Source organism: Shewanella sp. SG41-3 (genome assembly GCF_014164545.1).
In the GTDB taxonomy this organism is placed as follows: domain Bacteria; phylum Pseudomonadota; class Gammaproteobacteria; order Enterobacterales; family Shewanellaceae; genus Shewanella; species Shewanella vesiculosa.
In genome coordinates, this window is record NZ_JACJFJ010000006.1 from 1 (window position 1) to 57,671 (window position 57,671).

Annotated in this window: 43 protein-coding genes and 3 tRNA genes (1 of these 46 running past the window's edge); 19 read left to right on the forward strand and 27 right to left on the reverse strand. The window is 41.3% G+C overall.

What is annotated here, in order from left to right:
- Positions 1-82: 82 nt before the first annotated feature.
- Both H5164_RS12765 and H5164_RS12770 read right to left on the reverse strand, forming a co-directional pair.
- Entirely contained in the window at positions 83-1,045 is a 963-nt protein-coding gene (locus tag H5164_RS12765) for a sugar-binding transcriptional regulator (RefSeq protein ID WP_182756480.1), read from the reverse strand.
- A 20-nt stretch (positions 1,046-1,065) separates the two neighbouring features.
- On the reverse strand, positions 1,066-1,749 hold the full coding sequence (locus tag H5164_RS12770; protein ID WP_182756482.1) for an HAD family hydrolase: 684 nt from the start codon (positions 1,747-1,749) through the stop codon (positions 1,066-1,068).
- 686 nt (positions 1,750-2,435) lie between these two features.
- On the opposite strand from H5164_RS12770, the gene adhE reads away from it, so the two are divergent.
- Positions 2,436-5,033: a bifunctional acetaldehyde-CoA/alcohol dehydrogenase gene (gene adhE / locus H5164_RS12775; protein ID WP_182756483.1), complete on the forward strand. Its 2,598-nt coding sequence runs from the start codon at positions 2,436-2,438 to the stop codon at positions 5,031-5,033.
- Between the two features lie 114 nt (positions 5,034-5,147).
- Here adhE and H5164_RS12780 read toward each other — a convergent pair whose 3' ends face one another.
- From H5164_RS12780 to zwf, 6 genes are all read right to left on the reverse strand, one after another.
- Positions 5,148-5,855 (reverse strand): aspartate/glutamate racemase family protein, encoded by a 708-nt coding sequence (locus H5164_RS12780; RefSeq protein WP_182756485.1) that lies wholly within the window; start codon positions 5,853-5,855, stop codon positions 5,148-5,150.
- A gap of 34 nt (positions 5,856-5,889) precedes the next feature.
- Positions 5,890-8,967 (reverse strand): DUF3857 domain-containing transglutaminase family protein, encoded by a 3,078-nt coding sequence (locus tag H5164_RS12785; protein ID WP_182756487.1) that lies wholly within the window; start codon positions 8,965-8,967, stop codon positions 5,890-5,892.
- Positions 8,968-9,172: 205 nt separating this feature from the next.
- On the reverse strand, positions 9,173-9,817 hold the full coding sequence (locus H5164_RS12790) for a bifunctional 4-hydroxy-2-oxoglutarate aldolase/2-dehydro-3-deoxy-phosphogluconate aldolase (protein ID WP_124014974.1): 645 nt from the start codon (positions 9,815-9,817) through the stop codon (positions 9,173-9,175).
- A 20-nt stretch (positions 9,818-9,837) separates the two neighbouring features.
- A complete protein-coding gene (edd, locus tag H5164_RS12795) occupies positions 9,838-11,664 on the reverse strand; it encodes a phosphogluconate dehydratase (RefSeq protein WP_182697244.1) in 1,827 nt (608 codons plus the stop codon).
- A gap of 11 nt (positions 11,665-11,675) precedes the next feature.
- Positions 11,676-12,374 (reverse strand): 6-phosphogluconolactonase, encoded by a 699-nt coding sequence (pgl, locus tag H5164_RS12800; RefSeq protein ID WP_182697243.1) that lies wholly within the window; start codon positions 12,372-12,374, stop codon positions 11,676-11,678.
- Between the two features lie 9 nt (positions 12,375-12,383).
- Entirely contained in the window at positions 12,384-13,853 is a 1,470-nt protein-coding gene (zwf, locus tag H5164_RS12805; protein WP_182756489.1) for a glucose-6-phosphate dehydrogenase, read from the reverse strand.
- 338 nt (positions 13,854-14,191) lie between these two features.
- On the opposite strand from zwf, the gene H5164_RS12810 reads away from it, so the two are divergent.
- Entirely contained in the window at positions 14,192-15,046 is an 855-nt protein-coding gene (locus H5164_RS12810) for a MurR/RpiR family transcriptional regulator (RefSeq protein WP_124014978.1), read from the forward strand.
- A 406-nt stretch (positions 15,047-15,452) separates the two neighbouring features.
- Complete coding sequence (gene pyk, locus H5164_RS12815) at positions 15,453-16,892, forward strand: pyruvate kinase (RefSeq protein ID WP_124014979.1); 1,440 nt, start codon at positions 15,453-15,455, stop codon at positions 16,890-16,892.
- Positions 16,893-17,144: 252 nt separating this feature from the next.
- On the opposite strand, the gene H5164_RS12820 is transcribed toward pyk, so the two are convergent.
- The 3 genes from H5164_RS12820 to smrA form a co-directional block, all read right to left on the reverse strand.
- On the reverse strand, positions 17,145-19,421 hold the full coding sequence (locus H5164_RS12820) for an acyl-CoA dehydrogenase (protein WP_182756491.1): 2,277 nt from the start codon (positions 19,419-19,421) through the stop codon (positions 17,145-17,147).
- An 11-nt stretch (positions 19,422-19,432) separates the two neighbouring features.
- Positions 19,433-20,074, reverse strand: coding sequence for a TetR/AcrR family transcriptional regulator (locus H5164_RS12825; protein ID WP_124014981.1), 642 nt, complete (start codon positions 20,072-20,074; stop codon positions 19,433-19,435).
- 1,086 nt (positions 20,075-21,160) lie between these two features.
- Positions 21,161-21,763, reverse strand: a complete 603-nt coding sequence (gene smrA / locus H5164_RS12830; protein WP_124014982.1) for a DNA endonuclease SmrA — start codon at positions 21,761-21,763, stop codon at positions 21,161-21,163.
- 146 nt (positions 21,764-21,909) lie between these two features.
- On the opposite strand from smrA, the gene H5164_RS12835 reads away from it, so the two are divergent.
- From H5164_RS12835 to H5164_RS12845, 3 genes are all read left to right on the forward strand, one after another.
- Positions 21,910-22,470: a DUF4440 domain-containing protein gene (locus H5164_RS12835; protein ID WP_124014983.1), complete on the forward strand. Its 561-nt coding sequence runs from the start codon at positions 21,910-21,912 to the stop codon at positions 22,468-22,470.
- A 5-nt stretch (positions 22,471-22,475) separates the two neighbouring features.
- The gene (locus tag H5164_RS12840; RefSeq protein WP_182756493.1) at positions 22,476-22,967 is read left to right on the forward strand and encodes a YchJ family protein; all 492 of its coding nucleotides are present in this window, start codon (positions 22,476-22,478) and stop codon (positions 22,965-22,967) included.
- A gap of 353 nt (positions 22,968-23,320) precedes the next feature.
- Positions 23,321-25,036 carry a methyl-accepting chemotaxis protein gene (locus H5164_RS12845; RefSeq protein WP_182756495.1) on the forward strand — a complete coding sequence of 572 codons (1,716 nt, stop codon included), beginning with the start codon at positions 23,321-23,323 and terminating at the stop codon, positions 25,034-25,036.
- Positions 25,037-25,245: 209 nt separating this feature from the next.
- On the opposite strand, the gene H5164_RS12850 is transcribed toward H5164_RS12845, so the two are convergent.
- The 3 genes from H5164_RS12850 to H5164_RS12860 all read right to left on the reverse strand — a co-directional run bounded on the left by H5164_RS12850 (position 25,246) and on the right by H5164_RS12860 (position 28,731).
- On the reverse strand, positions 25,246-27,477 hold the full coding sequence (locus tag H5164_RS12850; protein WP_182756497.1) for a bifunctional diguanylate cyclase/phosphodiesterase: 2,232 nt from the start codon (positions 27,475-27,477) through the stop codon (positions 25,246-25,248).
- Between the two features lie 340 nt (positions 27,478-27,817).
- Positions 27,818-28,105, reverse strand: coding sequence for a DUF406 family protein (locus H5164_RS12855; protein ID WP_124014987.1), 288 nt, complete (start codon positions 28,103-28,105; stop codon positions 27,818-27,820).
- 128 nt (positions 28,106-28,233) lie between these two features.
- Entirely contained in the window at positions 28,234-28,731 is a 498-nt protein-coding gene (locus H5164_RS12860) for a VC2046/SO_2500 family protein (protein WP_124014988.1), read from the reverse strand.
- A 125-nt stretch (positions 28,732-28,856) separates the two neighbouring features.
- On the opposite strand from H5164_RS12860, the gene H5164_RS12865 reads away from it, so the two are divergent.
- The 4 genes from H5164_RS12865 (at position 28,857) to H5164_RS12880 (ending at position 30,628) form a co-directional block, all read left to right on the forward strand.
- Positions 28,857-28,941: transfer RNA gene (locus tag H5164_RS12865), tRNA-Tyr, on the forward strand.
- Between the two features lie 89 nt (positions 28,942-29,030).
- Positions 29,031-29,115: transfer RNA gene (locus tag H5164_RS12870), tRNA-Tyr, on the forward strand.
- 29 nt (positions 29,116-29,144) lie between these two features.
- Positions 29,145-29,229, forward strand: a tRNA-Tyr gene (locus H5164_RS12875).
- Positions 29,230-29,566: 337 nt separating this feature from the next.
- A complete protein-coding gene (locus H5164_RS12880; RefSeq protein WP_124014989.1) occupies positions 29,567-30,628 on the forward strand; it encodes a PLP-dependent cysteine synthase family protein in 1,062 nt (353 codons plus the stop codon).
- Positions 30,629-30,713: 85 nt separating this feature from the next.
- Here the strand turns inward: H5164_RS12880 and queE are convergent, their stop codons facing one another.
- The gene (gene queE / locus H5164_RS12885) at positions 30,714-31,382 is read right to left on the reverse strand and encodes a 7-carboxy-7-deazaguanine synthase QueE (RefSeq protein ID WP_124014990.1); all 669 of its coding nucleotides are present in this window, start codon (positions 31,380-31,382) and stop codon (positions 30,714-30,716) included.
- 210 nt (positions 31,383-31,592) lie between these two features.
- On the opposite strand from queE, the gene queC reads away from it, so the two are divergent.
- Together queC and rrtA are read left to right on the forward strand one after the other, a co-directional pair.
- Positions 31,593-32,300, forward strand: a complete 708-nt coding sequence (gene queC / locus H5164_RS12890) for a 7-cyano-7-deazaguanine synthase QueC (protein ID WP_182756499.1) — start codon at positions 31,593-31,595, stop codon at positions 32,298-32,300.
- A 181-nt stretch (positions 32,301-32,481) separates the two neighbouring features.
- Positions 32,482-33,111 (forward strand): rhombosortase, encoded by a 630-nt coding sequence (gene rrtA, locus H5164_RS12895; protein ID WP_182756501.1) that lies wholly within the window; start codon positions 32,482-32,484, stop codon positions 33,109-33,111.
- A 101-nt stretch (positions 33,112-33,212) separates the two neighbouring features.
- On the opposite strand, the gene H5164_RS12900 is transcribed toward rrtA, so the two are convergent.
- Positions 33,213-33,827, reverse strand: a complete 615-nt coding sequence (locus H5164_RS12900; protein ID WP_182756503.1) for a hypothetical protein — start codon at positions 33,825-33,827, stop codon at positions 33,213-33,215.
- 254 nt (positions 33,828-34,081) lie between these two features.
- Between H5164_RS12900 and H5164_RS12905 the strand changes: the two genes are divergently transcribed.
- The 3 genes from H5164_RS12905 to H5164_RS12915 all read left to right on the forward strand — a co-directional run bounded on the left by H5164_RS12905 (position 34,082) and on the right by H5164_RS12915 (position 36,293).
- Entirely contained in the window at positions 34,082-34,765 is a 684-nt protein-coding gene (locus tag H5164_RS12905; RefSeq protein WP_182756505.1) for a hemolysin III family protein, read from the forward strand.
- Positions 34,766-34,912: 147 nt separating this feature from the next.
- Complete coding sequence (locus tag H5164_RS12910; RefSeq protein ID WP_182756507.1) at positions 34,913-35,257, forward strand: MGMT family protein; 345 nt, start codon at positions 34,913-34,915, stop codon at positions 35,255-35,257.
- 229 nt (positions 35,258-35,486) lie between these two features.
- Positions 35,487-36,293, forward strand: coding sequence for a DUF3108 domain-containing protein (locus H5164_RS12915; RefSeq protein ID WP_182756732.1), 807 nt, complete (start codon positions 35,487-35,489; stop codon positions 36,291-36,293).
- Here H5164_RS12915 and H5164_RS12920 read toward each other — a convergent pair.
- The gene (locus H5164_RS12920) at positions 36,279-37,055 is read right to left on the reverse strand and encodes a class II glutamine amidotransferase (protein ID WP_124014996.1); all 777 of its coding nucleotides are present in this window, start codon (positions 37,053-37,055) and stop codon (positions 36,279-36,281) included. The two genes, H5164_RS12915 and H5164_RS12920, sit on opposite strands and share 15 nt — an antisense overlap.
- Positions 37,056-37,302: 247 nt before the next feature.
- On the opposite strand from H5164_RS12920, the gene fadE reads away from it, so the two are divergent.
- Both fadE and H5164_RS12930 read left to right on the forward strand, forming a co-directional pair.
- Complete coding sequence (gene fadE / locus H5164_RS12925; RefSeq protein ID WP_182756509.1) at positions 37,303-39,750, forward strand: acyl-CoA dehydrogenase FadE; 2,448 nt, start codon at positions 37,303-37,305, stop codon at positions 39,748-39,750.
- A 93-nt stretch (positions 39,751-39,843) separates the two neighbouring features.
- A complete protein-coding gene (locus H5164_RS12930) occupies positions 39,844-40,275 on the forward strand; it encodes a PaaI family thioesterase (RefSeq protein WP_124014998.1) in 432 nt (143 codons plus the stop codon).
- Positions 40,276-40,581: 306 nt separating this feature from the next.
- Here H5164_RS12930 and H5164_RS12935 read toward each other — a convergent pair whose 3' ends face one another.
- The 4 genes from H5164_RS12935 to dapA form a co-directional block, all read right to left on the reverse strand.
- Positions 40,582-43,677 carry an efflux RND transporter permease subunit gene (locus tag H5164_RS12935; protein ID WP_182756511.1) on the reverse strand — a complete coding sequence of 1,032 codons (3,096 nt, stop codon included), beginning with the start codon at positions 43,675-43,677 and terminating at the stop codon, positions 40,582-40,584.
- Positions 43,674-44,756: an efflux RND transporter periplasmic adaptor subunit gene (locus H5164_RS12940; RefSeq protein WP_182756513.1), complete on the reverse strand. Its 1,083-nt coding sequence runs from the start codon at positions 44,754-44,756 to the stop codon at positions 43,674-43,676. Before H5164_RS12940 ends, H5164_RS12935 begins: the two co-directional genes overlap by 4 nt.
- Positions 44,757-45,199: 443 nt before the next feature.
- Positions 45,200-46,297, reverse strand: coding sequence for an outer membrane protein assembly factor BamC (bamC, locus tag H5164_RS12945; RefSeq protein WP_182756515.1), 1,098 nt, complete (start codon positions 46,295-46,297; stop codon positions 45,200-45,202).
- 4 nt (positions 46,298-46,301) lie between these two features.
- Positions 46,302-47,186 carry a 4-hydroxy-tetrahydrodipicolinate synthase gene (gene dapA, locus H5164_RS12950; RefSeq protein ID WP_124015003.1) on the reverse strand — a complete coding sequence of 295 codons (885 nt, stop codon included), beginning with the start codon at positions 47,184-47,186 and terminating at the stop codon, positions 46,302-46,304.
- Positions 47,187-47,468: 282 nt separating this feature from the next.
- Between dapA and H5164_RS12955 the strand changes: the two genes are divergently transcribed.
- Positions 47,469-48,005, forward strand: a complete 537-nt coding sequence (locus tag H5164_RS12955) for a glycine cleavage system protein R (RefSeq protein WP_182697227.1) — start codon at positions 47,469-47,471, stop codon at positions 48,003-48,005.
- Between the two features lie 83 nt (positions 48,006-48,088).
- Complete coding sequence (gene bcp, locus H5164_RS12960; RefSeq protein ID WP_182756517.1) at positions 48,089-48,556, forward strand: thioredoxin-dependent thiol peroxidase; 468 nt, start codon at positions 48,089-48,091, stop codon at positions 48,554-48,556.
- Positions 48,557-48,690: 134 nt separating this feature from the next.
- Here bcp and H5164_RS12965 read toward each other — a convergent pair whose 3' ends face one another.
- The 6 genes from H5164_RS12965 to H5164_RS12990 form a co-directional block, all read right to left on the reverse strand.
- Complete coding sequence (locus tag H5164_RS12965; protein WP_182756519.1) at positions 48,691-50,844, reverse strand: sodium:proton antiporter; 2,154 nt, start codon at positions 50,842-50,844, stop codon at positions 48,691-48,693.
- A 435-nt stretch (positions 50,845-51,279) separates the two neighbouring features.
- Positions 51,280-52,449: a 2-methylaconitate cis-trans isomerase PrpF gene (prpF, locus tag H5164_RS12970; protein ID WP_182756522.1), complete on the reverse strand. Its 1,170-nt coding sequence runs from the start codon at positions 52,447-52,449 to the stop codon at positions 51,280-51,282.
- A 78-nt stretch (positions 52,450-52,527) separates the two neighbouring features.
- Positions 52,528-55,122, reverse strand: coding sequence for a Fe/S-dependent 2-methylisocitrate dehydratase AcnD (gene acnD, locus H5164_RS12975; protein WP_182756524.1), 2,595 nt, complete (start codon positions 55,120-55,122; stop codon positions 52,528-52,530).
- A gap of 129 nt (positions 55,123-55,251) precedes the next feature.
- Entirely contained in the window at positions 55,252-56,376 is a 1,125-nt protein-coding gene (prpC, locus tag H5164_RS12980; protein WP_124015009.1) for a 2-methylcitrate synthase, read from the reverse strand.
- Positions 56,377-56,481: 105 nt separating this feature from the next.
- A complete protein-coding gene (gene prpB / locus H5164_RS12985) occupies positions 56,482-57,360 on the reverse strand; it encodes a methylisocitrate lyase (protein WP_182697222.1) in 879 nt (292 codons plus the stop codon).
- A 55-nt stretch (positions 57,361-57,415) separates the two neighbouring features.
- Positions 57,416-57,671, reverse strand: partial view of a GntR family transcriptional regulator gene (locus H5164_RS12990; protein WP_371698450.1) — the 3' end only. It continues 389 nt past the right edge of the window; the window shows 256 of its 645 coding nt (coding positions 390-645); its start codon lies beyond the right edge, outside the window; the stop codon is at positions 57,416-57,418.

Sequence of the window (57,671 nt, forward strand, 5' to 3'; positions counted from 1 at the left end):
AGTATTAGTAAGATTATAGATACTAACTTACTCGCTGAGTATTATTTAAATCTCAATATAAGTATTTTTATATTTTTTATAATTACTTTAGCTTAGCCAATAATCTTTCAGCAGTATATTCATTGGTAATTAATGAATTAATTAATCGGCCTTGTAATGCTGCAAATATCGCATCCACTTTTTGCTGCCCTGCCGCGATACCATAGACAGGATTGGTTAAGTCAATATTTAACGGTGAGCTCATCACCAGTTGATTGATTGAGTTATCAAGTAATTGTCCTTGTTGGTTATAAACCCAACTGATGATTTCACCGATAGCATCATTATTAACTAATGCATCTAACTGAGACTGATTAATGAAACCGTCAAGTAGTAATGGTGGCTCTATGCCCATGTGGCCTATTCCGACAAAAGTCGCATCAGCTTGTCTGACTAATTCAAAAATACTTTTTACCGGCGCCAAGTCATGCAAAAGCTGTTTCTCAGCTACCGAGCTGGCAATAACGGGCAACGGCATTGGGTAGTGCTTAGCTTGTACTCTATTGGCCATACTCACTACGATATCAAAAGCAGATGCTGAACCGTCGAGCATCATATTGCCCAATAACGATACTATTTTATGCTGTGGGCACTGCATTGAAGGTAACTCATCGATACACGCTTTAAGTGCGCGGCCTGTGCCAAAAGCTAACGTTTTTGGCTGTTCGGACTTTAAATAACGCTCTAATACACTCGCGCCACCTTGTGCTAATCCATGAACCGAACTGCTGTCAGCGGGATCGCTTGGTACAATTTCGCATTCTAGCAAGTTAAAGGCCTGAGTCAGTTGATGTCCCAATTCCATGCATTTAGCAATTGGATGGTCTAAACGGACTTGAATTAGGCCTTCACTCACGGCTAAAGCAACTAAACGCTGTGCAGACTGTCTTGATACTTCTAATTTTTGAGCGATCTCATCTTGAGTATTTTTAGCAACATAATATAGCCAGGCAGCACGTGCAGCTTGCTCTAGTCTTGCGAGTTCAGAGTTTGATTTGGTATCCATGCTATCCCTTTTATGCACTATCAACGCACTAATGCTGGCATTAAACGATCAAAATTCTGCCAATGACTTAATACTGGCACTGTTGGAAATACTTGTGATACTCGGTGTAATTCATTATCAAGGCGATCGATAATATGACCACCGCCAACATAATGAATCACGTCCATATTGGCTGTAATTGCAGCACTGACACCAAAATAACTGTCTTCTATGACTAAACAATGCAGAGGCTTTACGCCCATTGCGTCTGCTGCATATAAAAATAAATCGGGAGCAGGTTTGCCTTGTTTAACTTGGCTTGCAGTAAAGATATGACTGCCAAACACCTCGGTTAATCCCACCACCTCTAATGCTCTCGTTGTTCGGGGTAAACTGCTACTGGTTGCAATACAATATGGTACCTTCAAGCTAGACAATACTGATTTGATGCCATCTGTTACCGTTAAATTTTTTTCAAATTCTACAAGTAATTGCTGTCGATACTCTTCCTCAAAATGTTGAGGTAAGCTGGTAGACAATAAACGCTTTACCTTGTCTGCTACAGTTGTAAATTGACAACCTAAAAAGTGTTCTTGTACAAACGCCATGTCAATGGTGCAGCCCAACTCGGCGAGTTTGTCGATTAACACTTTGGCACTAATGACTTCACTGTCGATAATCACGCCATCACAGTCAAAAATAATCAATTGTGTATCAGTGTTCATATACCCGCCTTAACGCTATAAATCAGAACTATAAATCCATTTTACAGCTTGTTGGACATCAAATAACAATCATATATCCAATATCGTCATAGCTGCATAAGGCGTGTATAGATCACTAAAGCCATTCAATTGCTCTAAAAACACAAAATGAGCAAATGCCCTTCTTCTGAGCATATTCCCTTTTATAAATATTGATGTCAATCACAAATCTTCAATTAAATAAGCTAAACAAACTTTAGGCATTGCTTATGTAGGCTAGCAAGGAATAAAATATTATTAAATTTCAATGCTGTATTTTTACATTGGTTAATAATTTGCTTCAGAGTCACTTATAAAAGTGAACAAGAAACATACCGTTTTAAATATAAAACAATGATTAATGCTTCAATACCAACCGATTTCACTCAACGAAGGCCTGCTCATTCATTATGTAAACAAGGCTTTCATGCTGTAATTAACATAAACAACCATAGTATTGTGTACTAGGGTGTTTTAAGTGATAGTGAAATCAAAGCCTTATTAAGATTCGATATTACTGATTTAAAAACACCTAAACCGTAATAAAATTACCAATTATTACGATTTTGTGGTCATCATCACAACAAACAGCCCCTAGAAGATGTAATTTTATTTACAAAGAATGTTTTGCAAAACTGCTTTGTTGAATGTTTTTAAAGGAAACCACTATGACAGTCACCAATACACAAGAACTTGATTTATTAGTAGAACGCGTTGCCAAGGCTCAGGCTGAATTTGCAAACTTTAGCCAAGAAAAAGTAGATGCCATTTTTAGAGCCGCTGCTTTTGCTGCTGCAGATGCGCGTATTTCATTGGCTAAAATGGCGGTAATCGAAACAGGTATGGGTGTATTAGAAGATAAAGTGATTAAAAACCACTTCGCATCTGAATATATTTATAACAAGTATAAAGATGAAAAAACCTGTGGAATTCTTTCCGAAGATATCACCTTTGGTACCATCACCATTGCCGAACCTGTCGGCATTATTTGCGGTATTGTGCCAACCACTAATCCAACATCGACCGCTATTTTTAAAGCGCTTATTAGTTTAAAAACTCGTAATGGGATTATTTTTTCTCCGCATCCAAGAGCCAAAAACTCAACGACTACCGCAGCGAGAATAGTATTAGATGCAGCAGTAGCGGCTGGTGCGCCTAAGGATATTATTGGCTGGATAGATCAACCCAGTGTTGCATTATCAAACCAATTAATGACCCACGCAAAAGTTAATTTAATTTTAGCCACTGGTGGTCCAGGCATGGTTAAAGCCGCCTACTCATCTGGTAAACCTGCTATCGGCGTTGGTGCGGGTAACACTCCCATCGTGATCGACGAAACCGCTGATATTAAACGTGCTGTTAGCTCTATTTTAATGTCAAAAACCTTCGACAACGGTGTTGTATGTGCGTCTGAACAAGCCGTGATTGTAGTAGACAGTATATATAAGCAAGTTAAAGAACGTTTTGCTCATTACGGTGGTCATATTTTATCTAAAGCTGAAACTGCGGCGATGCAAAATGTCATTCTTAAAAATGGTGGCCTTAATGCTGATATCGTTGGTCAAAGTGCGGTAGCTATTGCGGCCATGGCAGGCTTTGAAGTCCCAAGTAATACTAAAGTACTAATTGGGGAAGTTAACGATATTGATGATGCGGAAGCATTTGCCCACGAGAAATTGTCTCCGTTGTTAGGTATGTATAAAGCCAAAGACTTTAACGAAGCAATGGATAAAGCAGAGGCCTTAGTGACCTTAGGCGGTATCGGTCATACCTCAGGCTTGTATACCGATCAAGACACTCAGACAGAACGTGTTAAGACCTTTGGTTTTAGAATGAAAACTGCACGTATTTTGATTAACACCCCTGCTTCTCAAGGTGGTATTGGTGATTTATACAACTTCAAATTAGCACCGTCATTAACCCTAGGCTGTGGTTCATGGGGCGGTAATTCAATTTCTGAAAACGTTGGCCCAAGCCACTTAATTAATAAAAAAATGGTCGCTAAGAGGGCTGAAAACATGTTGTGGCACAAGCTTCCATCATCAATTTACTTCCGTCGTGGTAGCTTACCAATCGCATTAGAAGAATTAAGCGACAAAAAACGTGCATTAATTATTACTGATAAGTTTTTATTTAATAACGGCTATTGCAACGAGACATTAAAAATCCTTAAAGCACAGGGCCTAGAAACCGAAGTGTTTTATGAAGTAGAAGCAGACCCAACCTTAGCCATTGTGCGCCAAGGCGCTAAAGTGGCACAAAGTTTCCAACCTGATGTAATTATTGCATTAGGTGGTGGTTCACCAATGGATGCGGCTAAAATTATTTGGGTAATGTACGAACACCCTAATGTCGACTTTGCTGATTTAGCATTGCGATTCATGGATATCCGTAAACGTATTTATAAGTTCCCTAAAATGGGACTTAAAGCCCAAATGGTAGCGATACCTACCACATCGGGTACCGGTTCTGAAGTGACTCCGTTTGCTGTAGTCACTGATGAAATCACAGGCAAAAAATACCCTATTGCAGATTATGAATTAACACCTAATATCGCGATTATTGACCCTAACCTTGTGATGAACATGCCCAAGTCATTAACCGCTTTTGGTGGTATTGATGCAATAACTCACGCGTTAGAAGCTTATGTCAGTGTAATGGCAAACGAATACAGCGATGGCCAAGCATTACAAGCGCTCGATTTATTGGTGAAATACTTGCCTGATGCTTATGAGTTAGGTGCCAAAGCCCCTGTCGCTCGTGAAAAAGTACACAATGGTGCGACAATAGCGGGGATTGCTTTTGCCAATGCATTCTTAGGAGTTTGTCACTCAATCGCGCACAAACTGGGTGCTGAGTTCCACTTGGCTCATGGTTTAGCTAATGCATTATTAATCTCTAACGTTATCCGCTTTAACGCGACAGATATGCCAACTAAACAAGCGGCCTTCAGTCAATACGACCGCCCTAAAGCATTATGCCGTTATGCTGCAATTGCAGATCATTTAAAGCTAGGCGGTAAAACGGATCAGCAAAAAGTAGACAAACTAATAGATAAAATCGAAGAGCTGAAAAAGATCATTGGTATTCCTGCATCGATTCAAGAAGCCGGTGTTAATGAAGCAGATTTTATTGCAAAACTGGATCTACTTGCAGAAGACGCGTTTGATGATCAATGTACAGGTGCTAACCCTCGTTACCCATTAATCAGCGAGATTAAGCAAGTGTTACTCGATAGCTTCTATGGCCGTGCTTACAAAGACTAACCAAAAGCGCCATTAGAAATGATAAACGCCTTACACTAGACTAGTGTAAGGCGTTTTTTTATCTATCGATATTAAACGAGGCAACCGATACTAGCTTTCGAACATTATCGGTTATTAGGTCTCATCATGATTATCTAAAGCCAACTTCACAGCACTATTAGCGTGTATTAGCGTCGTGTCATACAAAGGCACTGGGGTATGTTGTTGCTGCACCAATAATGCAATCTCGGTACAGCCTAAAATAACCGCCTCTGCCCCTTGGGCAAACAACTTATCAATAATCATTAAATAAGCCTGACGAGACTGTTCATTAATCTGCCCTAAACATAACTCTTGATAAATTACATCATGAACAATGGTCTGATCTGCCGTATTCGGCACCATAACCTCAATAGGATAATTGTCGCTAATACGGTGTTTATAAAAGTCTTGCTCCATAGTAAAACGGGTGCCGAGCAAGCCCACTTTGCTAATACCATCGGCAAGTAGCGCATTGGCTGTGGCATCTGCAATATGCAAAATTGGGATGCCTATTTCGGCTTGTATCTCATCGGCAACCTTGTGCATGGTATTGGTGCAAATTAACAAAAAGTCAGCACCACCGGCCTCAACCGCTTTAGCGGCATCGGTCAATAACAATGCTGTTTGTTGCCACAAACCTTGATGTTGTAAGGTTTCAATTTCAGCAAAATCGACACTGTATAAACACACTTTCGCTGAATGTAAGCCACCTAACGCGGACTTTACTCCTTGATTAATGGCTTTGTAGTAATTGAGTGTCGACTCCCAACTCATGCCGCCGATCATGCCAATAGTTTTCATGTGCTAATACCTTAAAACAGTCGATGTATTCAAATTATTCATTTTGACTCGTTTTCCACAACGCAGTGAGCTGTTCAACAAATTGACTGTCTTTGTTTTTAGAATTGGAAACAACCAGCCTAAATGCTTCGCCTTGCAAAGGCTCTATCATGATGGTGGATAATTGATCCTTTTGTTCATTTAACTCAGTGGTGATATCTTTGATATCAGCAATTGCCACTGAATACGAGATAAACTTGCCATTTTCAGTCCAATATGAAAACACCTTCGTGGCACTAAAACCATTTCCTTCAACTTGATTATTAAACCAATGATGACTGTAAAATAATACCGGTAGCTCTTGTTCACTGATCAATTGATGTTGGCGTAAAAATGCAATATCTCGGCTCCACAACTGTTGTCCTTCAATGACCTCATCTTGACTAGACAAGCCAATAGTTGACGCAATACTCACCAAATAGAGTGGTAAAACACACAGCCCTATGACGAGATGACGCAGTCGCCAGCGAGAGTTATGTTGATATGCGGCTCCTGCTTTGTCATTAATCCGGTTAATGTATAACGCTAATGGCAAAAAAGTAACAATAAGGATCAACACATCTACATAAAAGTCATCACGCATTGAATAGGTTATCGACACAATCACATAAACAACGAATAAACTAATGGCGGTAGTTTCTGAGATCAGTTTTTTGGGCTGCTCTCTAGCATCATTGTTTGCTTTTAACTTAGCAAACAATGGGAAATACCAGACTACGTTAAAAAAGGCTCTTGCCCTCGGCCAAATTGATGATTGCTCTAGCGTGCGAATATATTGCCAGTTTTTATAGCACCAATAATAAATATACACACCAAGAGTCATAAAGATCATCACAGACATTTTGGTCGTGGATACTGGGTAGAACTGGGCATCATCAGCAGGAGCTTTCTCTCGCAGCCAGGAAACTAAACAAAACGAAATACCGATAAAAAAGCAAACAACATAGCTGAGTAAAATACGTGAATCTGTGTCTAAATCATCAATAAAATTATTATCTGAGGCCGTCGTGGAATTAGCAGTACCATAATCAACCAGACCAAAACTGCCCACATCAGCGACATTTCGTAATGCTGCAACATATTGATCAACTTCATTGGCTTCGACACGGTCAACTTTCGATTGATAATGATATGCTAATGTCAGCTCATTTATAGAGTCATCGAATGTCACTTTGTAATTAAAATCAAAAAAGGGGTTAGTTTCGTTCAAAACTTCTTTATCAAATGTCCATTTCTGATCCAATAATTTAAGCTTAATATCACCCGATAAAGTAATGGGATGACTCAAAGACAACACTCTTGGTCCATGACTTTCTGGCATGGAAATGTAGGGGGATACTTGGCTTTCGTAAACGCTAAGACCAAAACTACCATTGTCAGCTTTTATCCAAGGTTGTTTGATTACGTAGTGTTCTTTAAAAATTGTCGTGCCGGTTTGAGTATTTTGGCTTACAGACATAGGCGTAGCAACTTCAAGATCATTAAACGAATTTTTATAATAATTTTGATAATTGTCTGACAGAGACTGTAAGCCAATATCAGCTAATCGTCCACGAATACGAGTACCTTGATCTCCTTGATAAGTGGTTGTGACATGTAGACTCCCCTCACCATGAACTCCTTGTGTAAAATCATACACTTCATGAAACTCTACAAGAGAACCACTTGCTGCTGAATCCATTAATTCAAGTTGTTGAGTATTGTCTCCAACCACAAGGGCGAAGCCATAATTGGGTTGAAACACAACCGGTAAAGCAACATTTTGATTCAGCAGTGTAGGGTCTAACCAGTAAAATTTATTATCTAAGCTGACTTTGACTATCATGTGATTAAATGCTGATGCTCGAGGTAAGGAGTCTTGTAAGATCTTGCCCTCTTTGGTATTAACCAAAACAGGTGATGCTTGAATGCCTAATCCTCTAAGTAGCGCAATTAATAACACAGATTTATCTTTACAGTCGCCATATCGCTTGGCCAATGTATCGCTCGCCTTAGCGGGTAAATGGCTGTTGGCTCCAATTTCAATACCCAAATAACGAATATCTTGTTGAACAAAATTCAACGCAAGCATGATTTGTTCGGCTTGGGTATCAGCACTTCGGAATTGATTAACCAATTCTTGAATTGCTTGATTTTGATCTATTTGTGGCGCAAAGAGCGCCTGAGCCCACTCTCTAACCTGTTGCCAAGAATCCATCTCAGACCAATAAGCGCTAGCATAAGGATGAAACCAACTGGCAGCGTCTGAATAATACTTACTCACGGGCATGTCTTTTAACATCAGCTGATAATCAATTTCATTGCCTAATTGCGTTTGCGTAAATTTCATCTCAGTATTATTTACAGAAAAATTAAGCGGTTGCTTTTTCCCCCAAATAATACGTAAAAATTGTTGATGTACGGGAACATCCCATTGTAAACGTCGAGAATCTGAATAGATCCCTTGGTAAACAGGATTAGTGCCAACAATACTGTATTGATAATCAACAATATCGCCGACACGAATATCATGTAAAAACCAGCTCGCCGTTTTAGAGGCATCGTAAATTAATCGCTGCCCACTTTCGACTTGTTGTAAATTAAATTCACTGTCTGCTTTTTTATCAATGACCACCCCATCCCGAATAACATTCATCTTATGGAAAATAATTTTCTGATAAGCGGGATCAAACGTAATGCTAATTTGCGAGACAGCTTCTAAGCCTTTGGGCGTCATCGCTTTGGTCGCATAATGATTAAACTGAGTTAGACTGCCATCGGCGGTGACTTTAGACTGCTCATCAATAAGCAAGTAATACACCCCATCGGCAAGCTCTGAAGATGGAACCTTATCTGGTAAATCATACGCTATTGGTGTAACCCAATTAGGCACATTGTCAACCAATAGGCCTTGGTTTTGATGATCCCCAAGGTGCCATTGAGAATTGAAAGATTGTCTCGGTAATTCAGCATGGATTGGGCTAGCAGCTACAAGGGGGGAGTAAAAAGTAATAAAATAAATACTGCATAACGCCAATGCTGCTGACAACAACAAACGATGACCATGGGCCATATGATCTAAAAAGCGCACCATAAAAATATCCTTGTGCTAACAAAAGTCATTTAACGGGCTGTTCCGCCCATTTTTAAGTAGCGCTATGTTATTACAAGTTACTTACAATTAACAATTTTTAGTCGTTCAACTCGTCTATATCACCTACAAACTAACCCCTGCCAAATTTAAGACATAAAAAAACCAGCATAAGCTGGTTTTTCAACGGTAAACTCATTGGTAAAGATTAAAGCGCTGCTAAAGCATCTTTACACAGTTGGGTAATGCGATCCCAATCTTCATTTTCAACTGCATCTGTCGGGGCAATCCAGCTACCGCCAATGCAATCTACATTCGACAGTGCAAGGTAGTCTTTATACGTCGCAGGGCTAATGCCACCTGTTGGACAAAAACGAATACCCGACAATGGACCAGAGAAAGATTTAAGTGCATTAATGCCACCAGAAGCTTCAGCAGGGAAGAATTTGAAATGAGTATAACCTAACTCCATTCCCACCATAACTTCTGAAATACTAACGATACCAGGAATTAATGGCACCGTGCCTTTTTTAGCTGCTTTTAGCAAATCAACTGTTGCACCTGGAGTGATAATAAATTGTGAACCAGCATCAATTGCTTGTTGTAATTGGGTCTGATTTAAAATAGTTCCCGCACCCACTAAAGCTTCTGGCACTTCTTTAGCTATTTTAGCAATGGCTTCAAGCGCACAAGGTGTTCGAAGTGTTACTTCAAGTACGCTAATACCGCCAGCAACTAAGGCTCTAGCCAAAGGCACTGCATGCTCTATTTTATTAATCACCATCACAGGAACAATCGGGCTGCGTTTAAATACATCTTGTGGCTGGAGTAACCAGTTATTAGGCTCAATCATAATACCGACTTCCTTTATTTTTAATATAATTCATCAAGAGCATGTGTACTGCGGGCACCTGTTTCAGGGCTGCTTAAGCTACTGCGTAATGCACCGAATAATTCACGGCCCATGCCATAACTTGAATGGTGTAAATCGACCACGCCTGCTGTTCTGCTTGCCAGTGTTTTCTCATCAACAAACAGGGTTAACTCACCTGTTGAAGCATCAACCCGGATCAGATCGCCATTTTCAACTTTGGCTATCAAACCACCGTCAAGCGCTTCTGGAGTTAAATGAATTGCTGCAGGAACTTTACCTGAGGCACCAGACATACGGCCGTCAGTCACTAATGCAACTTTAAAACCTTTGTCTTGCAGAGTGCCAAGATATGGTGTGAGCTTGTGCAGCTCTGGCATACCGTTAGCTTTAGGGCCTTGGCCTCTGACGACAACAACACAGTCTCGATCAAGCTCACCGGCCTGGAATAGCGCATCAAGCTTGTTTTGATCATCAATGACAATCGCAGGTCCTTCTACCACACGATTTTTATCGGGTACTGCTGACACTTTAATCACTGCGCGGCCAAGATTACCTTTAAGTAATTTCAGGCCACCGTTCTGTTGGAATGGGGTATCAAGATGCGTTAACACTTCTTTGTCTAAGCTTTCTGTCACGCCATCAACCCATTTAAGTTGACCATCAAGTAGGCGAGGTTCTTGGGTGTAACGACGTAGGCCCTGACCGGCGACAGTATTCACATCTTCATGCAATAGACCACCATCGAGTAGCTCTTTGATTAATAACGCCATACCACCTGCGGCGTGGAAGTGGTTAATATCAGCATGACCATTAGGATACACGCGCGCTAACAGTGGCACGGCATCAGATAAGTCAGAAAAGTCGTCCCAGTTTACAATTATGCCTGCGGCGCGAGCAGCTGCCACTATGTGCATAGTCAGGTTCGTTGAACCACCTGTCGCAAGAATTCCCACAATTCCGTTAACTACTGATTTCTCAGAAACGATTTCACCTATTGGAGTATATTGTGTACCCATAGATGTTAAACGGCACACTTGTTTCGCAGCCATTTTGCTTAATTCATCGCGTAATGGATCGTCAGGATTAACAAACGATGAGCCTGGTAGCTGTAAGCCCATTATTTCAAGCATTAGCTGGTTAGAGTTAGCCGTACCGTAGAAGGTACAAGTACCAGCACTATGATATGACTTAGCTTCTGCTTCAAGTAGCGCCGCGCGATCAACCTGACCTTGAGCAAATTGCTGACGAATACGGGCTTTTTCTTTATTCGGAATACCAGACTTCATTGGACCAGCAGGCACAAATAGCATAGGTAAATGGCCAAAACTTAAGGCACCGATTAATAGTCCCGGTACAATTTTGTCACAAATACCCAGTAGTAGCGCGCCATCAAACATATTATGCGATAAGCCGATCGCGGTAGACATAGCAATAACTTCACGGCTCAGTAAACTTAACTCCATGCCTGGTTGACCCTGAGTCACACCATCACACATAGCAGGTACACCTGCAGCAACCTGTGCAACACTGCCGACATCCATACACGCTTGTTTAAGCATATTTGGGTAGGTTTCGTAAGGTTGGTGTGCTGATAACATGTCATTAAAAGCGGTGACAATACCAATATTGGCTTTCGTTAGTTGACGTAAAGAGTCTTTGTCCGCTGGCTGACAGGCCGCGAATCCATGAGCCAAATTGCCACAACTCAGGGCGCTACGATGAACACCTTTTGCTTTGGCATCATTTAAGGCCGTTAAATACGTTGAACGAGACTGTTTACTGCGTGCAATAATTCTATCGGTGACGGCTTGTACTACTGAGTGCATGGTAAAACTCCTTACGCGCTATAGAACACATCAACGGGCGTTTTACGCTGCGCTAATACGGCTCTAATGGGCATTTGGGTAACATCATCATTCTCAAGAGCCTGATGATAAACAGTTAGCTTTGGTTCTCCGACAAGATGCAAATAAATCTGACGGCTATTTAAAATGGCATCTTTAGACAAACTAATACGTGCATGAGGAGCAGTTGTCGGATTGACTGCAACGCATAAATCTTTGGTAGTTAATGCATTATCGAGTTCAGCACTGCAAGGAAACCAAGAGCATGTATGCCCATCAGTGCCCATGCCTAATATCACCACATCAAAGGGACGCGGGAAATTAGCTAACGACTCGCTGGTCATATCACAACCCGCTTCAGGGGTTGCAAACATATTTTTTAAGCCGCGAAATTTGGCACTGGAGGCACGATTCTGCAGTAAATGCTGGCGAACCAACCTTTCGTTTGAATCTTTTTCATCAGCGTTAACCCAGCGTTCATCAGCTAAAGTGACGTAAACGTCAGCCCAATCGACTACTTTATGGCTAAGTAAATCAAATAATTTCAATGGTGTGGAACCGCCAGAAACCACTAAACTGGCTTTGCCTCGAGTATCCACAGCATTTTGTAGTTGCTGGGCAATTTTCTCAGCTAGTTTGGCTTCTAAATCTGCTGGATTGTCGAAGGATTTAAATACAGTATCTTTAATCATGTCAGCTCCCTACTCGTCCCAAGAACGGCCATCTTTGGTTATTAATGCGACCGATGCCACAGGTCCCCATGTGCCAGCAGGATAAGATTTAGGCTTTTCACCACTTTGTTCCCATGACTGAATGATGCCATCAACCCATTTCCAGGCTTGCTCAACTTCATCACGACGAACGAACAGTGCTTGGTTTCCGAGCATGGCTTCTAACAACAAACGTTCATACGCATCTGCAATACGTTCGTTTTTAAAGGTATCACTGAAGCTTAAATCGAGCTTAGTCGTTTGTAGACGCTGCTTTTGCTCAAGCCCAGGAACCTTGTTCATCATCTGAATTTCAACCCCTTCATGAGGTTGTAAACGAATGGTTAACTTGTTCGGTGGCAGATTGCGGTAACTTGCACGATACAAGTTATGAGGTGGATTTTTAAAGTACACCACAATTTCGCTACTCTTAAAGGGCATACGCTTACCACTGCGTAAATAGAATGGCACTCCAGCCCAACGCCAGTTATCAATATCAACACGGATAGCAACAAAGGTCTCTGTGTGGGATTGCGTGTTGGCATCCTCTTCTTCAAGATAGCCAGGAACAGGTGAACCTTTTAAGAAACCAGCACTGTATTGACCACGAACGGTATTTTCATACACATTATCTTGGTTAATTGGCCGCAGTGACTTAAGCACTTTAACTTTCTCGTCACGAATACTGTCAGCATCTAAATTGACGGGAGGATCCATGGCAACCAAGGTTAGCACTTGTAATAAGTGGTTTTGGATCATGTCGCGCATTTGACCCGCACCGTCAAAGTAACCCCAACGACCTTCAATACCCACTTCTTCAGCAACCGTGATCTGGACATGATCTATGGTACGGTTATCCCATTTAGAAGAGAATAAAGAGTTAGCAAAACGCAGGGCAATGAGATTTTGAACGGTTTCTTTACCAAGATAATGATCGATTCGGTAAACCTGATTCTCGTTAAAGAACTCGGCAACCTGGTCATTAATCACATGCGATGATTCCAAATCAGTACCAATTGGCTTTTCGAGCACAACACGGGTATCAAATTGAATAAGGTCTTGCTCGTGTAAACAACGGCAGATAGCACCAAAAATAGAAGGAGGAGTTGCGAAATAATTCACCATGACGCGTTTACTTGGTTCAAGTAAATCGTGGAAGGCACTATAACCTTCAGGATCTGTAAAATTAGTACCGATATAATGACAACGACTCAGGAAGCGCGCTAACGTGGTGGGGCAAAGTTCGTCTTTAACAAATGTATTTAATGCTTTAGTAACTAGGGCAACAAACTCTTCTTGAGTGAATGCGTCTTTTGCTACTCCGATTACCTTGGTTTCTTTATCAAGCAATCCTGCTTTATCTAACTGATATAGAGAAGGTAATAATTTACGCCTAGCTAAATCGCCTTTAGTACCGAAAAGTACGAAGTCGCAAGCCTTAGCTCCAATTGATTTGCCCATTGCTGAAAGCTCTCCTAATTATATGTGTGTGTCATGTTCGAATTCGGTAGATGAATAAAAGCACACTTTTGTTGTAATATAACAACAGAATTTGAATATTGCATCTTTAATTTGCAATTTTTGTATTGTTGTTAACCTAGTCACAAGTATCTATTATCTGCTATGATTTTCCACCAACACCAAGGCTTACAAATCATTTAATCGTGATCGATGTCGTGAAAAATAACTACAGTTGATAATCAACGGTAAATAAATAACTTAATTCACGTAATTCCTGTAAGTTATGATATAAAATTACATTACCTACTTTTTAGCTACTTTCTAGCGGATGCTTGCTTATGAATACCCTTGAAAAGGTTCAAAAAAGCCTTACCCAATTTAGTAAATCTGAACGTAAAGTTGCCGAAGTCATATTAGCCTCACCGCAAACAGCGATACATTCAAGTATTGCCACCTTAGCAAAGATGGCCGATGTTAGTGAACCTACGGTCAATCGATTTTGTCGTCGATTAGACACTAAGGGATTCCCTGATTTTAAGTTACATTTGGCTCAAAGTCTTGCTAACGGCACACCTTATGTTAGTCGACACGTTGAAGAAGATGACACTCCAGAGTCATACACAACAAAAATCTTCGAATCTTCAATGGCATCGCTGGATACGGCTCGTCAGAGTTTAGACACTTCGGCAATTAATAAAGCGGTTGATATTCTCACTCAAGCCAAGACTATTTCGTTTTTTGGCCTTGGTGCCTCTGCTTCTGTGGCCCATGATGCGCAAAACAAGTTCTTTCGCTTCAACGTGCCAGTGATTTGTTTTGATGATGTATTAATGCAACGAATGAGCTGCATTAACTGTAATGAAGGCGATGTAGTGGTATTAATTTCGCATACTGGCCGAACTAAATCACTGATTGAAATAGCGCGTATTGCTCGAGAAAACGGCGCTGCAGTCATCGGCATTACGGCACGTAACTCGCCACTGTCTTTTGAATGTACATTGCCTGTCACTATGGAAGTACCAGAAGACACTGACATGTACTTACCTATGGCGTCACGCTTAGCGCAATTGGTTACCATAGATGTACTCGCGACAGGGTTTACCTTACGCCGTGGTCCGCGTTTCCGTGATAATTTAAAACGCGTAAAAGAAGTATTGAAAGAATCTCGGGTAAACAAGGATATGACTATCTAAATTGATGGGTTGTTAACATTAACACTCATGTACAGCCGTCATTTTTATGCTCGTTTGAACAACAATAACCACCTTTTAAACTGACTTTTGCACCAAGATTACCAAAGAACTGGTAAATAATTACACAATTAAGTTCTATTTGATCGCGTAAATGCTCATAAATAGCCATCAATTATTGTTCACTAGGCCAAACACTTTATTCTGTTTGGCCTTTTTTATTGTAAAAACCGCGAAACTGTCACATAAATTACACATTAAAAACGATCTTTTTGTTGGTAACTTTACTACATTTACTGAGAATGTCTGTTAATATAGTGACATCATTTTAGTGCCAAGATCACAAGAGCACTTTAATAACCGAATTCTATTTAACACAAAATCTTTCTTATCATTAACGGAGTATCTCATGTTCCGCAGAACTAAAATCGTTACAACACTTGGGCCAGCAACTGACCGCGATGACAATTTACGAAAAATTATCGCAGCAGGCGCTAACGTCGTTAGACTTAACTTCTCACACGGTTCACCAGAAGATCATCTAAAGCGTGCTACGGATACTCGTAGAATTGCTAAAGAATTGGGTAAACATGTCGCTATTTTAGGAGACTTACAAGGTCCTAAAATTCGCATTTCTACCTTTAAAGATAACAAAAAAATCAAACTTAACTTGGGTGATAACTTTATCCTCGATGCTGACTTAGCTAAAGGCGAAGGCGATCAGGATCAAGTGGGTATTGATTATAAGCAACTGCCTGATGATGTTGTCATTGGCGATATCTTAATGCTTGATGATGGTCGTGTGCAGCTGAAAGTTGACCGTGTTGAAGGCCATAAAGTCTTTACTACTGTTACTGTTGCTGGCCCGTTATCGAACAACAAAGGTATCAACAAAAAAGGTGGCGGCTTAACCGCTCCTGCCCTTACCGAAAAAGACATGGCAGACATTAAAACGGCTGCATTGATCAATGTTGATTTCCTTGCTGTGTCGTTCCCTCGTACAGGTGCTGATTTAGACCTAGCACGTAAGCTTGCACAAGAAGCCGGTAGCTACGCATTAATCGTTGCTAAGGTTGAACGTGCTGAAGCGGTTGAAACTGATGAAGCAATGGATGATGTTATCCGCGCTTCAGATGTTGTCATGGTTGCTCGTGGTGATTTAGGTGTTGAAATTGGTGACGCTGCACTTGTTGCTGTGCAAAAACGTTTAATTGAGCGTTCTCGCCAACTAAACAAAGCCGTGATCACTGCTACACAAATGATGGAATCGATGATTTCAAGCCCGATGCCAACACGAGCTGAAGTCATGGACGTGGCGAATGCTGTGTTAGACGGAACCGATGCGGTAATGCTGTCAGCGGAAACCGCTGCTGGTGACTTCCCTGAAGAAACGGTTATGGCAATGGCGAACGTTTGTTTAGGTGCAGAATTACATCCTAGTGTTAATGTGTCTAAGCACCGTATGGATCAGCGTTTCTCTTCAGTTGAAGAAACTATCGCGCTTTCAACCATGTATGCGGCTAACCACTTGCCTGGCGTTAAAGCCATTATTTCGTTAACTGAATCTGGCGCGACAGCAAAATTAATGTCACGTATCAGCTCTGGTTTACCAATTTTTGCTTTATCTCGTCATCAAAAGACATTGGCCAGCATGGCAATGTACCGTGGTGTACAGCCAATTGAGTTTGACTCAACAGCATATCCTGCAGATGAGCTCGCTAAAGAAGCATTAAACTGTATGGTTAGCAGAGGTTATTTGGTCAGTGGTGATATGGTCCTGATGACTAAAGGTGACGCGATGGAAACCATTGGTGGCACTAACACTTGCAAAGTATTGATCGTTGCTTAATTGATATTGCATGTCATGAGGCATACTCAATAGCAGGTATATTGCAGTAGACTCGGCACTTTAAAGCCAATCTCCGGATTGGCTTTTTTATGGGTGTATTTTAAGATATTCTGCTTTATGCACTTTGATATTTCCCTTCTCAGACCGATAACTTGTTAATTTAGTTTGCCATAGTAAAAAAAAGCCCCGACAGAGTCAGGGCTATTTAGACAAAGGTTTTATAAAACCATTAAAGGGTTTTATTAATTCTGATTAAATCTTATCAAAATCATCAACATTGATAGCCGCTAAACGCAATACATCTGCCTCAACAAGCTGTTTATGTTCCGCTTTGGTGATAATGTCTTTTTCTAGTGCTTGCTCAAATAACTCAAGCATTGGCAGCTTAGATTTTAAATGACCACTACGTTGCGCTTTCTTTAGCTTCTTATACAAATCTTTCGCAGCATATTTTGCCAAGAAAGCCTGCTCGACTTCAGCAATACCACTTTCATCACCTTCAACATCACTGCAAAGGAAGGTAATACGGTCACGAGCAGGTCCAGGTTTGAGCATACCAGTGACTAAATCAACCGCATATTTATCACTTGGTGCATTGAAATGATTTCCTAATGGGAATATCAATACTCGTAGCAATACCGCAGCGATTTTGCTCGGGAAGTTACGAATAGCATCATTGAGTGCTTTTGCCGCTAGATGTAAACGCTCTGTCATCACATAATGTACAGCAGGTAAATCATCTTGCTGACGGCCATTATCTTCAAACAATTTCAATGTCGCAGATGCTAGGTATAACTGGCTTAATGCATCACCCATTCGCGCAGAAATCATTTCTTTACGTTTAAGATCGCCACCCATAATCAACATCGATAAATCAGTCATTATCGCAAGCGATGAAGAGATCCGCGTCATATCACGATAATATTGTTGAGTCGGACCACTCACTGGTGCACTGCCTAAACGACTTCCGGTTAATGCATAACCAAATGAGCGTAATGCATTACCAATGGCATAACCAATATGACCCAGTAACAATGAATCGAAACGATCTAAAGCTGATGTCTCATCTTCCATTGCTGCGGCTTCCATTTCCGCCAAAACATATGGATGACAGCGCGTTGCTCCCTGACCAAAAATCATCAATGAACGAGTCAGGATATTTGCACCTTCTACCGTAATTGAAATAGGTGTGGCGATATACGCATGACCTAGATAGTTTTTAGGTCCTAATTGGATACCTTTACCAGACTGAACATCCATCGCATCCTCTAATACATCACGGCCTAACTCGGTCATGTGGTATTTAGCAATCGCGGTCACCACAGAAGGTTTCACTTTTAAGTCGATACCTTGGGTAGTTAAACGACGAGCAGCTTCAAGTTGGTAAGTATTAGCGATAATTCGCGCTGTAGCTTCTTGTACGCCTTCAAAATGTCCGATTGGCATACCGAACTGTTGACGAACATAACTATAAGCAGTGGTCGTTTTGGTCGCCACATGGCCAGATGCCGTAGCGAGTGCAGGTAATGAAATACCGCGCCCAGCAGACAAACATTCAACCAGCATACGCCAACCTTTGCCGGCAAACTGTGGTCCACCAATAATCCAATCCAATGGAATGAATACATCTTCACCACTGGTTGTCCCGTTCATAAACGCCATCATTAATGGGTTATGACGACGACCGATTTCAACACCTTGATGATCTGTTGGGATAAGCGCACAGGTAATCCCTATATTTTTAACATCACCTAACAATCCGTCAGGATCGCGCATTTGAAAGGCCAATCCCAAAACCGTCGCGACAGGAGCCAAAGTAATGTAACGCTTGTTCCAGGTTAAACTTAAGCCTAATGTTTCTTCGCCTTCAAACTCACGGCGACACACAATACCGACATCAGGAATAGCACCAGCATCACTGCCCGCTTCTGGGCCTGTTAATGCGAAACATGGAATATCTTTACCCACAGCCAGTGAAGGTAACCAACGTTCTTTTTGTTCTTTAGTACCATAATGCGTTAGTAACTCGCCAGGGCCTAAAGAATTAGGCACCATAACGGTAACCGCCGCACTGACACTGCGCGTAGCAATTTTTGCTACTATGGTTGAGTTTGCATAAGCAGAAAACTCACGACCACCAAATTTTTTAGGAATAATTAACGCAAAAAAACCTTGCTCTTTAAAGTACTGCCACAACTCTGGCGGTAAATCTTTGCGATTATGAACAATATCAAAATCGTCGATCATGGTTAATGCGGTTTGAACTTGATTATTTATAAAGTCCTGCTCTTCAGCACTTAACGTTGGCTTACCGTAGCCGTGTAAGGTGTTCCAGTTTGGCTTACCACGGAATAACTCACCTTCCCACCAAACATCACCCGCTTCCATTGCTTCCTTCTCGGTACTCGACAAAGGAGGTAACACTTTTTTGAAGAACGAAAATACTGGACGCGTAATAAATTGCATCCTGATATTACGTACGCCAAAGAGGACAATGATCGCTATAACTAGCAATATGACGATACTCATTTTATACCTTCTTAGTTTGTTAACACAGGAACAGCAACACCTGCTGCCATGTAGGGGATGACTTTACGAAGAATCGCTTCAATGTTGTTATGTTCACCATACTCAGCAGCGGCAATCTCATTTAACGCATCTGCAGAAGCCATGGTAAATACTATCGTCCCGAGGGTGAAATGCAAACGCCAAAACATTTCAGCTGCGGGAATATGCGGTGCACTGGCCGATACGGCTTGCACAAAAGTCGCTAAGTGTTCGCCATAATGCGTGGTGATAAACCAACGTAAATGCCCTTGGCTTTCAATGTAACCACGACCCAACAGCTGCAAGAAAATAATCGTGCCGCCATTGCGCACTTTGTTAAGCTCGAGTAATGGCTTAATTAAAGCAGAAAAAATTTCATTTAGTGACGCATCTTCAGGCGCATGATGTATGCGTTTAATTTCTATCGCAGCGCTTGGCATAAATACATCTAAGTATCTTGCGAGTACTGCGCGAATTAATTCTTTTTTCGAACCGAAATGGTAATTGACCGATGCCAAATTGACTTCAGCTTTACTGGTGATCAGTCGCAACGACGTTTCAGAAAAACCTCTTTCAGCAAACAACTTTTCAGCTGCGTCGAGTATTCTTGTTTTTGTATCAGTACGACTTGCCATTCCAAGACCCAAGTTAATTTAAACACCCGTTTAAATTAATCATTGAGCGAACAGATGTCAATCGAAATTGTTAGCTTTCTTTAACAACATCAACATCAAAAACAGCAATAAACCTGCCAAATTGTTAACTATTATACAAAGTTTGCTATTTTGTGGTTGGCAGACAACAACAGATAAAAAGGACATACACTAGATACACTTGCCTTTAAAACGACCGTCTCAAATTGATCCAGCGCCTTTATGACATGAGAATTCAGTCACTGTAATTGCACAAATGGATTTATTTTTAAAAAACGCCACCATAGACAGTGTTCATCAAGCCATTATTGCACTTTCTAATACCACTATGTACTGACAGATAATGGGCTTACTCTAAACGCTGCCCAATACGTCAAAGACATTGGCTTATGATGAAAACGATTAGAAATAATATTGCCTTATGCCTGTGAGTTTATTGATAGCTCTATTGCACAGACAAGTATTCACCGACACCACTAAACCGTAGAAATAAAACCAAGCTCGGTGGGATCTAGAAGAAGGCAACGAGGTGTTAAAGAACCAACGGAGCAGTGTGAAGCAGAGATTAATGCCAACGCAGAGCCTATGTAACGCCTAATCTATACATTGCCGTTATACAAACCTAGTGTGATATTGCCAATACTCTAGCCCATTCATTACGTTAGTATTTATAGAAGTAAAGACGCTTGAGGCAAACACAAGTATGTGTTCAAAATCGCTCCCTGTACCTTGGCCTGAAGCAGTCAGTGGTGACAGGTGAGATAACATGACTGCAAAAGCTTAACGATATGGCTTTGCTCCACTACAAATATCACTAGATATGCAAAATACACAAGCTAGCCAACAGTGCAATTGGTAATGCTGACTTGAGCGACTAAGAGTATGAGTATGAGTATGAGTAAAAAATATCGTCAAAATACAAATGTTAGCGCTAATTAGTGCTTAGTTGAAAAAGTTATTTGCCATCAAATTTTTTCAACCAAACAACATCGGCAGTTAAATTTTTGGCATTATTTTTTGCTTTTATAATATGACTGGCTTTTTCGATGCAACATACACCCATAAAACCTACCTAAAACCACGACCCTTTCTATTCAGTTCACTATTTTCAATTCTTTTTTGCGGTGATTTTTTTAGCATGATAAATACCGCACCTACTCCACCACATTCTTTTGTGGCCGAATGATACGCGGTAACGGGTTCAATAAATCTTAGCCAATGGCATACCGCTGATTTCATTAACCCTGAATAAGGTTTACTTTTATAACCCTTGCCATGAATAACCAAAATATTACGTTCACCGCGCTCATAAGCACCTAGCACGCAACTAAGTAAACTTTCACGGGCCTGCGGTAGCCTATATTGATGTAAATCCAACACTGTATTAAATCGGTATTTACCAAGGCGCAGTTGGGTAAATACTTCATCTTGAATCCCATCCATTTTATAGCTCACTACATCATCGGGCTCAACCGCTGTAAATAAATAAGGATCGGTAGGCAATAACTGTAACAACTCATGTTGTTCCGCTGCTGCTCGCTTTGCCAATTGAGCATCTGTTACACTTAACGGATTAAGCCATCTTGGGTCTGTATGCGACTGATGTTCTTGCTTAAGAGGACTAACATCGGCCATTTCTTGTAAAAATAATTCGTCATCACTTAACGACATGTGCCACCTCCAACATACTTTGTAAAGATTCTATGCTTTAGCAAAGTGGATGATTAATTTATAGTTATCGTTACGGTATCGCTTGCCATTATTGATTTACACTAGATAAAAAAGAGAACCATTCCTTGAAAAGAATATTGTCCTTAATGAATACGCTCAGGTTATTGATATTGCTAACCGTTAGTGTGTGCCTAAGCACCATGAACGTTTATGCAACAGAATCTATACCCCATAAAACGTTGAATGCTAATTTTACAAAATTGACGCAGGCATTTGAACAGTTAGATCTTGCCGCGATAGAACAAATATATACCGACGATGCTGTATATATCTCTGAAACACAAGACCGAGGTATCATTAGCGGTAAAGAAAATATTCTTAGCCTGTACAGCCACTTTTTTAACAAAATCAAACGAAAAAATGCCAAACTTGAAGTCGACTTCAGAGTACTGGTACGACACAACGAGCCCAATAGCGCAACTGATGTGGGTTATTATTTAGTGCGTTTTCATCCAGGAAAAGATTCTGGAGAACCTGTCAGTGAATTTGCTGGTAAATTTGTGACTGTTTTTAGTAAAGATAACAAACAGCAATGGAAAATTAGTGTTGATTCGAACACCCATGCTGCGCCCCATTTTTACTATGATGCCAAACCCGTTCCCAATCTTTATTACGGTCGCCAATTTATTACCGCTGCAAAAGAATAAACTCAATGAACCATAATGATTTAATAGACACTAACAGCACGTATTGCCCTTGTGGCAGCGCCGTCGACTATGCTCAATGTTGTCAGCCATTTCATCTAAATCAGGCTGTGGCTGACACACCAGAACGATTAATGCGCTCTCGTTATAGCGCCTTTGTGTTAAAGCAATTTCATTATTTAATTGTGACTCATCATGCGGATCATTTACAGGGATTAACCGAGAAGCAGCTGGCACAATTTAAAACGCAGTGGTTGGGATTAGAAGTGCTTTCTTCGACACAATGCGCTGAAAAAGGTGAAGTGATTTTTAAAGCATGGTTTATCGAAGATAAAAAGATCGATGCGATATATGAGCGTTCATCGTTTATCAAACAAGATGGCCATTGGTTTTATACTAGTGGAACACAAATGCACAATCGTTTACCCGGTCGAAATGATGCTTGTATTTGCCATAGCGGCAAAAAGTTTAAACAGTGCTGTGCCAAGCTCATGAGTTAAAACAGCAAAACCAATAATGCCGCTTAATTATCACTGTGCCATATCATCAGCTAAAAGCGCATAGATGCACTTTTTAGCTGATCAATAACCTGATGTTTTTTCCGAGATGTAACCAATATGGCAGAAATGACCTCGCCTTCATACTCAATAAATCTTATCTGATCACGCTTGTCTTTTCGTCATCAACTCAGTTTAAAAAGTCTAATTATTATCGGTCAGGCAGCGTTGATTCGCTGTTGTTGATAATATGTTAGCTAGCTCTCATATATAAATTTAATTAATGTGTAATATTCATTTTATTTACCTTATTTATATTGAGCACACTAGGTTGTGTCGAAAATAAAGGATATTTTATGACATCATTATCTGGCCAACAGCCTAGCCAAGATTCAAGCCAAGCTAAACCATCCAAGTTTACTGAAAAACTGCAATCAGTTAGTGCTCGCTTGACGTTGAGCATGTTAATCACTTTAGGCGCACTATTATTTTTAGCATATCAAGGTATATCAGGTATGCAACAAGCCACAAACTCAATTGATGACCTATACTCGCAGGGCATGCAACATACCATTCGAGCCGGCAAAGTCTTAGATGAGTTAGGCAATGCAAGAAGTGCTTTGTTGTTATCCTTGCAGCATGATCCCTCATCAGAATTTGCCAAACTCCATGATCACCCAACTGACATACACATTAATGATATTAATCAATCGTTGAAAATACTCCATGATATTATTGATAATGAAATTCTAAGCTCCAATTTAAATGCCGAAGAAAGAGCCCAAGTTAACAGATTGGTTCATCAACTTGATGTCATCACAGATAACGGTTTTAATCGGGCATTGGTAGAATTAAATGCGGGCAGATTCAGACAAGCAAATATGATTCTATTAAAGGATATTAATCCTGTTTTCAAATCAGTCTCTGCAGAGGCCCAAGGCTTTCTGGATATACAAATTGCTGAAGCAAAAGCTAATTTTGAACAATCAGAGGAGAATATTAGTACGTTCCGGATAAAGGTAATCATAGCAGTGCTGTTGAGTATGATAATTATCACCTTTTTATCCTTAGTGATTATTAAACGCATCAAATTAGCATCACAGCATTTAGAAGATAGCGCGAATAAAATTTCCTTGGGTGATTTGACCCAACGGATCCATTTGACGGGGAACGATGAATTTACCCACATAGCTACTTACGTAAATCAGATTGTTTATAGTTTTCAAAGTATCGTTAAATCAATGCACCAATCTACATTCTTGTTGGCAAGCGCATCAGAAGAAAACTCGGCAGTTGCGGCGCAAACAAAACTAAATATTCTCGAACAGCAACAACAAACTCAGAGTATTGCTAGCGCTATCCATCAGTTTTCCGCAACGGTACATGATGTGGCCCAGAGTGCCAGTTCGGCTGCTCAAGCCTCTGAACATACAGATAATGCTGCGTCTAAAGGGCAACAGGTGGTTAAAGAGAGTATTGCCAGAATTGAACGCTTATCGATTGAAATGCAAGAGTCAGTCTCAGCAATGAAATCAGTGGCACAACATGCTGAAGATATTGGCAGTGTTGTCGACGTAATCCAAGCCATCTCTGAACAGACGAATTTATTAGCATTAAATGCGGCCATAGAAGCGGCTCGTGCTGGTGAGCAGGGTCGAGGATTCGCTGTGGTAGCGGATGAAGTTAGAACCTTGGCCAGTCGTACACAACAGTCTACCCAAGAAATACAGAAAACGATTCAAAACTTACAAAAAGCTAGCCGAGATGCGACTCAACGTTTAGTGCAAGGGGCTGAAAATGCACAACAAACGGCAACGGAAGCACAAAAAGCGGGTGATGCATTAGCTGAAATAACTGACAGTGTTGATCAAATTAATGCCATGAATACACAAATCGCCACAGCAGCGGAAGAACAAAGTTCGGTGACAGAAGAGATAAACCGCAACATTACGAGTATCAGTGACATTTCCAATCAAACCGCTGCCGGAGCGGAACAAAGCAGTGCCGCCAGTAATGAATTAGCTAAGTTAGCCGAAACGATGAAAGCAGAAATTGAAAAATTTAGACTTTAAGGCTTAACGACTCAGTTAAATAACAGGAAGTTAGATGCATGACTTCCTTTTTTAATTCATGCAAATCGTTCACCGCTTTAGTTCAAACATCGCTTGGAACCACCCTAGTGTATAAGTAAAAAGACGCTCTCCAACTTACCTTAATGTGTTACTGAACTAGAAAATGTCTTAATGTCACATGAAAGATAAACACTAACAAAATCTCAAAACTAAGCGATAAATGATTCAGGTTGCATGTTAACTGTAGTCGCAGACTGGTGGTTATTAATAAATAAACCAAAATCATTCACCCGTATTGCAGGGCTATACAAAAATCCTTGGGCTTGATGACAACCGCTTAGGGTTAAAAAGGCTTCTTGCTCTGTCGTTTCCACCCCTTCAGCGGTTAATGAAATGTTCAGTGCTTTCGCCATAGCGATTATGGCACTGACAATCTCACGACTTTCGCGGCTGGAAGATATATCCATAATGAATGAGCGATCTATTTTTAATTTGGAAATAGGAAACTGTTTAAGGTATTTCATCGAACTGTAACCAGTACCAAAATCATCAATCGCTAAGCCAACACCTAATTCTGCCAACTCATGACATAAATTAATCGCATAGCGAATGTCACCCATGAGTTCAGTCTCAGTGATTTCAAGGATCAATGTATTGGGCTTAATTCGATAGCGGGTGATTAATAGCCATACGAGTTCATACAAATTGCCACTAAAAAATTGTCGCGCTGACACGTTGACATGCATGGTAATGTTAACGTTTTTATGTTGCCATAAATTTAATTGCTTACAGGCCGCCTCTAATACCCATTCACCAATTTGATTAATCATCCCGGTTTGTTCTGCTATTTCAATAAACGTGCCCGGATACAGCACCCCTTTTTTAGGATGATTCCAGCGAATTAATGCTTCAGCACCAATGTATTGATGATGCTGGAGATCCATCAAAGGTTGATAGTACAGCTCAAACTCACGGCCGCGAATCGCATGCTGCAAATCTCGCTCTATTTCCGCTTTAGTGGTAAATGTTTCAAGTAACGCTTCATTAAAAAATTGGTAATTATTATCGTTTTTCTTCTTGGCATATTGCAAAGTAATATCCGCACAGGATAACGGAGTAAATAAGCCCACAACAGACTTGATGTCTACCACGGCAATAGCGGGGTTAGGTTGTATTTTGGCTCTGGAGATCATTGATGGCGCCGCCAAATTCATATACAAACGGCTAATAATGGCTTCGACTTCGATTTCAGAAGTCACTGGAGGCAATAACACCGCAAACTCATCGCTACCGATCCTTGCGACATCAATCGCATTGGCAGACGTTGCAAAATGTTTTAATCGTCGTGCTATCTCAATCAGTAAAGCATCGCCATCTTCATGGCCATGAGTATCGTTAAAACGCTTGAAGCCCAATAAATCAATGAGGATTAATATGCCATCAGCAGCGCGATCAAGTATGGGGGTAAAATGACTACGATTGTGCAAACAGGTTAACGCACAATGCCAAGCCAAACGTTCTAATGCCACTTTATGTAAAAATGCTGCGGAATTATCATAACTGGAAACTAGCGCATAATGTTTACCTTGTTCGGTGACAAACGGCTTAATATGATACTTTAGCCAATATTCACTGCCATCGGTGCGTGTCAGTTTAAGTTCGCCTTCCACAACTTCACTAGCGCGTAATTTTTCGATGATATGATCAAGTAGTTTAGGAGCGTTTCTAAAAATATCGAGATTAGAAACGCTATGATGTTCAACGTTATTGCGAAGCAATCCAGTCATTTTTTGATGAGCACTATTCACATACTCAATAATACGACTATCGATATTGACCAGCATAACAACATGTTCTGATTGCTCTGTGGCATTGCGTAACAAATGAATTTGTTCATTACTGTCATAGGTATAACGTGTAGACAAGGCTAACGCCAGCTGATCTGCACATTGGATTGCAAGCTGAATATCTAATTTACCCCATTGAATCTGTTGGCAACTTTCCACCGATAATACGCCCTCGATATGACCATTAATTCGGATGGCAATATCAATACTGGTAACAATATTGTGGTGTTGGTAGTAATCAGAAAAAGTGTCGACGAGGTTAATATGAGCATTGTCGGTAGATAATATGTAGCGATGACAACGTAATTCGTTGATGTACTGTGGATCAATGGTCATTTGTTTCAAATGGGAGGTATACACCAGCGTCTGGTCCACATCACTTGCAACCAATGCATGCTCAGAAATAAGGCGTTCATCAACCAGCAAGCCATCATTATTTTTATGTCGTAATGACCAAACAGACACAAATGATGCTTTAAAATAATCCCGCAGCAATTGACAAACCAGCTCTGCGGTTTTGGTGAAATCACCTTGTTGTTTTGCACTGGAATTTACAATTAATTCCAATAAGTGCTGGTGTTCTCTTCGACTCATTTACATCCCGAAAAAAATGGTTTCATTTCCTAAATCTATAACGTTTGTAACTCAAAATACCTATCATTATTGGTTTTGGTATTCAGAGTGTGAGTCAACATGTTACAGCAATACTTAGAGAGCAAAACTCGCGTTAAAGGCATCATAAAGTTACATTAGCAAAAGCTACTATGTCTTTAGTTAAGTAACGCAGATTACACGCGATACTTAAAAACAGCAATCCTTTGGTAATACATTGTTACGCTTTACTAGGATTAATATTACGCGAGGTATACTCGGATAAAAATCTTTAACAACAAACATATAACCAATATTTCTTTTCATTAAACTGCAGAAAGATCTACAGTTGATTTTCAAGTTGAAAAATCATTTTCTCTACACTAAAAGCGAAATCAAGCTTGAGTTCAATGGTATTATCGGCATCAATAATGACAGCTTTTGTATCAGCAAAACGTTGCTGAGCAATTTCCTGCATCGCTTGAGCTTGTGACAATGCATCATCACCAGCAAAACTAAGCACTAATAATGTATCTTCTGCCTCAACTACGGCACCAATATCGACGTAACTTCCGCATTCGGTACAACTATCGCTTACAAGGCCTTGCTGCTGTTTAATTTGTTTAATCATGACTTCACCCACTAGTTAATTTAACGGTCGCTTATCAATATAACGTAGATCAAGCAGCCATTTATTTGCCATGCTCACAAATCCTAAAAGTATTCACTTAATCTAAACAAGATCACCGCATTACAGACTTATGCTAGCTGAAGTGCTAACGTGTTTGATATCTTACGCTGCGTGCTGAGTTGATCTAAAAAATGCATGTCTTCTATGGGAGTATGTTGCTGGTAGGCATTAATCGCTTTATTTTTAGTGAGGTAATCACAGTTACTTAATACTTCGACCATAGCATCAGATTGCGACCCTCTGATGACCAGAGCTTCAGGTGTTAATGCTTGTTGCAGTTGAAACTGTCTGGCACCTTGTTGCTGAAATATCATCGCGTGATCAAAAGTGTCTGGATGGACAGAAATATCATCAACTAATAACTGCGGTTGCGGTACAGAAAATTTGTTGCGTAACTTTTGCGTGTTATCAGTGTCAGTTTCTAATTGAAACTGTGCCATATCACGAGCATCTACAGACAGCATAGCCAATAGCAAGCCAAATTCACCGCGACGATTATGCTCAATCGCGACGTTTAATCGGTTCCCTATTTGTAATTCATTGACTAATGTTGACTCAATTTGCATATAAAAACATCACAACTACTGCTCGATGCTATTTTATCGACCAAACAGTCATAAACTTTAGTAATTTATTCAACTTTACACTTTACATACAAAAGGTTTCTGACTACTATGGCGACCGCAATTGAGGAGGGGTTCCCGAGTGGCCAAAGGGATCAGACTGTAAATCTGACGGCTCAGCCTTCGAAGGTTCGAATCCTTCTCCCTCCACCATTTGCGTTGTTATAAAGTGTTTGTTGTGAAGCGTTAAAGTTGTAAAGCGTTAGAATGTAAAAAGAGAGTAAGAAAAAAAGAAAATATGTGGAGGGGTTCCCGAGTGGCCAAAGGGATCAGACTGTAAATCTGACGGCTCAGCCTTCGAAGGTTCGAATCCTTCTCCCTCCACCATCTTTCTTTTATTCATATTATTTTGCTGTGGAGGGGTTCCCGAGTGGCCAAAGGGATCAGACTGTAAATCTGACGGCTCAGCCTTCGAAGGTTCGAATCCTTCTCCCTCCACCATTTTACATTTTGTTTTATCAATTTATATCGTGATACTAGCTAAATATCTGTCCACAATTCCTCGTTATAAAGATCGTTTTTTCTCAATTCCTACACGACAAGTTTTACCCCTAACGGTACTAATTTTTTGCTTAATCTTTTCTGCTGCTGTTAATTGGTTATTTCGCCGGTCAACATTATTGATGCCATTATTTACGGTATTTTGTCTTTATCTGCTCTATTTCATCCTTTACTGCCATTATTGAACAATAAATACCTATATGGGTCGATAAACACTACTCTTAACTTTGTATTTTAGTTATTATTTATTCCTTTTTGGAATAACGAGTATTATTGCATGTCATCATCTTGGGTCAATCAGGCCATTGCAAAAATAGAAGCCGATTATCAACGTTCTGCTGATACACATCTAATCAAATTAGACTTGCCACAACTTGATGGCATAGACATTTATCTAAAAGATGAAAGTACACATCCTACAGGCAGCTTAAAGCACCGTTTGGCTCGATCATTATTTTTATATGCCCTTTGTAATGGCTGGATTAAAAAAGATACCCCAATCATTGAGTCATCCTCTGGCAGCACTGCTGTTTCAGAAGCCTATTTCGCTCGATTACTCGGTTTACCTTTTATTGCGGTAATGCCTAAAAACACCGCTAAAAAGAAAATTGAACAAATTGAATTTTATGGGGCTAAATGTCACTTTGTTGATAATGGCAGTCAGATGTATGCAGAATCAGAAAGATTGGCTGCTGAGTTAACAGGTCACTACATGGACCAATTCACTTATGCTGAACGTGCAACAGATTGGCGGGGTAACAACAATATTGCTGATTCTATTTTTAACCAAATGGAACGCGAACCACATCCAATCCCAAGTTGGATTGTGATGAGTCCAGGAACTGGCGGCACTAGTGCCACTATTGGTCGCTATATTCGCTATCAACAACAAAAAACCCAACTGTGCGTCGTTGACCCAGAAAACTCAGTCTTTTATGATTATTTTCACAGTGGTGATGCCACGATAGTGAGTGATAAATACAGTAAAATTGAAGGTATTGGCCGACCTCGGGTTGAACCATCGTTTATTGCAGGGGTGGTTGATAGCATGATTAAAATCCCAGATGCCGCGTCAATCGCAACCATTCAATGGCTAGAACAATTAATTGGTCGTAAAACGGGCGCGTCCACTGGCACAAACTTATATGGGGCGTTATTGCTGGCAACACAGATGCGACATGCAGGCCAAACCGGTTCAATTGTGACGTTAATTTGTGATGCTGGTGAACGTTATCTCGATACCTACTACAACCCCGAGTGGATCGAAAATAATATCGGTTGTTTTCAGCACTATCGCGAGAAGCTGTCTGCCTTTAATGTTTGTGGTTTAATCAGTTAACTAAACATTAAAAAAGCCGTTGAATCTGGATTCAACGGCTTTCATTATTGGCTCAGCATCAAGGGGAAACGTTGCTAAATACACATTAGTCGATATTCAAATATTTGTGAGTTTGAATCGATAAACGCCAATTACGCGCAATACACACTTTCATTGCAAGATCGGTTGCCCGCGCCTTTTGACTAATCGGTTGTAAACAAATCGTTTTGGCACTGATATCTATGTGTTGTAACAGCTCATCTAATTCTTCAATATGCCGTTCTGTCGCAATAGGATGTTTAATTTCGTTAGCACGATTTAAGGCTTGATCAAGTACCTTGTAGCCACCTTTCATATTAATTTTAGGTGATACCGTCACCCACACATCAGGATGACATTTCACTTCAAACGTACCACTGGTCTCAATCTGGATCTGATAACCCGCCTCAACAAAATCGTTAGTTAATTCCGTTAGGTCATACAAACACGGCTCACCACCAGTTAACACGATATGTTTTGCGGTAAAACCTTTGTCCCGAAATGCTTGCAGTAATGTGTGACCATTATGATCAGCCCAACGTCCTATGGTGCCATCGACCTGAATCACTTGCTCTGCGGTCACGTTATTCTCAGGTAACACATCCCACGTTTGCTTGGTATCGCACCATGAACACCCAACAGGGCAACCCTGCAAGCGAACGAACAGCGCAGGAACACCAGTATAGGTCCCCTCGCCTTGTATGGTTTCAAATACTTCGTTAACGGGATATTTCATTGTTTACCTTACTTGTAGTGACCAGCAGTAACCGGCTGACGAATTACGGGCCGGCATTTATAGAGTATTTTGCCATTAGCTGCAAGTATTTACCGCTATGGCTTTGCAGTTGAGCCTGCCTTAGGTAAAATATCCATTCTATTTACCTGAACCACTGGGCGTTGATCACCCCGATCTTGCAAGTCAGTTCAGTACGTTAAGAGTATATCCATGTCAGATACAAAGCTAAACACACCGACTAAAGCCCTTGTTGTTTTCAGTGGTGGTCAAGATTCAACCACTTGTCTTATCCAAGCATTATCAAAGTACGATGAAGTACATGGGATCACCTTTGATTATGGCCAACGTCATAGACAAGAAATAGAAGTGGCAAAATCATTGGCAATTGAGTTGAAATTAGCCAGTCATAAAGTCATGGATACTAGCTTATTAAACGAATTAGCTATTTCGGCGCTAACGCGTGATGCAATTCCGGTTTCACATGAATTGATGAACAATGGTTTACCAAATACTTTTGTTCCTGGCCGTAACATTTTATTTTTAACCTTAGCAGGAATTTACGCGTATCAATTGGGCTGTAATGACATTATTACTGGCGTATGTGAAACCGATTTTTCTGGTTATCCAGATTGCCGCAATGAGTTTGTGCAATCTATGCAACATTCATTAGCATTAGGCATGGATAAACCCCTGAAAATTATTACACCTTTAATGTGGCTCAATAAAGCAGAAACATGGGCATTGGCAGACAAATATCACCAATTGGCTTTAGTGCAACATCAAACCTTAACTTGCTATAACGGAATAGTAGGCAAAGGATGTGGCGATTGCCCTGCTTGTGTACTTCGTCAACGTGGTTTAGATGATTATTTACAAAACAGTCAAGTCGTGATGGACTCGTTAAACAGTAAGCTGTAAGCCTATTATTGATATTTAGCCTGTAGTGTAAAGTTAACCATCTGATTTTTATTTTCTTTAAGATTGCTTAATCAATATGAAACACACTATTAGCCTAGTGAAGTCTTTTTAGTCTACAGTTAATTCCGTGTTGAGCTAAATCGGCTTAATTAGTCGTGAACAGAAGTATATAGAGGATATTTTGCTAAAACATAATTCAAACACAATTGGCCTGTATCATTTTCTTGTGGTGATCAGTCTTATTTGTATTGCTCTGTTTGCAGCAGATATTCCCTCTCCTGCATTTTTACCTATTGATCAGTATTTTAGCTATCAGTATGACTTAATTGCCAGTGGTCAGGTTTGGCGCTTAGTCACCGGAAACCTGTTGCATACCAATCTATGGCATTTGCTAATGAATTTAGCTGGATTTTGGGTAATTGTTTTTTTACATGAAGTGCATTACAAAAATCATTCAGGCAAGTTGTTGCTACTGTTTTTGAGCTTATGTTTATTTGAAGGCATAGGTTTATACCTGTTCTACCCTACCTTAAAGGCCTATGTGGGTCTAAGTGGCGTATTGCACGGATTATTTGTATTTGGTGCTGTGATGGATATACGTAAAGGCTACAAGTCGGGATACTTACTCGTGATAGGGGTCATGTTAAAAGTCGGTTATGAGCAAGTATTTGGTGCCAGTGACAGCGTGACTCAATTAATCAATGCACGGGTTGCCACTGAATCACATCTTGTTGGCCTTATAAGCGGTCTATTGTGCGTGTTGTGTTGGTCGATAATGGATAATCGCTTAAAACACCATAATGAGGCATAAACTTGTGTCTGTCTTACTGCAATAATCTCACTAACAATAGCCTCACAGACAATCGTTTCACTATCAGACATTAATGATAAACAATGAGTACACTAAGGTACTCATTGTGTCGTTATTGGCTCAACTTCTGATACGGGCGTAACCTCGGATTGATCCATTTCTGCAGCTATCCCAGCATCGGGTTGTGTCACCTGGCTCGCGGCATTGGCTTGTGCTCGCTCAACTAATTTATCGTATTCTGCTTGGGTAATAAGATAACTTTTTAAGGCGGGTAACGATTTTGTCGCCGGTTCAGTCACGGGAATATCTGACATTCCACTAATATCAACTCGTCCAAATAACACCACTAATGTAATCACAAGCAGGTGGACAAATACCACGAATAAAGCAAGATAAGGACTCCTACTCACAACAGCCAAAGCCCGTTGCAAGGCATTAGCATTTGGCTCATCAGGCTGTAACAAAGGTTCGTTGCCATTGACTGAACTTGTTACACCCGTTAACTGCAGTTGGATATCATCAGCGACTTGCTGGCGATGCTGTTGTAACTCATGTTCATCCACAACATCATCTTCTAACTCTACAAAAGGTGTCACGTTTTTGTCAAAATCAATACTAACAGCATCTGCTTGCGGTAATGATTTATTTCCCCAACGCGAGTGGTGGCGAGTTGATGCTGAAATACTCGAATGGGATTGTTGGTTATTTTTAAACATAAAGTCTAATCTGCCAATAATGATTGCCTAAGTATAACGTCAACCGCCTTATTGAATAGCACCTTATTTATGCGGTTAACCCCTCAATGAGATTAATAAAGCTTAACCCAATAAAGCGTAAAAAGACGATCTACGCCATGATGTATGAGACTTAAATTTCAGCTTACACGTGTTCACCTAAATATAGCTATTTAATATTAGGGCTGATAAACTCAATTTGCTCAAAATCCTTTTAGCGTTATTCACAGGATATTATGAATTCACTATCAAACATCTCGACACCTGAGCAAACATCTACCGTTTCTTCTGGCTCAGATTACGGCCATAGGGAAGAACAAGCCAATGCATTATCGCATGCGCTTGGCGTGATAGCAGGTATTGTTGGGTTAATTCTGATGCTTATAAAAGCTCCAGATCATTTAACCTTGCTACAAATCACAGGTGTAACGATTTATGGGGTCAGTATTATTGCGTTATTTTTAGCATCGACCTTGTATCACTCAAGTAAAAGCGCGCTGTGGCGAAAACGCTTTAAAATGGCTGATCATTGCGCCATTTATGCGCTCATAGCAGGCACCTACACTCCAATGATGCTGATTAGCCTTCAAAGTTCTCAGGCCACGATTATCCTTGTGGCTATTTGGACATTAGCGCTAGGAGGAATTATATTTAAAACCTTGTTCATTGGCCGATTTAAAGCTTTTAGTGTGCTGCTGTATTTATCCATGGGGTGGTTATGTGTCACTATAATAAGCGACTTAAACACCAAAATGAGTGATTTAGGCTTGGGCTTATTATTCGCAGGCGGCTTATTTTATAGTTTAGGTGTGGTATTTTATGTAGGTAAACGTATCCCATATAATCATGCTATATGGCACTTATTTGTTCTTGGTGGTGCGATTAGTCACTTTTTGTGTATCTACTTAACCGTACTGTAAAAGTGAGCTAAGGTAATCGCCAACTAAAATATACTATTATCATTATCAGCTTGATTACGATTGTACTTTTGAAAATGTTTTATTATCCTTGCCTAATATTCAACATCTAATCACTATTGTGTCTATAGTGGGTTTATTTGGGATCTAATGTCTACCCTATCTTCAATTGAGCGCATTTGGTTTATTGTTAACCTTATCCCAAAAGGCAATGTGTTACCTTATGGCGTTGTTGCTGACTTTGCAGGATTACCAGGCAGAGCACGTTACGTTTCTAGGGCGTTAAAATTAGCACCACAGAATCTAACCTTACCTTGGCATCGAGTGATTAATAGCCAGGGTAAAATTTCGTTTGCTAACAACACTGATGCTTTTAAAACTCAACAACAATTATTAAGATTAGATGGAATAGAAGTGAACGCAGGCAAGATTTCATTGTCTCAATATCAATGGAAACCTGATATCGCCACCCTAGTAATGACTTTACCCTTTTAATATCAAGCTATTAACTATTATCAAAATTGAAGGTAACAATACTTTGGTCAATAAATTAACTCGCTTATCCACGTTAATCTTGTGTATTAGCCCGGTGATCCACGCACACGCAACTGACAATCAACAACCTGTTGCTGATAGCGAAACCACGCCTAAATTACATCAATCAGAAACCGCCGTCTTATCAGAAAAATTTGCACAAGTTAATCCAGCTGCGGCATTAAGTGACATGGAACAAGCAGCCATTTTATCGCCCTTAACAGCCCATACAGCTAGCTATAAGGTGTTTTATGGTAGCTTCGAGTTAGGTGTAGCAAATTATCGCTTACCTGCAACCGATAGCGGTTTTTACAGCTATCATTTCGACAGCGATGTCAGCTTATTAATGCTATCTGATCAACGCCACCTTAAAAGCGAATTTACCCTAGAAAACGGTAAATTAGTGCCATTTCGATACATACAAGAACGCACTGGTACAGGTAGTGATTACACTGAACAAACCGCCTTTGTCAAAGGGCAACAATTTATTCACACCATCTACAAGCAAGAAGCATTAAAGCTGCCATACCAAGAGAAAGTATTTGACCCTTTGATGGTGCAATTACAATTTAGAATGGATTTAGCGGCCAATATTCGACCACTAGATTATAAAATGGTGAAAGAAAAAGAAATTGATGACTATCAGTTTCGAGTCTTAGGTAAAGAAAAAGTCACGATAGAAAGCGGTACTTACGATACCGTAAAAGTTGAAGTTGTCCGCGACAGTACTAAAAGACAAACCTTTTTCTGGATGGCACCGACTTTAGCGTATCTGCCAGTGAGGTTAAGCCATTTCTCAAAAGGCAGTAAACAACTGGATATTCAGCTAGCGAGCTACCAATTTGAGCAACCTCTACCACCTATGACACCGACACTCATTGATGGCCCTAACAAGCAAAGTTCAACGGCGGTAGATGAACTGCATACAGACCCTGAAACTAGTGCTCAAATCACAGAGTCAGAATTAGATGAAATAAAGCAATTAGCGGAGGATTAACTCACCTTTTCTAAATAACTTCCACTCACCTGGCTGTAACACAACCCAATTTTCGTTATTGGTCAGTGGCCTAGTTGCAATAACGGTTACCACGTCGTTTGGCGTGGTTTCTTGACTAAAATCAATGACCACATCGGTATCAATTAAAGTTGCCTTTCCAAACGGTGCACGGCGCGTGATATGGCATAAGTTGTTGGTACAATATGTCATCAAATCAATGCCATTACTCAACAACATATTAAACACGCCTAACTGTCTTATTTCATCAGCAAGTTGACTGATATAATCAAACACATCATCGAGATTATCAGGTTCATGCTCACCAAACTTATTGACCACAGATTCTAAAATCCAGCAAAAAGCTAATTCACTGTCTGTATCACCTACAGGTTGAAATCGAGAAACGATGAATCTTGAGTGGTAATCCGTCAATTGGCCATTGTGGGCATAAGTCCAATAACGGCCCCATAACTCACGGCTAAAAGGATGGGTATTGACCAAGGATACGCAGCCTCGATTCGCTTGGCGAATATGACTAATGACAATTTCACTTTTAATTGGATATGACTTTATCAGCTGTGCAATATGTGATTGACTACTAGGACAAGCGTCTTTAAATGTGCGGTTTCCTTTACCTTCATAAAAGGTAATTCCCCAACCATCAACATGAGGACCCGTTACCCCACCACGCTCAGCTAAGCCTGTAAAACTAAAAACAATATCCGTTGGCACATTCGCGCTCATCGCCAGTAATTCACACATTAGCCTTGCCTTTTCTGTTGCTATATTGAGCTAAACACTTTTCATAAGCGTATTGTATCGAGTAAGCCAATTGAGTGGAATATTTCTGACACACAAATATTTAAACAATTGTTTGAAAAAGGCTTGTAATCGAGGCGGCATAAGGTTAACTTTTATGTGACACAGGTCCGACCACGATCATTCCTGTGAATGAGATCAACAATAAATAAGCTATTTTGCCTACATAATAGCTTTAAGGAGAAGTACAGTGACCACCCTACTTTGGATCATCGCGATGATCTTTGTGCTCGGCGCTATGGCATACTTAAGAGTATCGCTATTATCAACCACGATTGCTGCGGCAATTGTGTTAGTCGTCGGTAGCACCTTGGACATTATTGGTGTAATTACATGGATTGTATTCCTTGTTATTGCGCTGCCACTCAATATTAAATCATTCAGACAAAACTTTATCAGTCGTCCGCTGCTGAAAGTGTATCGCGGTATCATGCCTGAAATGTCTTCTACAGAGAAAGAAGCCATTGAAGCAGGTACAACGTGGTGGGAAGCTGATTTATTTGCCGGTAACCCCAACTGGAGCAAATTACACAACTATCCTAAAGCGCGTTTAACTGCCGATGAACAAGCATTCCTAGATGGTCCTGTTGAAGAAGTCTGTAAAATGACTAATCAACATCAGGTATCACATCAGTTAGGCGATTTGCCTCCAGAAATCTGGCAATTCTTAAAAGATAATGGCTTCTTCGCGATGATCATCAAGAAGAAATTTGGTGGTCTTGAATATTCAGCTTATGCCCAGTCATGCGTATTACAAAAGCTTGCTGGCGTCAGCAGTGAATTAGCCTCTACTGTTGGTGTACCTAACTCATTAGGCCCTGGCGAGCTTTTACAGCACTATGGTACCAAAGAGCAGCAAGATCACTATTTACCTCGTTTAGCTAAAGGTATAGACGTGCCATGTTTTGCACTGACTAGCCCTGAAGCAGGCAGTGATGCTGGCTCAATTCCAGATTTTGGTGTTGTGTGTAAAGGTGAATTCCAAGGCGAAGAAGTGCTTGGTATGAAGCTAACATGGAACAAACGTTATATTACGTTAGCACCAGTCGCGACTGTATTAGGCCTGGCCTTTAAACTACGCGACCCTGAGCACCTACTAGGCGATAAAGAAGAATTAGGCATTACTTGTGCCCTTATTCCAACTGACATCCCAGGTGTTGAAACCGGTCGTCGTCACTTCCCATTGAACTGTATGTTCCAAAATGGTCCTACACGCGGTAACGAAGTGTTTGTACCATTAAGCTTCATTATTGGTGGCCCAGAAATGGCCGGCCAAGGTTGGAGAATGTTGGTTGAGTGTCTGTCTGTTGGTCGTGGTATTACCTTACCTTCAAACTCAGCCGGTGGCGTTAAAACTGCCGCTGTTGCTACAGGTGCTTATGCACGTATTCGTCGCCAATTTAAATTACCTATCGGTAAATTAGAAGGTATCGAAGAGCCAATGGCCCGTATCGGCGGTAACGCATATTTAATGGATGCCGTTGCAACCTTAACCACAACTGCCATCGATTTAGGTGAAAAACCTTCAGTTATCTCTGCCATCGTTAAGTATCACTTAACCGACAGAATGCAGAAATGTATTATTGATGCAATGGACATTCATGGTGGTAAAGGCGTCTGTCTTGGCCCAAATAACTATTTAGGTCGTGGCTATCAAGCTGCTCCAATCGCCATTACTGTTGAAGGTGCAAACATTCTAACGCGTTCAATGATTATTTATGGACAAGGTGCTATCCGCTGTCATCCATATGTATTGGCCGAAATGGAATCAGCGTTTGATACTGATGCAAACCGTGGCTTAGCTAACTTTGATTCAGCTATCTTTGGTCATATTGGTTTTGCAACGTCGAACTTTATTCGTAGTTTCTGGATGGGTGTTACCTCATCTTACTTCACCAATAGCCCTTACTCAGATAAAACAAAACGTTATTATCAACAGATGAACCGTTTCAGTGCAAACTTAGCGCTATTATCTGATTTGGCCATGGCGACACTGGGTGGCAACCTAAAGCGCAAAGAACGTATTTCTGCCCGCTTAGGTGATTTACTGAGCCAATTGTATCTAACTTCTGCCACGCTTAAGCGTTATGAAGACGATGGCCGTTTAACTGAAGATTTACCTTTAGTGCAATGGGCTGTTGAAGATTCATTATACAAGTTACAAGATTCATTAGATGACTTGCTTAACAACTTCCCAATGGGTTTAGGCATTGCACTACGTGCGGTAATCTTCCCATTCGGTCGCCCAATTAAGCGTCCTAGTGATGTGTTAGATCATAAAGTGGCTAAGATCATGCAAACGCCTTGTGCGAGTCGTGACCGTTTAGGTAAAGGCCAGTTCTGGACTGCTTCTGAGTTCAATCCAGTCGGTATCCAAGAACAGACGTTCAAAGATATCCTAGCGGCAGAACCACTCTATGACAAAGTCTGTAAAGCTGCTGGTAAACGTCTACCATTTATGTGGTTAGATAAAGTTGCTGCAGAAGGTAAAGCGCTTGGTGTGTTAAGCGACAGCGAAATCGCTTTACTTGAACGAGCTGAAATTGGACGTTTGAAATCAATTAACGTTGATGACTTCGATACCAATGAGCTTCAAGCACAACTTGCACCAAAAGCTAAGCAAGAGAAAGCAGCTTAGCTGCTAGGTTTAAAACCTAAAAATAAAAAGGGTAAAGCGTAAGCTTTACCCTTTTTTATAGTAATAAATTATTCAGATAACTAAAGGACTAAGATGAAACACCTTACTGGATTACAATTGATGCAAGCCATGCTTAATGGCGACATCCCTGCCCCTTCAATCACCCAAACTATGCCAATGAACGCGATTGCGGTAAGCGAAGGCAGTGTCACTTTTGAAGCTTTCGCTGATGAGCGCCATCTCAACCCAATGGGCGGCGTGCATGGGGGTTTTGCTGCAACGGTTCTTGATTCAGCTACAGCATGTGCTGTGCACTCTGCATTACCCGCAGGTGTCGGTTATTCAACCATAGATTTAAATATTAAAATGGTCCGCCCTGTGCCTCAAAAGCAACGCTTATTGGCTAAAGGTAGCGTAATGAACTTGTCTACATCTCTGGGCATTGCAGAAGCAACCTTAACCACCGAAGACGGTAAACTATTGGCCACAGCCACCGCAAGCTGCCTTATTCTTCGTGGCAAATAGTCAATATTTGACCGCGTTAGGATGAACAGATTGTTAATCTCAAAATATTACTTCACTTGGATTTAATCTATAGCCGAGCGGATATTCATGCTGGCAAGGTGTACTGAACTGTTCACGCCAGTCAATGTAACCTAATACAATAAGCCACCTAAAATTAGTATTAAAACGATTTAAAACATAATCTTACACCACTAATTACCTTGAATTAACTTACAATAGACTAGATTATTCTGAGATGAGTAAACAAAAAGCCAGTCATGAAAATGACTGGCTTTTTATTGTGCTTATTATCGTGCCAAACTAGGATTAATCGTCTTGTAATTCGATTTCCAACTGTTTGGCCACCGCTTCAGGAGAGCTACTGTTACGGGCAAATAAGCTGTATGCAACCGGGATGACAATCAAGGTAAAGAATGTTGCTAGTAAAATCCCCGATAACACAACAACACCAATAACAAAGCGAGTTTCAGCACCGGCTCCAGACGCCATCACTAACGGAATCGCACCTGCTGCTGTCGTGATACCTGTCATTAGGATAGGTCGGAGTCGTTGTGTTGATGCTTGTAAAATGGCTTGTTGAAATTCAACTCCGCGATCGCGCAGCTGATTTGAAAACTCAACAATCAAAATACCATTTTTAGCCGCTAATCCTATCAACATAATAATACCAATTTGGCTGTATATATTCAGACTTTGACCTGTTAACCAAAGCCCCACGAGTGCACCTAAGGTGGCTAGTGGCACGGTTAACATAATGACCATGGGATGAATAAAGCTCTCAAATTGAGCCGCCAAAACCAAAAATACAATCCCTAACGCCAATAAAAAGACAAAGTTCATTGAGCTACCAGAATCTTGGTAGTCAAGTGATGGACCTTTGTAACTTATAACCGCTTCGGCAGGCAAATAGGTTGCAGCCAAATCATTTAGGTAGTCTAACGCTTCCCCTAAACTATAATCTTCTGCCAAATTAGCTTCTAAGGTAATTGAGCGCATTCGATTATAACGGTTCAACGAACTGGCATCGGCGAACTCTTCAATTGATACTAAATTAGATAAAGGGATCAATTCTTGAGAACGATCTGAACGCACGTAGATATTTTCCATATCGGTAGCCGTGCTTTGATTCTCACGATTACCTTCTACAATAACATCGTACTCTTCACCATCGCGCATAAAGGTGGTCACTAAACGAGAACCTAACATCGACTCGAGTGTTCTACCAATATGAGAAATTGACACACCTAAGTCTGCTGCTCGTTCACGATCTATCACTACCCGCAACTGTGGTTTAGTCTCTTGATAATCATGATCTAAGCCAATGAGTTTATGATTTTCTTTGGCTTTTTCTATCATGATATCGCGCCACTGAGCCAGTTCTTCATAGCTAGGGCCACCAATCACAAACTGCACCGGTTTACCCACACCACGGCCAAATGCTTGGCGCATGATAGGAAACGCCCTTATACCGGCTAAGTCAGATAAACGACTGCGAATATCAACAATGATTTCGTTTGCACTACGACGTTCCGCCCAATCTTCAAGAACAATAATCGCCATACCATTAGAGAAATCAGAGGAGCCTCCAAAACCACGCGGAGCACGGATCAATAAACGCTTAATTTCACCGCTTTCAACCAATGGCATTAAGCGTCCTTCTACTTCATCCATATATTTTTCAATATATTCAAAGCTCGCCCCTTGCGGCCCATTTACCATTAAGAACATGGAACCACGGTCTTCTTGCGGCGCGAACTCTTGTGGCACTTTATTGAGTAAAAAACCGCTAAATGCAAAGGCAATTAATACAACCAGCGATACTAAAATAGGACTTTTCATACCTATTTTCAGGGTGGTCAAATACCAGCCAGATAAAATATTCATCATCTTATCGACTTGTTTAACTAACCACGGATCTTGATCGGCCGGTTTAAGTAACTTAGAACACATCATCGGCGTCAGTGTTAATGCAACAACACTGGAAAAAATCACCGCAGCACTCATGGTCACCGCAAACTCTTTAAACAGCTTGCCTAAATCGCCATCGAGGAAGGTGATCGGCATAAACACAGCAACCAGCACCAAAGTTGTCGCCACCACAGCAAAAGCAACTTCACGAGCACCCAAAAAAGCGGCTTTCAATGGTGAATCGCCATCTTCAATACGCCTGTGAATATTTTCCAGCATGACGATGGCATCATCGACCACCATACCAATCGCCAATATCATCGCCAGTAAGGTTAATAAATTGATGGTATAACCAAGGGCATACAGCACAATAAAGGTAGCCAATAAAGATACCGGTACCGTAATGGCAGGAATAAGCATGGCCCTGACCGAACCTAAGAATAAATAAATCACCACAATAACTAACACCATGGCGATAAAGAGGGTTTGATACACCTCATCGATGGAAGCTTCAATGAACACTGAACTGTCGTAGGAGCGTTTAATGTGCATCCCTGCTGGCAGGGTTGGATTTAATTTATCGACCAAGGCATTGGCCGCTCGCGCCACTTCTAAAGTATTGGCTGTTGATTGCTTACTGACACCTAAACCAATCATTGCTTCTTTATTGCCCCGGAACATAATCCGTTCTTCTTCAGAACCAATATCGACCTTAGCCACATCGCCAAGTTTAACTAAGTAGCCATCCTCACCTTGGGTTATCACCAAGTTTGAAAAATCTTCTGCGGTTTTGAATACTCTGTCTAAACGCACGGTAAAAATACGTTCTTTTGATTCAATTGAACCGGCTGGTAATTCTACGTTTTCTGCCCGCAATGCTGCTTCAACGTCTGATACCGTTAAGTTACGCGAGGCTAATGCCTGACGGTCAATCCAGATCCGTAAGGCATATACCTTACCGCCACCTAAGCGCAGTGTTGATACGCCATCAATCACCGAAAAACGATCCACTAGATAACGGTTGGCATAATCAGTGAGCTGCAAAATATCCATTTGGTCTGATACCAAATTGAGCCACATGATCACTTCATCGCCGCCGTTCGCTTTATAAATCGATGGCGCGTCCGCTTCTATAGGTAGCCTTTCAAGTAAACCAGAAATGCGATCTCGCACATCATTGGTTGCGGCCTCAATATCACGATTAATATCAAACTCAATGGTCACACTTGAGCGCCCATCACTACTGGATGAGCTGATATGACGAATGCCTTCTACGCCACTAATTTGATCTTCAATAAGCTGAGTAATCCGGCTTTCGACTACCGATGCACTGGCACCACGATAACTGGTTTCCACCGACACAATCGGTGGATCGATATTAGGATATTCACGCAGCGGTAATTTACCAAAAGACACCAGACCCAATACAATAAGCAAAATACTGATTACAGATGCTAAGACCGGCCTTTTAACCGATAAGTCAGTTAATATCATGCCGATGTCTCCATTCCTTCGACTTGAGCGAAGGTGAAGTTTTCTGCTTGCTGCACTTTAACAGTATCACCAGGACGAACTTTGAGAATGCCACGAATGATAATTTGTTGACCCACGTCAAGGCCTTTCGCTATTTCAACCCAACCTCGAGAACGTGTACCTAAAGTCACTTCAATTTGTTCTACTTTGTTTTCTGCATTAACGAAATAAACAAAGTGCTTGTTTTGAATTGGGATAATAGCAGCTTCAGGTAACAATAATGCTTCACGACTTTGCTTAATTAAACGTACCTTCATTAACATGCCGGGCAGTAATTTATAATCATCATTTGGCATAACAGCACGTACGATTACCGCGCGAGTATCTGGATTAACACGGGTGTCTATTGAGGTAACAACACCTTTAAATATCTGCTCTGGGTAAGCTACAGCTCGGGCTTCAACGAGTTTACCTGGCTGTAATTCTTGAATGAAACGTTCTGGTACAGAAAAGTCTAATTTAATTTTGCTCACATCATCCAGAGTACTGATTTGCTCGCCTGGGGTAACTAAGCTGCCCACACTGACTTGACGTAAACCAAGTTTACCCGCAAATGGAGCTTTAATTGCACGGTCTTCTAGGGCCGCTTTTGCCTGTTGCACTTCTGCACGAGTGGTATCAATTAAACTTTGTAAACGGTCACGCTCTAACTCGGCAATGGTTTTACTGGTGACCAATGAGCGGATACGATCTAATTCACGTAAATTTTCAACTAGCTTGATTTCGGTTACGGCCAGCTTGGCTTTATGTTCCTCGTTTCTGAGCTGCACGAGAAGTGCACCTTTTTCGACCAAATCACCGTCATTAAAATCAATCTTAGTGACAATTTCAGTAACTTTGGATGTCACGATAATAGACTCGTACGCTTTACCAGTACCCAAAGCTTCTACTTCATCACGAATAGGCATAATCGCCACTTTAGCAACCACCACGTTAGGTATAGGCCGTGGGCGTTGAACAATAGCTTCTTCAGGAGACATTAAGTTGTACGCCAACAGTGCCGCTAGCACTATGACGATCAGTACGATTATCTTTTTCATTTTGAGTCCAAAACCATTAAAGGCTAAATGAATTATGTATAGGATTAATGAGCTTATGTGATTGTACTTAGCAATGATTCCACATCAAGTCGTTTTACTTTTGCTTACAAATTACGAACATATCCAACAATTAGATCATATCCTTTCCATATTCACTTAATTGGCTGTTTTAACCAAGGTTTAAGCGCTTTATGAATATTTTAGGCAGTATTTGAGTAAAAAAAAGTATTACCCCCTGATTGTCGACACATGCTGTGACAAATTGCTTAACATCATGACGCCATTGTTCAGGCTCAAATTTGCAAATTTGCTGCGTTAACTGTCAAAACAACAATTAACAACTTGCCAACGCCTAGGCAAAGAAATGGTATTGAGGGCTTGTGGAGAGCAAAAAAAAGAGACGCTTTAAGCGTCTCTTTTTTAGTCCAAGCTATGCATGAAACTTAACGAACTTTTCGGTCTTCTTGCATTAAGTCAGAGATAATTTTGTACACTTCAGTAATAGACTCATCAGGAAGAGGTTTGTCTTCTGCATCACGAAGTAAAATTTTAGTCTGATTGATATCATCTGTTTCTTTAAGCAATAAACGATAATTGCCTTTTTTCAGTGTTAATTTCTCTTCGCTCCACAACGAGCTCCAGAAACCACCACTTTCTTCTAGATTAATATAAAACAAACCTTGGCTGTTATCGGTATCAACAACATCAAAACCCATTTCCGGTAATACTAAACGCAAACGATCCCATACTGACTTGTAACTTGCGTCAGCTAACCAATAAGCCGCTTCGTCAGTATTTGTGACTAAGTCGACCTTAATCCCAAGGCTTTGCTCAATTCGTGCTGCACGAATCGCTTGATCACGTTTGATGCTCATGTAAGCAATAGCATTATTAAGCATGTCAGTGGTATAACGACGCTTATCTTCACCGCTTAATAAGATTTGCTGATCTTTATCGTCATAGAACTCTTGGTGTTCAATTAAATCTATCGCCACAGTACCTGAACGACCGTGGGGTTTTACGTCTATTTGAAAACGGTAACGCTGACGTAGTTGATACACTTTGTCACTGCTCCACCAATTAGATTCAATGATTTCATCATTTTCAATCCAATCTGTTTCAATAAAACCGGCATTCATATCTTCACTACGAACAGGGATATTGCTCTTCGCTAGATAACCGTTGATGACGTCATAAATTTCTTGTTTTAAATCTGTGGTGCTTTCAATCGATTCAATCACAACACGAATATTGTCACTGCTTTCTTCGATATGAGTACCTTCGGCCATAGGTAACACTTGTAATGGCGCACGGATATCAAGATTTTTACCAACGAGTTGTTTATTGACCTTGTTACTTACCGCAGGAATATCATATTCCTTGCTATAAGTAGGCGTATTTAGCCCTTGTGGGATAGTCAATAATGGTGCAGTTTCAGCATTAATGAAATCATCATTACCATTTGCCTGACGGCGGTCTAATGGCGTAGAGCAAGCTGAAACAGCTGCAACAAGGAGTAACGGAGTGACTTTCTTTAACATGAATTTATTTTACCTCAATATGAGCTTGTTTCATTGTTTCTATTAACAGACCATGAAACTGCTCAGAAAGTTCAGTTAAAGGTAAACGAATGTGGCCATTAGCAATCAAACCCATTCTATGAACAGCCCATTTCACTGGGATAGGGTTGGCTTCACAAAATAACGAGCTATAGATGCCCATGAGTGGTTTATCGATTGATTCAGCTAATTGTGTATTTTTGGCTAACGCTGCATCACACATGGCTTTAAACGCATGTGGAACAATATTATTTGCTACGGAAATCACACCATTACCACCCAACAATAAAAACTCGCGGGCAGTGGCATCATCGCCGCTATAAAGTAAAAAGTCATCACCACACAATTCACGTAAACGTGCCACACGGCTCAAGTCACCAGTGGCTTCTTTTACACCAATAATGTTACTGACACTTGATAACTCAGCCACAGTTTCAGGCTTCATATCAACTGCAGTTCGACCTGGTACGTTATATAGAATTTGAGGAATATCAGTACTTGCCGCAACGGCCGTATAATGGGCAATTAAGCCCTTAGGCGTTGGCTTATTATAATAAGGCGTGACACCCAACATGGCGACAACACCAGATTTTTGCATGGCTTTGGTTAAGTCAATAGCTTCAGCCGTTGCATTGGCGCCATTACCACCAATAACGGCGATACGACCTGCGGCAAACTTAACAGTTTGGCTGACAACAGCGGCGTGCTCTGCCATAGGCAATGTTGCTGACTCACCTGTAGTACCGACCGCGACAATGGCATCAGTACCTTGTTCAATATGAAACTCAACAAGTCGTTCAAGACTTGCATAATCTACTGTGCCATCACTGTTCATTGGAGTGATTAAGGCTACGATGCTTCCGTTTATCATCTATCTTCCCCACGGTTTCAGGATTCGCTATGTTACTGATGCCAACCACTAATGACAAGCTCTTCGGTAACCATAAACTGAAATAAGTCATTTATGCTATTTAATGCACGTAACCTAGCATCTTTAGAGCCATTGCGCTAAAAAATAATCATATTTATGTGAGTGATATAGGTTAGTATATTGAGGTGTTTTAATGAAAAATGATAACATAAACACCCGCACCAAAACTTACATGCTTAGCGTAAGTTTTCGCTCAAAGATATCGACAAGTGAGGAAAATCCATGACCAATTACCTGGTCGTTACGGCAATGGGCGCAGACCGTCCGGGGTTAGTGAGTCGCCTAGCACGTTTAGCAAGTGAATGTGATTGCGATATTGTAGATAGTCGTATGGCATTATTTGGTAATGAATTTACCCTAATTATGATGATATCGGGCTCTTGGACAGCGATAACAAAAATTGAAAGCTTGTTACCGGCATTGAGTGTTGAACTTGAACTCATGACCGTCATGAAACGAACATCAAAACATACGCCGAAAAACTTTGTCTCACGTATTGAAGTCATTTTTAATGGCGAAGACCAACGTGGAACCATGAAGAGTATTACTCAGTTTTTAGCAGAAAGAGGCCTCGATTTAGCGGCAGTTCGCTCCCACGCTGATGATAACGATAGTCTTAAAACCCAGTCGATTTTATTAGCCATTAATATCCCAGAAAAAGTCGACCTATTAAAACTTGAACAGGGTATTCATGAACTGGCAGAATCGATGTCGTTAGAGTGCAGCATTAAGCGTATGCAGGGCATTGCTGCACCTTAATCCAATATTCACATCAGATAGTAGTGAACTTTGTTGCTAACATTGACGTAATAAGCTCACTTTTATCCGCTAAAGGAAACATGATGAACACACTACAAGCTGGTGATACAGCACCAAATTTTTCATTACAAAATCAAGCTGGCGAAACCATTTCTTTGCAAGACACACTCACCAAAGGCCCTGTCTTAGTCTATTTCTATCCTAAAGCGGCAACGCCAGGTTGCACAGTACAAGCTCAAGGTCTGCGCGATATCAAAGCACAACTTGATGGCTTAAATGTAACTGTTTTTGGTATTAGTCCTGATCCTGTGGCGAAACTGGCCAAATTTGCTGAAAAGCAAGCGCTCAACTTTGCTCTGCTAAGTGATGAAGACCATGCCGTTGCCGACGCCTTCGGTGTATGGGGCGAAAAGCAATTTATGGGTAAAACTTATGACGGGATTCACCGTTTGAGTTTTATCGTTGGTACTGATGGCAAAATTAGCCATTTACTCAATAAGTTTAAAACCAAAGATCATCACCAAGTTGTGTTAGACACTCTTGCTCAATAGTGGATTGAGTTAACAGGCCTCTATCGACATTAGCCTGTATCACTCAGTAGACAATAAAAAGGCTTAGCATTTAATTGCTAAGCCTTTTTTCGTATTTACGATTAACTCAATGACGACTCAAATAACGCTGAGGCTTAAAGAGTTTTAGGATCTGATTTTTCTTCAGACATAGTGTCAGTCGATTGCGGATCTTTGTCTGTTGAGGCCGATGCCATGGCAGCTTTGGCTTTCTCATTTGCAGCCAGCTCTTTCGCCAATTCAGAGGTTTCTTGCTTAATCAGTGTGGCCTCCTCCTCGGCTAATAAGCGCGCTTTCTCCTGTTCTTCAAACAGTGCAAGTTCTTCCTCTTTACGGCGGGCCTTTTCAATGGCACGTTGCTCAGCTTCTTGCGCTTCTCGAATAGCTCTTGCTTCAGCGGCTACTTTGGCTTCTGCCTCTGCTAGAGCTTTCGCTTGGCGATCAGCTTCATCGTCTAATGCACGTTGAATAACCGCCTGATCTTGCGCCTCTTGTGGTAATAAACTAATAAGCTCTATGCCAACTGGCAACACAATAGCTTCAACACCTGATAGCACTTTAACCTTACCTTCTTTGGTTAAATAAACCAGCGGCAAAGCGGTTTCACCATAGCGTTTTTTAAAATGCTCAAAGGTAAAGTTTTCAGTAATGTTGGTAATTTTGAGTACCGCACCTTTTGCCATTAACGTAGCAATTTTAGCGTAAGAAATATTCTCACCAAATAAACATAAACGCTTTAGATAAGATTCAGATAGCTGATGACGCGCACTGGCGCTGTCGGCATTGTTTAAACCATATACTTTTTCAGTGCCCATTAAATCTTGAAAATGAAATGTTACTAGAGGATTTAACTGACGATATGGCGACATCACTAATACTCGGCCAATACCGCTTAAATCCATGTAATTTGAAGCATGCTCCGATGCCGGATTACCAAAATACACAGGAATGTTTTCCATTCGAGCTTGGCGAATACTGTCCCAGTTGTTATCAGCTAAAATAACTTTGATATTTTTAGACATTAAAATTGATGCCAATTCACGGGAAAACTTAGATGCACCAAAGATTAATAACCCTTGGTTAGAACCTTCTTTTACCCCTAAAAACTTAGCCCAACGGCCCGCGGTTAAACTCTGAATAACCACAGTGCCGATAATGATTAAGAACACTAGCGGCACGATTGAACTGGCCCCTTCTAAACCCACTGACTCTAATTTTATCGCAAACAAGGATGAAATCGCTGCCGCAACGATACCGCGAGGGGCAACCCAGCTTAAAAACCACTTGTCATTAGATGATAAATTCGTGCCTAAACCTGAAACCCATATACTCAATGGCCGTGCAATAAACATCACCACCAACAACACGCCAAGGCCACCGAAACCAAGGTCGAGCATAGCACCAGAATCAAGACGCGCCGCCAGTAGGATAAATAATGCCGAAATTAACAGTACTGTAAGGGTCTCTTTAAATTCGAGAATGTCAGCAATATCAACCCCGCGCATATTGGCGAGCCAAATACCCATTACGGTCACAGTTAATAGACCAGACTCTTCCTGAATAATATTTGAACCAACAAAGATACCCAGCATAATGGTGAGTACTGCGGTATTACGTAAATAATGTGGAAACAAGTTCTTACGTATCGCCAGACCGGTTAAATACCCTGCTGCTGCGCCTAAACCAAAACCAAGGAGTAAGGTCAGGCCTAAGGCATTTAATACATGAGTGGTGGGATCGGCAGCCACGGCAATATACTCAAACACCAGTACGGCCAATAGAGCGCCAATGGGATCAATAACAATACCTTCCCAACGCAAAATGCTGGCTAAATTGGATTTGGGTTGCACGGTACGCAACATAGGCACAATAACGGTTGGTCCTGTCACGACCACCAATGCACCAAACAACATGGCTATTGCCCAATCAAAACCGAGCAGATAATGGGCTGCAGGAGCAATACACGCCCAAGTAATGAAAGCGCCAATGGTCACGAGATGCGTCACCATTCGTCCGTGTTCTTTAATTTCTTTAAAGTTAAGTGTTAATGCACCTTCAAACAAGATGACAGCAACACCGAGGGAAATGATAGGAAACAATAAATCGCCAAAAATTTCATCTGGATCTAATATGCCTAATCCGGGCCCAAGTAATAGACCACACAACAACAGTGGTAAAATTGCTGGCAGACGTAATTTCCAACCTATCCATTGACACAAAAGCGACAACACACCGATTAATGCCAGCATGCCTGTAATGTGTTCAACCATATTTGTTTCCTTCTTTTTCGATACACCACAAGATAACATCTATGCAATGCGCTTCACGATCATACGTGAACTGTAATATCCATCAGGCTTAATATTTTATAACCTAACCCAAAAGTTATTCAGATGTTGACGAGTAATCGAAGTCTGAATCTTGTTAATTCACGGCGCCAAAAGAGTATCTAGTCAGGCTAACAATACTCATTGTTGTCGTAAATTCAGCATATAACATACTACTTTAACTGTAGGATCAAGCGTTTTTGACGGTCATCACATTTTATACCGATAACAAAGTAACATATTAAGTCTATAATTTAATTGTTAAATTTTTATGTCTGCAAACGATATTAGATTAATCTTACAGGCTAAATTATCGACAAAAAAAACCTTGGCATAACCAAGGCTTTTTCTATTTGACACAAAACATAGTCATATTGGCTATTGCGGTACTCTTACATAACCTTCCATTAATACACGAGCACTGCGACTCATTATGGCTTTTTTAACCTGCCATTGCCCATCAAGCAACTGCGCTTGTGCCCCGACTCTGAGCGTGCCTGAAGGGTGACCAAAACGGACTGCGGTTCTTTCGCCACCGCCAGCAGCTAAATTAACTAAGGTACCAGGAATTGCCGCAGCCGTGCCAATTGCTACAGCAGCAGTGCCCATCATAGCGTGATGTAATTTCCCCATAGACAACGCACGTACAACTAAATCGATATCATCTGTTGTCACGGTTTTACCGCTAGAAGAAACATACTCAGCATGCGGTGCAACAAAGGCGACTTTGGGGGTATGTTGACGAGCAGCGGCTTCTTCAATATGGTTAATCAACCCCATTTTAACAGCACCATAAGCTCGAATAGTTTCAAACATGGCTAAGGCTTTATCATCATTATTAATGTCATCTTGTAGTTCAGTGCCAAGATAATTAATGTCAGCAGCATTGATGAAAATGGTAGGAATACCGGCATTAATCATGGTGGCTTTAAACGTTCCCACACCAGGTACCTCAAGTTCATCGACCACATTACCCGTTGGGAACATAGCGCCTTCACCATCTGCGGGGTCTAAAAACTCAACTTGAACTTCGGCGGCAGGAAATGTCACTCCGTCCAGTTCAAAATCGCCCGTTTCCTGCACTTCACCATTGGTTATCGGCACATGGGCAATAATGGTTTTATGAATATTGGCTTGCCAAATCCGCACAACAGCAGTGCCATTGTGTGGCACGCGGCTGGGATCAATTAAACCGTTGCTGATTGCAAATGAGCCAACTGCTGCGGTTAAATTACCGCAGTTACCACTCCAATCGACAAACGGTTTATCAATAGCCACTTGGCCAAATAGATAATCAACATCGTGATCGGCTTGAGTACTTTTAGATAAGATTACCGTTTTACTGGTGCTAGAGGTTGCACCGCCCATACCATCGGTTTGTTTACCGTAAGGATCAGGGCTGCCAATCACGCGCAGCAACAATGCATCACGCGCTGCACCCGCTACTTGGGCCGCTGCTGGCAAGTCAGTTAAGCTGAAAAACACCCCTTTACTGGTGCCGCCACGCATATAGGTTGCGGGGATCTTTATTTGTGGTAAATGTGCCATAACTTCATCCTATTATAAAACATAAAAATCGGTAGCTTATGCGTTATAAACTACCGATTAAGCTAGACGAATATGAGGCTAGTTAGCCACTTCATTGGCTAAAAAGTCTTGCGCAAAACGTTGTAATACACCGCCAGCTTCATAAATCGACAGTTCTTCAGCCGTGTCGACACGACACTTCACCGCAATCGTCACTTGCTCACCGTTTTTACGCGTCATGATCACATCTAACATAGCACCTGGCTTACGCTCGCCAACCACATCATAGGTTTCTGTGCCATCAATCTGATAAGTATGACGGTTATGACCTGCTGTGAATTCAAGCGGTAACACGCCCATACCGACTAAGTTGGTACGGTGAATACGCTCAAAACCTTCAGCAACAATCACTTCAACACCCGCAAGGCGCACGCCTTTTGCTGCCCAGTCACGAGATGACCCTTGACCATAATCAGCACCAGCAATGATAATCAGTGGCTGTTTACGCTCCATATAGGTTTCGATAGCTTCCCACATGCGAGTGACTTGGCCTTCTGGCTCTAAACGGGCCAGCGATCCTTGTTTCACTTTGCCGTTTTCCTGCACCATTTCGTTAAACAGTTTTGGATTGGCAAATGTCGCACGCTGGGCGGTTAAGTGATCGCCTCTGTGAGTGGCATAAGAGTTAAAGTCTTCTTCCGGTAAACCCATTTTATGTAAATAGGCGCCTGCGGCACTGTCGAGCATAATCGCGTTTGATGGAGATAAATGATCTGTGGTGATGTTGTCGCCCAATACCGCTAATGCGCGCATACCTTGCATCGAACGCTCACCCGCTAAGGCTCCATCCCAATAAGGTGGACGACGAATATAAGTGCTTTGTGGACGCCATTCATATTGTGGATTAACGTGACTGCCATATTCTACTTTGATGTCAAACATCGGCTCGTACACTTTACGGAACTGTTCAGGTTTAACGCTAGCTTTAACAACCGCATCGATTTCTTCGTCGGTAGGCCAAATGTCTTTTAATGTGACCGCTTGACCTTGGTTATCAATACCTAAGATATCTTTTTCAATATCAAAACGAATGGTACCGGCAATCGCGTAAGCTATCACTAATGGCGGTGAGGCTAAAAATGCTTGTTTAGCGTATGGGTGAATACGTCCATCGAAATTGCGATTACCCGATAACACAGCCGTTGCGTATAAATCACGATCAATCACTTCTTGTTGAATAACCGGATCGAGTGCGCCACTCATGCCATTACAAGTGGTACAGGCAAAGCCAACAATACCAAAGCCTAAGTTTTCCAGCTCTGGTAACAAGCCCGCTTCTTCTAAATATAACTGCACCGCTTTAGAGCCAGGCGCAAGCGATGATTTCACCCAAGGTTTACGTAATAAACCACGTGCATTGGCATTTCGTGCTAATAACCCCGCGGCAATCATGTTGCGAGGGTTGCTGGTGTTAGTACAGCTAGTAATGGCGGCAATAATCACGGCACCATCGGGCATTTTTCCTGGCTCGTTTTCAACTACGCCGCTAATGCCGCGAGCAGCAAGCTCAGAGGTTGGAACCCGAGAATGCGGATTTGAAGGACCGGCAATGTTACGCCCAACCGATGACAAATCAAAGTGCAGAACACGCTCATACACAGCATTCGTTAAGGTATCAGCCCATAAGCCGGCTTGTTTGGCGTAGGTTTCGACTAATTTAACTTGTGCGTCTTCACGACCGGTTAATGTCAAATAATCAATGGTTTGCTTATCTATATAAAACATCGCCGCGGTGGCGCCGTATTCAGGTGTCATGTTGGTAATGGTGGCGCGATCGCCCAAGGTTAAATGGGTGGTACCTTCACCATAAAACTCAAGATACGATGACACGACTTTTTGCGCCCGTAAGTATTCGGTTAAAGCTAATACAATATCGGTAGCGGTAATGCCTGGTTGTGGTTTACCGGTAATTTCAACACCAACAATTTCCGGTAAACGCATGTAAGATGCGCGGCCCAGCATCACGCTTTCCGCTTCTAAACCACCTACGCCAATGGCTATAACACCTAACGCATCTACATGAGGTGTATGGCTGTCGGTGCCGACTAGGGTATCAGGGAACGCCACACCATTTTGAGCATGCACCACTGGCGACATACGTTCTAAGTTAATTTGATGCATGATGCCGTTACCCGGTTGGATAACATCAACATTTTTAAACGCCGTTTTAGTCCAGTTGATAAAATGAAATCGGTCTTCATTACGACGGTCTTCAATTGAGCGGTTTTTCTCAAACGCGTCTTTATCAAAGCCGGCATGTTCTACCGCTAACGAATGATCGACAATCAATTGAGTCGGTACAACAGGGTTAACCTTTGATGGGTCACCGCCTTTTTCTGCAATGGCATCACGTAAACCGGCTAAATCAACTAAAGCGGTTTGCCCTAAAATATCATGACACACCACGCGAGCGGGATACCACGGAAAGTCGAGGTCATTTTTACGCTCAATCAGCTGTTTTAACGAATCAGTCAACGTCTCTGGCGCACATCGACGCACTAAGTTCTCGGCAAACACGCGAGAACAATAAGGCAGTTTGGCATAAGCGCCCGCCTCTATGGCATCAACGGCTTCTTCGGTATCAAAGTAGTCTAAAGTTGTGCCGGGTAAAGGTTTACGATAATCAGTATTCATAGTAAGACCCACAGTAAATTTGGTGATCGGTGAGCGGTTGTTGATATCAGCTAAGTTAAGACATCACCGCATTTGATATGCGTTAATTGAAAAAAGCCGAGCCATCATATTGATACTCGGCTAATCAGATTAACGTTGGCTGATAGCAACCACTTTACGTGGCTCACTACCAACATAATCAGCACTTGGACGAATAATGCGATTGTTCGAACGCTGTTCCATTACGTGTGCCGCCCAACCTGTTAAACGTGAACAAACAAAGATTGGCGTAAATAACTTAGTTGGAATACCCATAAAATGATAAGCAGAAGCATGGAAGAAATCGGCATTACAAAATAGCTTTTTGGTGTCCCACATAAACTCTTCACAGGCGACAGAAATGTCATATAAAGATGTATCACCGTTTTCATGAGCCAATTTTTCAGACCATGCTTTAATGATCACATTACGTGGATCTGACACGCTATAAATAGCATGACCAAAGCCCATGATTTTTTCTTTGCGTTCAAGCATCAAGGCCATTTGCACTTTAGCGTCGGCAGGCGAGCTAAATTTTTGGATCATCTCCATCGCCGCTTCGTTAGCACCACCGTGCAGCGGGCCGCGTAATGAACCAATCGCGCCAGTCACACACGAATACATATCTGATAAGGTTGATGCACATACGCGCGCAGTAAAGGTAGATGCGTTAAACTCATGCTCTGCATAAAGAATCAACGACACATCCATTACACGGCGATGTTGCTCTGACGGCGTTTCACCACGAAGTAACTTAAGGAAATGGCCACCAAGAGAGTCTTCATCTGTAGTGCAATCAATTTCAACACCGTCATGGCTGTAACGGTACCAATAACACATGATAGCTGGGAACGCGGCAAGCAAGCGGTTCGAGGCCTTATGTTGCTGAGTAAAATCAACTTCTGGTTCAAGGTTACCTAAAAACGAGCAACCTGTTCGCATCACGTCCATCGGATGTGCATCAGCAGGGATCAGTTTTAATACGGCTTTAAGGGCAGCGGGTAAATCACGCTGCGCTTTCAATTCGGCTTTATAAGCACTTAATTGTGCTTGAGTCGGCAATTCACCATTAAATAACAAATATGCGACTTCTTCAAAGGTCGCATTATCGGCTAAATCTGATACATCGTAACCGCAATAAGTCAGACCTGAACCTGATTTACCCACAGTACATAATTTAGTTTCGCCAGCACTCTGACCGCGTAATCCTGCGCCTGATAATTTCTTGTCAACCATGATCTCTTCCTTATTGTGCTTGTCGCGATTGAGCAGTACTTAATCGCGATTGTAGGGTATTTTTATTTTGATTATAAAAGCAGTCCACACTCTTAGAGTGGCTGGCTATTTGTTTTTGCCTTCGGCAAATAGGCTGTCTAATTTTTGTTCATAATCGTGGTAGCCTAAATAGTCATACAAATCCATCCGCGTTTGCATGGTATCAACCACCGCTTTTTGGTCGCCATCAACTAAAATAGCGCTGTAAACATTTTCGGCTGCTTTATTCATCGCACGGAATGCGCTCAATGGGTACAACACCATAGATGCGCCCCACTCGCCTAATTGCTGTTTATTCCACAGTTCAGTTTGGCCAAACTCGGTAATGTTAGCCAAAATAGGCACATCAAGTGCTGCTGCAAAAGCACGATAATGCTCTTCGGTTTTAATTGCCTCAGCAAAAATACCGTCAGCACCCGCTGCAACATAGGCTTTAGCACGTTCAATTGCTGCTTCAAGGCCTTCTTGAGCAAATGAGTCTGTGCGCGCCATAATGAAAAAGTCAGGATCTGTGCGGGCATCAACAGCCGCTTTAATGCGGTCAACCATTTCTTCTACGGGGACAATTTCTTTATTAGGACGATGACCACAACGCTTTTGCGCTACTTGGTCTTCCATGTGCACAGCGGCTGCGCCCGCTTTTTCCATATCACGAATAGTTTTGGCAATATTAAATGCCCCGCCCCAACCAGTATCAATGTCCACCAGCAAAGGTAAATCACAAGCAGATGTAATACGTTGCACATCAACCAACACATCATTTAACGATGTCATGCCTAAATCAGGTAAACCATAAGAGGCGTTAGCCACGCCACCACCGGATAAGTAAATGGCTTGATGGCCAATTTGCTTAGCCATCATTGCTGAATAAGCATTAATGGCACCCACTATTTGCAGTGGTTTGTTATTGGCTAATGCTTGACGAAATTTTTTACCTGCACTCATGATATTTCCCTCTCTGCAATTAATACTGTAAACGCGAAACGCTACAGAATAGTCGTTACGATAATTTATGTTCGATACTATTTTTAGAATACAAAATATGGCGGCGCATCAGCATTTCGGCTAATTCTGCGTCACGATTTAAAATGGCCTGAACAATATGTTTGTGTTCATCATAAGCAGTCGTTACACGCGGACCCGCCATGCCAAGTTGCACTCGATACATGCGCACCAAGTGATAAATGCCATCAAATAGCATTGAAATTAGGTGTTTATTTTTACTGCCTAAGATGATGCGGTAATGAAAATCAACA

Excerpts from the sequence above, each read along its gene's own strand:
- H5164_RS12765 (WP_182756480.1), bottom strand. The coding sequence starts at position 1,045 with ATGGATACCAAATCAAACTCTGAACTCGCAAGACTAGAGCAAGCTGCA.
- H5164_RS12770 (WP_182756482.1), bottom strand. The coding sequence starts at position 1,749 with ATGAACACTGATACACAATTGATTATTTTTGACTGTGATGGCGTGATT.
- adhE (WP_182756483.1), top strand. The coding sequence starts at position 2,436 with ATGACAGTCACCAATACACAAGAACTTGATTTATTAGTAGAACGCGTT.
- H5164_RS12780 (WP_182756485.1), bottom strand. The coding sequence starts at position 5,855 with ATGAAAACTATTGGCATGATCGGCGGCATGAGTTGGGAGTCGACACTC.
- H5164_RS12785 (WP_182756487.1), bottom strand. The coding sequence starts at position 8,967 with ATGGTGCGCTTTTTAGATCATATGGCCCATGGTCATCGTTTGTTGTTG.
- H5164_RS12790 (WP_124014974.1), bottom strand. The coding sequence starts at position 9,817 with ATGATTGAGCCTAATAACTGGTTACTCCAGCCACAAGATGTATTTAAA.
- edd (WP_182697244.1), bottom strand. The coding sequence starts at position 11,664 with ATGCACTCAGTAGTACAAGCCGTCACCGATAGAATTATTGCACGCAGT.
- pgl (WP_182697243.1), bottom strand. The coding sequence starts at position 12,374 with ATGATTAAAGATACTGTATTTAAATCCTTCGACAATCCAGCAGATTTA.
- zwf (WP_182756489.1), bottom strand. The coding sequence starts at position 13,853 with ATGGGCAAATCAATTGGAGCTAAGGCTTGCGACTTCGTACTTTTCGGT.
- H5164_RS12810 (WP_124014978.1), top strand. The coding sequence starts at position 14,192 with ATGAATACCCTTGAAAAGGTTCAAAAAAGCCTTACCCAATTTAGTAAA.
- pyk (WP_124014979.1), top strand. The coding sequence starts at position 15,453 with ATGTTCCGCAGAACTAAAATCGTTACAACACTTGGGCCAGCAACTGAC.
- H5164_RS12820 (WP_182756491.1), bottom strand. The coding sequence starts at position 19,421 with ATGAGTATCGTCATATTGCTAGTTATAGCGATCATTGTCCTCTTTGGC.
- H5164_RS12825 (WP_124014981.1), bottom strand. The coding sequence starts at position 20,074 with ATGGCAAGTCGTACTGATACAAAAACAAGAATACTCGACGCAGCTGAA.
- smrA (WP_124014982.1), bottom strand. The coding sequence starts at position 21,763 with ATGTCGTTAAGTGATGACGAATTATTTTTACAAGAAATGGCCGATGTT.
- H5164_RS12835 (WP_124014983.1), top strand. The coding sequence starts at position 21,910 with ATGAATACGCTCAGGTTATTGATATTGCTAACCGTTAGTGTGTGCCTA.
- H5164_RS12840 (WP_182756493.1), top strand. The coding sequence starts at position 22,476 with ATGAACCATAATGATTTAATAGACACTAACAGCACGTATTGCCCTTGT.
- H5164_RS12845 (WP_182756495.1), top strand. The coding sequence starts at position 23,321 with ATGACATCATTATCTGGCCAACAGCCTAGCCAAGATTCAAGCCAAGCT.
- H5164_RS12850 (WP_182756497.1), bottom strand. The coding sequence starts at position 27,477 with ATGAGTCGAAGAGAACACCAGCACTTATTGGAATTAATTGTAAATTCC.
- H5164_RS12855 (WP_124014987.1), bottom strand. The coding sequence starts at position 28,105 with ATGATTAAACAAATTAAACAGCAGCAAGGCCTTGTAAGCGATAGTTGT.
- H5164_RS12860 (WP_124014988.1), bottom strand. The coding sequence starts at position 28,731 with ATGCAAATTGAGTCAACATTAGTCAATGAATTACAAATAGGGAACCGA.
- H5164_RS12880 (WP_124014989.1), top strand. The coding sequence starts at position 29,567 with ATGTCATCATCTTGGGTCAATCAGGCCATTGCAAAAATAGAAGCCGAT.
- queE (WP_124014990.1), bottom strand. The coding sequence starts at position 31,382 with ATGAAATATCCCGTTAACGAAGTATTTGAAACCATACAAGGCGAGGGG.
- queC (WP_182756499.1), top strand. The coding sequence starts at position 31,593 with ATGTCAGATACAAAGCTAAACACACCGACTAAAGCCCTTGTTGTTTTC.
- H5164_RS12900 (WP_182756503.1), bottom strand. The coding sequence starts at position 33,827 with ATGTTTAAAAATAACCAACAATCCCATTCGAGTATTTCAGCATCAACT.
- H5164_RS12905 (WP_182756505.1), top strand. The coding sequence starts at position 34,082 with ATGAATTCACTATCAAACATCTCGACACCTGAGCAAACATCTACCGTT.
- H5164_RS12910 (WP_182756507.1), top strand. The coding sequence starts at position 34,913 with ATGTCTACCCTATCTTCAATTGAGCGCATTTGGTTTATTGTTAACCTT.
- H5164_RS12915 (WP_182756732.1), top strand. The coding sequence starts at position 35,487 with ATGGAACAAGCAGCCATTTTATCGCCCTTAACAGCCCATACAGCTAGC.
- H5164_RS12920 (WP_124014996.1), bottom strand. The coding sequence starts at position 37,055 with ATGTGTGAATTACTGGCGATGAGCGCGAATGTGCCAACGGATATTGTT.
- H5164_RS12930 (WP_124014998.1), top strand. The coding sequence starts at position 39,844 with ATGAAACACCTTACTGGATTACAATTGATGCAAGCCATGCTTAATGGC.
- H5164_RS12935 (WP_182756511.1), bottom strand. The coding sequence starts at position 43,677 with ATGATATTAACTGACTTATCGGTTAAAAGGCCGGTCTTAGCATCTGTA.
- H5164_RS12940 (WP_182756513.1), bottom strand. The coding sequence starts at position 44,756 with ATGAAAAAGATAATCGTACTGATCGTCATAGTGCTAGCGGCACTGTTG.
- bamC (WP_182756515.1), bottom strand. The coding sequence starts at position 46,297 with ATGTTAAAGAAAGTCACTCCGTTACTCCTTGTTGCAGCTGTTTCAGCT.
- dapA (WP_124015003.1), bottom strand. The coding sequence starts at position 47,186 with ATGATAAACGGAAGCATCGTAGCCTTAATCACTCCAATGAACAGTGAT.
- H5164_RS12955 (WP_182697227.1), top strand. The coding sequence starts at position 47,469 with ATGACCAATTACCTGGTCGTTACGGCAATGGGCGCAGACCGTCCGGGG.
- bcp (WP_182756517.1), top strand. The coding sequence starts at position 48,089 with ATGAACACACTACAAGCTGGTGATACAGCACCAAATTTTTCATTACAA.
- H5164_RS12965 (WP_182756519.1), bottom strand. The coding sequence starts at position 50,844 with ATGGTTGAACACATTACAGGCATGCTGGCATTAATCGGTGTGTTGTCG.
- prpF (WP_182756522.1), bottom strand. The coding sequence starts at position 52,449 with ATGGCACATTTACCACAAATAAAGATCCCCGCAACCTATATGCGTGGC.
- acnD (WP_182756524.1), bottom strand. The coding sequence starts at position 55,122 with ATGAATACTGATTATCGTAAACCTTTACCCGGCACAACTTTAGACTAC.
- prpC (WP_124015009.1), bottom strand. The coding sequence starts at position 56,376 with ATGGTTGACAAGAAATTATCAGGCGCAGGATTACGCGGTCAGAGTGCT.
- prpB (WP_182697222.1), bottom strand. The coding sequence starts at position 57,360 with ATGAGTGCAGGTAAAAAATTTCGTCAAGCATTAGCCAATAACAAACCA.